The following is a 55,656-nucleotide window of genomic DNA, read 5'->3' on the forward strand; positions in this document are numbered from 1 at the left end:
TTTCGCGGCGCACCTGTCCCTCCACCGCACCCCGCGCGTTTAATACCGCGCAGATCTTGAAGCGATTGAGAGGATAGATAACCGGGTCAATATCACTGAGCACTACGGCCTTCTCCTTGCCGCGCTGCAAGGTCCAAGGCACGAGATTGCAGCACCCAGACCATTGCCACTGCCCACACCGCGATGAAGATCACCAAGGCCCACATGTGCTCACGCAGCATGTTGGTGATAAAGATCGGGATAAGTATTACTGCCATCCCCGCGTAGTATTTCTTATCGGCCTTGGGCTGTGAATGTGGGTCCTGGCGATAGCTGGTCCGCACCTTGCTCTGATGATGAAGCAGCGCCCACACGATGAGGCCTATAAGGACAAAGTAGAAAATGAGAAACGCGACGGGGTGTATTATCTCCGCGAATACTGTTATTCCCACATAGAACACAGCGAATGCGATCACTAGGAGGATATTTTGCATAAGCCGCTTTCGCTCAGCGCCTTGATCCTGCAGGCTGTCATTAAACTCGAGCGACTTCTTTAGCTCATCTTCCATTTTCTACCACCATCCCCAAAATCCAGATTCCATACTTTCCGTTATGGCAATTCTTTCACTTTCCATGATGGAAAGCAAGGGTGAAAAGAAAATCCCCACCGCATTAACTGCGGCGGGGTTCCACTTACGCGGTAGCGAGTAACAGGCTAAGCGATGGGGTTTACGGCTGCGCCAAAGAACCACACGGCAACCAAGATGGCGATACCGACCACCACAAAGACCCACGACGTACCCAGCGGGCGCCGCGCCCAAGAGCGACCAAAGTCCAAGGAAATGAAACCAGGACCGGTAAATTGCAGGCCAATCGCGATAACGAAAAGGACCAGCGATAGCCATACCGAGTCCGGCCAGTCAAAGACCTGCAGACCAGCGCCCGATTCCGCCAGTTCGTGCAAGGCGGTGAAACCGGTAACGACCAAACCGAGCATGGCCGCAAGAGGGCTAATCAGGCCCAAAAGGAGGAATGCTCCGGCGATCAGCTGCACGGTTGGTACCGCCAAGGCAAAGGAATTAGCCCAAGCGTACTGCGAGTAATCGCTTTCCAGTCCGGAGACTCCGGCGCCATCGCCCAGCGAGAAGAACGTGGACACGCCAGCGATGATGAGGTAGGCGCTCATAGCCAAGCGGACAAAGAAGAGGCCAAAGTCAATGGTGCCGCGGCGCCCATAACGCTTGTAGCCTTCCTTATCCTCCTGTTCCTGCTGAAGCTTGCGCTCTTGTTCCGCCAGCTCTTCTGGACTCAAGCCGGCATCGTCTGCCGCAAAACCTTCGGCCTGCGACGCCGCTGCGGGATCCAATACCGCGGTATCCTCACCTGCGGATTGCTGGTTTCCCTGCTGCGTGGCCCCATTAGCGGCATTGGGCAAAACCTCCGTCTCCGCCGCCTCTTGCTTCTGCGGCCGAATTTCTTGCGGTTCGGCGCGCCCTGCGCGGGCAAAGACATCGGGGTTATCCTGCCGCATGGAATCATAGGCTGGAACGTTAAGATCCTCGTCTAAGGGATTGGCTTTATCCGGTTGCTGCTTATCGCTCATATGACCAACTTAAGACAGTTGCCTGCAGTTTTGCGGTACCGTTATCGGCGCGCCGCAATTGTCCCCGCACTCCTCTTCCCCCAGCCCCCATCTTGTTGTAATATCAACAATGTCACATAGTTGACATATAAACATTAATTACCGGCGGGGACACTTTCCCCGCCTTATGAATCCACCAGAATTGGGAACGAATCGATGACTTCACACGACTCCGACTGGGCCGGAGATGCCCGCAATGCTTCACCAGATGGCGAGTTTATTCGCGATACCACCTATATCGAAGACCGCATTTCACCAAAGGTATCCGAGATAACCGCGCAGGATGATGGCACCTTTTACTGGCCCATGGAGGCTGGCCGTTACCGCCTGGTGGCGGCCCGTGCCTGCCCGTGGGCGCACCGCGCGGTCATCGCTCGCCGCCTGTTGGGCTTAGAGGACTCCATTTCCTTGGCCCTCGCCGGGCCCGTACACGATGCGCGGTCCTGGACATTCGACCTCGACGAGGGCGAAGTAGACCCGGTTTTGGGCTACAAGCGCCTGCAGGAAGCCTACTTCGAGCGCTTTCCAGATTACCCCCGCGGAATTACTGTGCCAGCCTTGGTAGAAGAATCCACCGGCCGGGTAGTCACCAATGATTACCCCTCGATGGTGCGCGATTTTATTGAAAAGTGGACGGACTTCCAGGCAGAAGGCGCTCCCGATCTCTTCCCTGAACAGCACCGCGAGGAGATGAACGAGCTCAACGAGTACATCTTCCACGGCATCAATAATGGCGTGTACCGCTGCGGTTTTGCCGGCTCGCAAGAAGCCTACGAAGAGGCTTATGACCAACTGTGGGAGGCGCTCGATTGGGCCGAGGAGCGCCTGGGCACCCAGCGCTATATGGTTGGCGATCACATTACCGAAACCGATATCCGCCTATTTGCCACCCTCGTGCGCTTCGATCCCGTGTATTACTCGCACTTCAAGTGCTCGCGCCACAAGATCCAGGAACTGCCCAACCTGCGCGGCTACCTGCAAGAACTATTCCAGCTACCGGGCTTTGGTGATACCACCGATTTCACCGAGATCAAACAGCACTACTTTGCCACGCACACCGAAATCAACCCCACCCGCATCGTTCCGGTGGGACCGGATATGTCCTGGCTAGCAGAGCCGCACGACCGCGATCGCTTTGGCGGGCAGCCCTTTGCCCCTGGCGTGCGACTCCCGGGCCCCATTCCCTCCGGCGAGGAAGTAAAGAATCCGGAAGACTTTCAGCTTAAGCTCTTCCCAGCCCCGCAGCCGCGTTAATCACAGACCGCGTCAGATCGCTTAAGACCTCGGATTCTAGGCGCCAACGCTGCCAGTAGAGGTCGATGTCGAGCTGGTGGTCATCGAGAAGCAGCAGCTCTTTCGATTCCACCAGCGGCTGGGCCTGGACCTGCGGCAAAAGCCCCCACCCCAGGCCCACGCGCACGGCCTCCAGGTAGCCTTCCGAAGAGGGAATTTGCGAGACCCGTGCGCGCACGACGTGGGAGTCAATAAAGCGCTCGCGCATGGCATCATCGAGCACTTGGTCATTGGGGCCATAGCCCACCAGCGGCATCGTCTCCCAGGTAAACCGCCCTGAATGAAAGCCTTCCGCGATATGCGGGGCGGCAACGGCGAAATAGCGCATGGTCCCCAAAAACGTGGAATCGCACCCGGATACCGGCGAATGCTCCCTCGTTACCGCACCCAAAACATCGCCGCGCCGCAGCATCGCGAGCGTGCGGGCCTCATCCTCAATGCGTATGCGCAGGGCAACGTCTCCCTGCTGCGCGGTATCGCTTAATACCTGCGTAAACCAGGTGGCGAGCGAGTCGGAGTTGATGGCCACCGACAGGGGCACGCGCGCTAGGCGCTGGCCCAACCGGGCATCGGTTTCCGCCTGCACCAACGCCATGCGCCGGGCCGCCTGTACGAGGACTTCGCCGGCTTCCGTCGCCCCCACCGGATTCGCCCGCCGCACCAGCACACGGCCGGTGCTCGCCTCCAACGCCTTAATGCGCTGGCTTACCGCAGATGGGGAAATCCCCAGGACCGAGGCGGCGACCTCAAAGCTTCCTTCCTCCACGATGGCCAGCAAGGTTTCCAAATGTACCGGGTTCATGAAGCTATTCTAAACCATATGAAGATAGATTAACTGGACTTATTTACCGCTTGGATCCACACTAGGGGCATGTCCATCGTGCTTGCTGGTTTTGTGCTTGGTTTATCCCTCATCGTGGCCGTCGGCCCCCAAAATGCGATGCTGTTGAAATACGGCATCCGCCGCGATCACATCGGGCTCATCATCGTGGTGTGCGCGCTTTCCGATGTCATCCTCATTACCTCCGGCACCGCCGGTGTCGGCTACCTGGTTGAGCGCTTTCCCAATGCGCTTGAGGCGCTCAAGTACATCGGCGCGGCATACCTCGCCTTTTTCACCTTCACCTGCTTCCGCGATGCCTTCAAAACCAAGGGCGAGGCCATCGACGTGGAATCCACTTCCCCTAATTCCACCGAGGAAGTCGCGACCTTCGACGGCGACACCACGGGTGGGGCCGGCACCGGGCACGGTTCTGTCGCCACAGCTACCGCCACCCAGCGCCAGGAAATTAAGCGCTCTCCCTCCTGGGTTAAGCCACTACTTACCGCGCTGGCGCTAACCTGGCTCAATCCAGGCGCCTATGTTGATGTGCTGGTCATGCTCGGCGGCATCGCCAACCAGTATGGCGACCCCGGCCGGTGGCTTTTCGCCGGCGGTGCCATTGCCGCCAGCTTTACGTGGTTTCCCGTCATTGGCTTTGGCGCTGCCCGCTTCTCCCACGTCCTCTCCCGCCCCGAGGTATGGCGCTGGATCAACGTTGGCATCGGCGTCATCATGGTTGGCCTGACCCTCAAGCTCCTCCTGCTGTAATCCCTTGGCCAGCTCCAGCCCTAAGCGTTAAAAGGGGCATCGGCAAGCACAAGGCATAGAAAATCCCTCCCCGGGAAATCCTGGGGAGGGAAATTTATTGCTCTAAGGCGAGATTACTTCTGGGAGCTTTCCGCTTCGGAAGACTCATCGTCTTCCTCTGGGTCACCGATAGCACCGGTTTCTTCGATCCACTTTTCAATCTCTTCCGGCGAGCGGTCGTGCTCTACGCCCTCGCGCTCGATGTAGTAGGTGTGATCGTCCTGGTTTTGCTTCTCAAATTCTTCCTTATCAAAGTCCACATCGTCATCACCGTCAAGCTTTTCCGTCACCTCGGTCACGAGCTCTTCATAGAGGGATTCGCTATCCATATTGGAATCCTCGAGGTGCTGGCCAATCTCGTCGTCGTAGCGATCTGCGTCGTATTCCTTGTTCGGGTTCAGCTTCAGGTGCATCAGCGAACGCACGCGCTCGCGGCGCAGCGCCTCGTCCTGAATCTTGGACTGGCTGCGGAACCATGCGAAGACCAAGACGGCCACCATCGCGATGCCCATGTAGCCGATGACCGGGTAGACGTACTGCATCAAGGTCTTGAAGCCGAAGAAGGAGACGCCGAAACCTGCGAAACAGCCGGCGATGAAGATAACGCGGAACTTTGCCTCATTGCCCGCGGAAAGGCGCTTACCCAATGCGTAGAACATACCAATGGCGGTATTGAAAATCATCAGGTAAATAATGATGGCCATGATTGCGCCCAAGACTGGGTTGACGCTATCGACCAAGGACAGCATCGGGATATCGGAGCCCTCAATCTCCTCGGCGTTCATCAGCAGGGAGAAGCCTGCCAGGCCCATCATGACGGAGTAGACGATGCCGCCTACGATGCCGCCCCAACCGGCCTCACGGGGGCTAATGTTATCGCCGCCGATAACCAGCGACATCGAAACCGCCAGCATCAAAGCTAGGCCGTTGTAGTTCAGCGCGGAGACCAACCAGTTGCCGATCGGGGTATCGATTTGGCTGGAGGCTTCCATTGCCGCACCGATATCGTCCGGCATATTGAACATGGTGTAGATGGCCACACCAATGACGGCAATAATGATGGACGGCGTGAGCATACCGATGACCTTGGACACCTTATCGACGTCCATCATACCGACGGCAATCACGAGCCCCAACATCAGCGTCGAGCCGATCCAAGCCTGCCAGCCAAATTGCTGCTCCATATTGGAACCGGCACCGGCCAGCATCACGAAGCCGATGGCGAAGAGCGTGATGATAACGGCGACGTCCAATAGCTTAGACACGATAGGGTGGGTGACCTTGCGGAATACCGTGTTGTGCTCAGTGGCGTGGAAATAGCTGCCCAATTGCAAGAACACGGTGCCCGCCAGCGTCATAATGGCCGCTGCGACCACAATGCCGGCAATACCCCAGGTGCCGAAGGCGGTGAAATATTGCACGACCTCTTGGCCCGTAGCAAAGCCCGCGCCTACCAGCAGGCCCACGAAGGACATAGCCATGGCGAGAATATTTTTATAAGACACAGTTGCCTAACTTTTGTAGCGGATAATTTTCACACACCAGTGCGCGCGTCCTAGGCCCCCTCCTTATCCCCCGACGCGTGCGGGGAGGCGCGGCGCAGGAGTGTGCTCCTGTGCACATGGTACGTAACCCAATAACGAAATCCTACTTGCACGTGCGTGAAATACAATACATCATCTTTTGTCGATGAAGTAGCTTACATACTTAATCCGCGAAAGTTTCCGTATCGATGACAAAACGGAACTTCACATCACCGGCAACAACCCGCTCATAGGCTGCGTCAACGTCATCAACGCCCACCTTTTCGATGACCGCGCCGATGCCGTGTTCTGCACAAAAGTCCAGCATCTCTTGGGTTTCGGCAATGCCGCCAATATTGTTTCCGGTCAATACTTTACCGCCACCAACGAGGTTGCCCATCGTGATTCCCAGTTCCTCCGGCGGCAGGCCGACCACAGACATGATCCCCCGCGGCTTCAACAGCTGCAGGTAGTCATTGAGGGAATAGGAGGCGGAAATAGTAGACAAAATCAGGTCAAACTCGCCCTTGTGGTTGGCAAAGAAGTCGGGGGCCTCACCCGTTGCCAACACCCGCTGCGCGCCGAGCTTGTAGGCTTCTTGTTCCTTGCGCAAGGAGCGGGAAATGACGGTGACCTCAGCGCCCTTGGCGGCGGCGATCTGCACGCCCATGTGGCCCAGACCGCCAAGGCCAACGACGGCTACCTTATCGCCTTCCTTGACCTGCCACCGGGCCAAGGGCGAGTAGGTGGTAATTCCGGCGCACAAGAGCGGGGCGGCAACATCAAAGTCGAGGCCTTCCGGAATCGTCAACACAAAATTCTCATTGACCACGACCTTTTGCGCATAGCCGCCCTGGGTAATGGTCCCATCGACGTCTTCAGAGTTATAGGTTCCCACCGAGCCGTTCAGGCAGCTTTGCTCCTGCCCATTGCGGCACTGCTCGCACACCCCGCAAGAGTTGACCAAGCAGCCCACACCCACGCGGTCGCCTACCTTAAACTTGGTGACCTTGTCCCCTACCGCTTCGACCACGCCAGCGATCTCGTGGCCCACCGTCAGCGGGAAGTGGGCCTCGCCCCACTCATTGCGAATGGTGTGAATATCCGAGTGGCAAATGCCTGCCGCCTTGATATCGATGACGACGTCATCTTCGCGCGGATCGCGCCGTTCGATTTCTACGGTGCGAAAAGGTGCATCTGGGCTCGTTTTTTGCAGAACTTTAGATTTAATTGGCATGTCACATAGTCTACGCTTTGCCGTCCTGACCTGCCCAAATGAAAACTATGGTCAATTTAAAAACCACGAAAGCCAGCCTCCGCCCCTTGTGGAAGCAGGGACGAAGACTGGCTAGATTAGTGGCGTATTAGCTCAGCTTTTCCGCGATCAGCTTATTAACCTGACCCGGATCCGCCTTGCCTTGCGTCGCCTTCATCACGGCACCGACGATCGCGCCGGTGACCTTCTTATTGCCGGCGCGGTACTTCTCCACGATGTCCGGGTTTGCGGCCAAGGCATCATCCACGGCCTTTTCGATGGCCCCATCATCGCGCACGACCTCGAGACCGCGCTTGGCGACGACCTCATCAACATCGCCCTCGCCCGCCAGTACGCCATCGACGGCTTGGCGCGCCAGCTTGGTGGTCAGCTTGCCTTCCTTGACCAAGGCGATGACGCGGGCGATGTGGGCCGGGGTGATATCCAGCTCAGCCAGGGTCTTGTCCTGCTCATTGGCCTTACCTGCAAGATAAGACACCCACCAGGAACGAGCCTCGTCCGGCTTCGCGCCGACTTCGACCGTCTCCACGATGAGATCCAGCGCGCCCGCGTTGACTAGGTCGCGCATCTCCTCGTCCTTAATGCCCCACTCCTTTTGGATGCGGGCGCGGCGGACCCACGGCAGCTCCGGAAGGGTTGCGCGCAGCTCTTCTACCCACTCGCGCGGGGCGATGACCGGCGGCAAATCCGGGTCATTGAAGTAGCGGTAATCTTCCGCGGTCTCCTTCGGGCGGCCCTTAGAGGTAGAGCCATCGGTTTCTTGGTAGTGGCGGGTCTCCTGCTCGATGCTGCCGCCATCTTCTAATACCTGTGCCTGGCGCTGCATCTCAAAGCGTACGGCCTGTTCGACCGAGCGCATGGAGTTGATGTTCTTCGTCTCGGTACGGGTACCGAATTCTTCTTGGCCGATAGGGCGCAAGGAAAGGTTGGAGTCTACGCGCATGGAGCCTTGATCCATGCGGGCATCGGACACGCCCAACGCAGCGACGAGCTCGCGCAGCGCCGAGACATAGGCCTTTGCCACCTCGGGGGCGCGCTCGCCGGCGCCGATGATGGGCTTGGTGACGATCTCAATGAGCGGAATGCCCGCGCGGTTGCAGTCCACCAGGGATGCGGTAGCGCCGTGGATGCGGCCATCGGCGCCGCCCAGGTGGGTCAGCTTACCGGTGTCTTCTTCCATGTGGGCGCGCTCGATTTCCACGCGCCATTCCGTGCCGCCTTCCAGTACGACGTCGAGGTAGCCGTCATAGGCAATCGGCTCATCGTACTGGGAAATCTGGTAGTTCTTTGGCTGGTCCGGGTAGAAATAATTCTTGCGGGCAAAGCGCGAGGACTCCGCGATGGAGCAATTAAGCGCCAGGCCAATCTTGATTGCACCCTCCACGCCCTTGGAGTTAACCACGGGAAGAGCCCCGGGAAGGCCCAGCGATACCGGATCGGTATTGGAGTTAGGGGCTGCGCTGAAGTTCGTGGCGGATGTGGAAAACATCTTGGTTTCCGTATCCAGCTCCACGTGGACTTCCATGCCCATTACCGGTTCATACTTGTCGAGGACCTCGTCGAAGTCCATCAGGTCATACATCGCAGCAGTCATGCGTGCCATCTTAATACGTCCGTGCACTCTCGCGCGCTAGCCCCTAGGGTGACTGTCATGACGACTCCACATACAGTAGACACTTCGCTTGTCGATGCCCCACTCATCAACATCGCGGTCTTTTCCACCGCCCCTACTACCGATGAGATCAAAGACGCCGTCAGCGGCATCTTTTCTGCGCGCGTCGGCGAAATCACTCCCGGCAAGAACCCAGGCAGCCTTGTAGTTCCTATCGATGGCGCGTTTCTCTTGCATTACCAGACCATTGATTCTGCACCCACCCCAGATAGTTACGGCCTCCACCCCATTTTGAGCGCCGATGCCTGCGACCTCAACACTGCGGGATCCCAGGTGCTCGTCTCGGTCCTTCCTGATAACAAGGAACACGACCTTTCCCATCAATTTCGCGAGCCGCGCCGCGAGCACCTCGATCTGCTGTCCCAGGCGACGTCCGCCGTAGCCCAGCACCCCAATTGCCTCATCATCCACAACCCGCGCGGGAACGTCTCCATCTCCCCGGCGATGTTTAATGACGCCGTGCGCAATAACCTCGCACCCATGCACATTGCACCGGTGTGGATTACCCAATCGGGCGGCGAGCTCCGCGGCTACTCCATGGGCCTAGTCCAAGCGGGTCACCCGGAAATCCAGGCACGCACCAGCTCGATGGATCCCACGGACCTCTATTACAAGCTGGCAAATATCGCCGACCACATCCTGCAAGGCGCCACCGTCAAAGGCGGCGATACCTTAGCCTTCGAGGAAGGCCAACCCCCGCTCACCATTACGGAAGAGCCCTGGTTCGTAGACCAGGACTTCCCCGCTGTCACCATTAATTTTTAGCTGACTGCACCCTTGCGGGCATCGCTAAAGCGGCACAGCGCTGCCAAAATCGCGCCGGACAGGTTGTGCCACACGGAAAAGACGGCGCCGGGCAAGGCGGCCAGTGGGCTCATGTAGGAAGAGGCAAGGCTGGTAGCTAGCCCGGAATTTTGCATTCCCACCTCCACGGCCATGGTGCGGCGCACCGGAACCGGCTGGCGGGTAAAAAGGCCCGCGAGATAGCCCAGCCCATAGCCGCACGCATTGTGAATAACCACGGCGGCAAAGACCAGCGCACCGGCGGTGGCTATATTGTCCTGCGCGCCGCCGACCACGATGCACACGATCAAGGCAATCGCGGTAACGGAAATCCACGGCAAAGCCGCCTGAATCTTTGCCACGAGCCGGGGAAGCAGCATGCCGATGACGATGCCCGCGATGACCGGAACGAGGACCACCTTCACGATGGACCACGCCATCGATGCCGCGGAGACCGGCATGTATTCGCCCGCCAACCACAAGGTCAATAGCGGGGTGAGGATGGGCGCCAAAAGCGTAGAGATAGAGGTCATGGTCACTGAAAGCGCGACATCGCCGCGCGCTAAGTAGGACACCACGTTAGAGCTCGTGCCGCCCGGGGCGCAGCCGACCAAAATCACGCCAGCCGCAACCGCCTCTGGCAGATCCATTACTGCCACCACGGCGAGCGCGATAAGCGGCATAATGACGAACTGCGCCACCACGCCGAGCACCACCGGGAGCGGCCGGCGCGCCACGAGTGCAAAATCTACGGGCTTGAGGGTAAGCCCCATGCCGAACATGACGATGCCCAGCAACGGCGTTACCTGTGGGGCAAAGGATGCCGCGGTGCCAGGGGCGATATAGCCAATAATGCCGCCGATGATTACGAGTATGGGAAAACCCAGCGCCGCGATGAGCGCTTGCCGTTCTTCCTGTTTTTCTGTAGCGCTATCGGTACTCATATACAAAAGAGTACCCTCCCACCATGTGAGAGGACGATCTTAATATTCGAGACGACGGGGAGCTAAAAAGGCTTTAGCCGAAGAGCGCTTGCGCATTGCGGTAGCGGGCATCGGGCACCGTCTTCAGTGTGCCCACGGCCTCTTCTAGTCGCACGAGGTCGATGTCTTCGCCGTGCAGGGCAACACACATTCCCGAATCCCCGTTGTGCGCCGCGCGGGCGGCGTGCACACCGTAGCGGGTTGCTAGGACGCGGTCATACGCAGTGGGCGTGCCGCCGCGCTGGATGTGCCCCAAGACGGTAGTGCGCACGTCATAGCCGGTGCGCTTATTGATTTCATCCCCAATGACCTGGCCAATCCCGTTGAAGGTTTGGTGGCCAAATTGGTCGACGCCGCCGGGTTCGAACTCCATGGTGCCCTCCTTCGGCAGGGCGCCTTCGGCCACGCAAATGATGCCGTACTTCTCGCCCATCTGGAAGCGGCGTTCCATCGCCTTGGTGATTTCCGCGATATCGAAGGGCTCTTCTGGGATCACCGTGTAGTGTGCGCCGCCGGCCATGCCGGCATGCAGAGCAATCCAGCCTACGTGGCGGCCCATGACCTCCACGATGAGGATGCGGTTGTGCGACTCCGCCGTCGTGTGCAGGCGGTCGATCGCATCAGTTGCCACCGATACCGCAGTATCAAAGCCGAAGGTATAGTCCGTGGCATTGACGTCATTATCAATGGTCTTCGGCACGCCCACGACGGGGATGCCATTATCGTTAAGCCACTTAGCGCCCTTGAGCGTGCCTTCGCCACCGATGGCAACGAGGGCATCGACCTCGGCCTCGCGCATATTCGTCTTGATCTGCTCCAAGCCGGCCTTGAATTTATCGGGGTGCAACCGGCCGGTGCCCAAAATGGTGCCGCCACGCAAGAGAATCCGGTCGATGCTGGCATCGTCGTAGAGATCGCGCCGGCGATCTTCTAAAAGGCCAACCCACCCGTCTTCGTAGCCCACGACGGTATCGCCAAATTCGTTGGATGCGGTTCGCACAACCGCACGGATTACAGCATTCAGGCCGGGGCAATCGCCACCGGAAGTCAGTACAGCTAGACGCATGATCCCCAATTTAGCGCAGGATTTTTATCCATGCAGCGTGTCCACGTAGCGCAGTGAGGAGATAAGTCCCACCACCAGCGCGATAACAATCACGAGAATCGAATTGATGATCGCCGTAGTCGGATTACCCGTTTGCATTACGGCGGAGACTAGAGCCACGCCTACCACGGATCCCACCTGGCGGGAGGTGTTATACGCCCCCGACGCCGCGCCCATGTGGTGAGGTGAAATATCGCGCAGCGTCGTTGCCGCGTTGGAGCCCCAGATAAAGGACTGGCCGATTCCTAGAACGGCGATGGGCAGGGACAACCACCACGGGTTGGCGTCGGCATGCATGACCCACCAGGCCAAACACAGCGAGGCGATCATAAGGCTAAATCCCACCAGCCCCATCAGGCGCGGATTCACCACGTCCGTGAGGATGCCGGCGATGGGTGACATCAGCATGGAGACCAGCGCCATGGGAGCCACGATGATGCCGGCCTCACCGGCGGATAGCCCCTTGACCGATTGCAGCCACAACATCACCGGCAGCATGACCGAAGCCGCCATAAAGCCCATGGTTAATATGCCCACGTCGCCGGCCGCATAGTTGCGGTTGTGGAAGAGCTCCACCGGAAAGAGAGGCGTGGAACCGCGGTCCTGCGCGCTAACCTGCAAGCGCACGAACGCGATGCTTGCGACTATGCCGATGGCAAGCACCACCAGCACCCGCCAGTCCCAATCCAGCTCTGGGCCTTGTTGAATGCCAAAGACGATGGACCCTAGCGCAATGAGCGAGACTATGGCCGAGGGCTTATCGATGTCCTGGGCCGTGGTCGGCAGCTTCGGTATCCACAGCAGGGCCAGCACGATGGCGGCGATAACAAATGGAATATGCACCCAGAAGGCCGCCTGCCAGCCAAAAGAAGCCACGAGGAACCCGCCGAGCAGCGGCCCAGCCAAGGATGCCACCGAACCGATAATCCCCCATACCCCCAGCGCGCGCCCACGGCGCTCGCGGGCGAATACCCGGTTAATAACGGACATCGTCTGTGGCATCTCCAGCGATGCTCCGAGACCCTGCACGATGCGCGCGACGATGAGCACTTCTATCGACGGCGCCAGCGCACACGCTACTGCGCCGATCCCAAACAGCGCCACGCCGATGCAAAACAGGGCGCGCTGACCGAGGACATCGCCAAGCCGCCCCGTAAAAAGCAGCGGCACTACGACGGCAAGCAAAAAGGCGGCCGAAACCCACATGATTTCATTGACCGTGGCGCCCAAATCCGCCTGAATCTCCGGCAAGGCGATGGCTACCATCGATTGGTCCAACAGGGATACAAAGAAACCGAGGGATAGGGCAAACATGGCGAGCCATGCTTGGCGCTCCGATGGCAGGTTAGTCTCCGCAATCATGGCAGGAATTCTAGCGGGGCACACAAATCAGGCCTAGACTGGCCACCATGTCCATGATTGATATCAAGAAACCGCAAGACGTATCCACCGCCACCACCGTTACCCTCGGCCTTATCGGTGGTTGGGTCACCGCCCGCGAGACCGGCATTCGCCCGCTCGGCGGCGTCATCCTCGGCGCAGCGGGCCTATGGGCCGGCCGTTCTTGGGCCAAGAAGACCAACCCCGCCACGACCGCAGGCCTGTCCGCCCTGTATGTCGGCGCGTTCGGCGCCTCCCACCCATTGGCAAAGAAGATTGGTTCCTGGCCAGCAGTCCTCGCCGTGACGGCCGCCTCCGCAGGCGCTGCCTACGCGCTTTCCGATGCCAAGTAGTCCACCCCGCCACATACACAACAGCACCATGGTCCCCCGCCAAGGAGGATCATGGTGCTGAATGGTTTTGTGAGTATTTACTCCACAACGTTGAAGACAACGGCGTTGTCCTCAGTGCCCAGTGCGGCCTGGCCGTCAGGCAGAGCATAGAAGGAAGGCTCGGACTCGAGGACGTCACGCAGGGAATCAGAAAGTGCCTGGGTGTGGTCATCACACGCCACCTTGGTGGAGACGAAGTCACCTACGTGAATGGTGCCATCCTTATCCACATCGTAGGAGGTGGTGTAGGTATTGCAGCCATCATCGAGAACCAGGGACTGATCCTTGTCGAACTGCACGGTGAACTGACCGTCTTCCTTAACGGAGTGCAGCTCACCGGTGATGGTCTGGCCCTCGATGTTGGGCACCAGCTTGTCAGCGTCTGCCGGCAGGGATTCCACCAGGTCGCTCTTGGCGGTGGTGTCTGCCACCTCGGTGCCGGGCTCAGCCGGTGCCGGGTTTGCTGCGGGTTCCTCAGCGTTTGCTACGCCCATGGTCATGAGCGCAGCTGCGGAGACGGACATCGTCGCGGTTGCAATCTTTTTCAAAGTCATACCCATTAATCTACCCCTGCCGGATGGGCATCCAACAGGGGTGTAAACGAATCGTTATCTAATCCGCAGCTATTTCACAGTGACAACGATTTTAGATAGCGCGGCTAGCTTTGGCGCTTAGCTTCATAGGCTGCACCCACCTTGTACAGGCGGTCATCCTGGAAAGCCGGTGCCATGATCTGCAAACCGGTAGGCAAGTTGGTATCGGCGGCCAGGCCGGAAGGCACGGACATGCCGCACAGGCCGGCCAGGTTTAGCGGCAAGGTGCACAGGTCGAAGTTGTACATCGCCATGGGGTCTTCGGCCTTCTCCCCCAGCTTGAACGCGGTGGTTGGGGTGGTCGGCGAGACTAGTACGTCAGCCTGCTCAAAGGCGCGGGCAAAGTCCTGGGCCACGAGGGTGCGCACGCGCTGCGCCTGCAGGTAGTAGGCATCGTAGTAGCCCACGGACAGCGCATACGTGCCCAGCATGATGCGGCGCTTGACCTCGGGGCCGAAGCCCTCTGCGCGCGACTGGGACATGACCTGCTCCGCGGAGTGGGATCCGTCATCGCCAGCGCGCAGGCCGTAGCGCATGCCATCGAAGCGGGCCAGGTTGGACGAGACCTCACACGGCATGATCAGGTAGTAGGCAGCCAAGGCCTCGTCGAAGTGCGGGCAGTCCACCTCGACGATTTCCGCGCCCTGCTCGCGCAGCTGTTCCACGGCGGCGTGGTAGTTCTCCATCACGCCGTCCTGCCAGCCATCGCGCTCGAATTGCTTAATGAGGCCTACCTTGACGCCGCTCAGATCACCCTTCGCGCCTTCGCGGGCGGCCTCCACCACGGGGGCAACAGGCCTGTCCACAGACGTGGCGTCGAAGGCATCGTGGCCGGCAATAACCTCGTGCAAGAGCGCGGTATCCAGGACGGTACGGCCACAGGGACCCGCCTGGTCCAGCGAGGACGCGGCTGCAATCAGGCCGTAGCGAGATACCGTGCCGTAGGTGGGCTTTACGCCCACGGTATTGGTCAGCGCCGACGGCTGGCGAATGGATCCGCCGGTATCGGTACCAATACCTAATGGAGCTTGCCCCGAAGCCAGCGCCGCTGCAGTGCCGCCACCGGAACCGCCCGGGGTGCGCTCGGTGTCATACGGGTTGTGAACCGGGCCAAATGCGGAGTTCTCATTGGACGAACCCATCGCAAACTCATCCAGGTTCGTCTTGCCAAGGATCGGGATGCCGGCCTCGCGCAGGCGCTTGGTCACCGTCGCATCATACGGAGACATGTAGCCTTCGAGCATCTTGGATGCGGCGGTAGTGGGGGCATCGGTAGTAACCAGCAGGTCTTTTAGAGCCAGCGGCACACCGGCCAGTGCCGATGCGGGCTTTTCGCCGGCGTCGAGGGCCTTATCCACGACATCGGCAGCCGCCAATGCTTCCTCCTGCCCCACGTGCAGGAAGGAGTTGAGTTCCGGGTTGGTTTCCGCAATGCGATCCAAAAAGGCCTGGGTGACCTCGCGGGAGGTCACCTCGCGCGCGTGAATCTTGTCCGCCAGCTCGGCGGCGGTCAAAGAGGTCAGCCCCTCCGCAGGTACGACAACGTTGGTCATTTACTCTCCTCCCAAAATCTGCGGCACGACGAATCGCTCATCTTCCACGGCCGGCGCTTGGTCCAAGGCCTGCTCGGCGGTAAGGGTGCGCACGATGACGTCTTCGCGCATCGGTGCATCCACGGAGTGCGGGTGGCTCATCGGTTCCACGCCTTCAGTGTCCACGTTCCTTACTGCGGAAACGGAATCAACAATTTCATCAATCTGGCTTGCGAATTGGGCTAGCTCTTCATCGCTTAATGCCAGGCGGGAAAGCTTGGCAAGGTGGGCTACCTCATCACGCGAAATCTCAGACACGCGAACTCCATCCTTTTTCCATAATCGACGCGCAGGTGAAAATTATTTTCCCGCGCGTACTATGTAAATTGCTAAGGCTCCATGATACTGCACCAACCCGCGCGGTTGCCGAGTCACCCCGAATTATTGCCCCTTGAACGTCGCACTGTGACCCAGGTATCGTTATTGGAACTATAAGCTTATAAGCTACTGAAAGCGTGCGACTTAATGTCTTACCTAATCCGTGTCCTGCTTCCCGATACCCCTGGTAGTTTGGGCCAGCTTTCGGAGGCCTTCGGACTGGTTGACGGCAATATCCAATCCGTTGACATCGTAGAATCCTTCCCGGATGGCACCGTCATGGATGACATCGTCATTGAACTTCCCGCAGACGCTATGGCCGATGCCTTAATTACCGCCGCCGCCTCTGTTCATGGCGTGGAAGTAGATTCCATTCGGCCCTTCAGCGGCCGCGTGGACCGGCGCGGGCAGATCGAGTTATTAGCGCGCGTTGCCGCCAATGCCTCCAATGTCACGGCAGCGATGGAGGAAGTCGTCGCGGCTATTCCGAAGGCGGCGACCTCCACGTGGGCCATCGTCATTGACAATAATGAGCCCATTCACCGCGTCGCTTCCTCAAACGCGGCCCCTGCCGATGACGATACGATTCCGGTCGATCTCAACATCGACAGCGCGCGCACCTTGCACCCCGATAAGGACGAATGGGTGCCAGAAAGCTGGGCGCTGCTCGATTCCGCCCTGGCCGCGGCTCCCCTGGGAGATACCGGGATGGTCATCGCCATGGGTCGCACCGGCGGGCCGGAATACCTGGCCTCTGAAGTCGAGCACCTCGGCCACATCGGCACGATTTTGGGCGCCTTCCTCAAATAAGCCCCAGCCCGGCGCGCCTATACCTCCCCGGTGTCCAAGAGCGTGTGGAATTGCTCCTCGTTCAAGATAGGCACGCCAAGGTCGCGAGCCTTATCCTCCTTGGAGCCGGCTTTGGCTCCGGCGACGAGGTAGGAGGTTTTCTTTGATACGGAGCCGGTTGCCTTTCCGCCGCGGCTGATGATGGCTTCCTTGGCGGAATCGCGCGTGAAGTCTTCGAGGCTGCCGGTAACAACGATGGTCAGGCCCTCTAGGGTTTGTTCCTTCCTGTCCTCGGCGGCTACCTCCATGGCTAGACCAGCCTCCGCCCATTTCTCAACGATGGTGCGGTGCCAGTCCACCTCGAACCAGGCGTGGAAGGATTCCGCGATGACCGCGCCTACGCCATCTACCTCTGCAAGATCTTCGGTTTTGGCCGCGCGCAGCTTTTCCATGGAGCCATAACGCGCTGCCAAGGCGCGGGCGGCAATGGGGCCCACGTGGCGAATGGATAGCGAGACTAGCACGCGCCAGAAGTCGCGGTCTTTGACCTCTTCTAAGTTCTGCAGGAGGTTCTTGCCCGCGGTATTGACCTTGGCATTGCCCTCTTTTTTGCTGCGCTTATCCTTCGTATCGCGCTTGGCCGTATAGACATCGGAAGCAAGCAGCTTTTCTTCCGTTAGTTCGAAGAGCTCGGATTCATCGGTGAGGATTCCGTTTTCGATGAGGTCCATAGCTCCCTTCTCCCCCAGTGCCTCAATGTCGAGGCCCTTGCGGGAGGCGAGGTATTCCAGGCGCGCGGAAAGTTGGGCTGGGCAGGATTGGGTATTGGGGCATCGCCAGTCAGCATCGCCATCTTTTTGCGGGGCGAGCGTCGTGCCGCAGGCTGGGCACTGCGTGGGGAAGGACCATTCGTATTCGCTGCCATCGCGCTGTTCGCGCACGGGGCCTAGTACCTCAGGAATGATTTCCCCGGCCTTGCGGATAATAATGGTATCCCCGATAAGCACGCCCTTGCGCTTGACCTCAGACTGATTGTGCAGGGTCGCCATGGATACCGTGGAGCCGGAGACAAAGACCGGTTCCATGATGGCAAAGGGGGTAACGCGCCCCGTACGCCCGACACCGACCTCGATGTTTTTTAGCTTCGTCGTGACCTCTTCCGGCGGGTACTTATAGGCAATGGCCCAGCGGGGTGCGCGGGAGGTCGCCCCGAGCTGGCGCTGTGAGCCCAAATCGTCCACCTTGACCACGAGCCCATCCATTTCAAAAATCGCATCGTGGCGGTGTTCGGCCCAGTAAGATACTTCCTCTTGTACTTCTGCGGCGGAGTGGACCTGCTTGGTATAGGGCGAGACGGGCAAGCCCCATGCGGCGATGGCCTTATAGGCGTCGTGCTGGGAGGAGGGGGAAAATCCCTCGCGCGCGCCTAGGCCGTGACACACCATGCGCAGGCGGCGTTTTTTCACCTCGGCGGGATCCTTCATGCGCAGTCCGCCGGCCGCAGCGTTGCGGGGATTGGCAAACCGCGCCTTGCCGTCCGCCGCGCGCTCCTCATTGATCTCTTCGAAATCTTCGGGGCGCATATAGACCTCGCCGCGGATTTCAATAAGTTCCGGGACTGGGTACTCATCAGTGCCCGTAAGTTCGTGCGGGATATCAGAAATAACCCGCGCATTGGCGGTAATCTCCTCGCCCACGGTGCCATCGCCACGGGTAGCGGCCGTGTCCAAACGCCCGTTGCGGTAGACCAAGTCGATGGAGAGGCCATCGATCTTCAGCTCCGTCAGGTAGGTTTTGGCGGGCGTCCTATCCAGCCAGTCCTGCATCTCACCGGCGCTAAAGACGTTATCGAGGCTCATCATGCGCTCGAGGTGCTCAATATCCTCGCCGGCGTTCGGGGTTGCACCTACCTGTTGGGTAGGCGAATCCGGAACCGCCAGCTCCGGGTGCTGCTTTTCTAGGTCCATCAGGCGCTGGAAAAGCGCGTCAAAGTCGGCATCGGGAATTGCCGGTTCACCGTTGTAATACAGGTTGCGGTGGCGGCGCACTTCCTGCGCCAGGTCGTTCCATTCACGTTGCACATCAGCTGGATTAGTCACGGTATCCAAGTCTAGCGATCCCCCATGTCCGGGCTAGCTACTAAGGTATGGACCATGAACTTCGACGCCTCCCGCATGCTCGCCTTCGACCTTGAGACCACCTCCGCCAACCCCAAAGACGCCCGCATCGTTACCTCTGCCCTAGTCCGCATTGACGGCCACGATGTCCAGAAGGTGGAGCACCTTGCGGATCCTGGCATCGAGATCCCCCAAGCCGCCACCGACGTGCATGGGATCACAACGGAAAAGGCCCAGGCAGAAGGCCGCCCGCACGAGGAGGTCCTCAAGGACACGGTTGATGCCATCAAGGCTGCGTGGGACGACGGCCTGACACTCATCGTGTATAACGCGCCTTTTGATCTTACTGTGCTGCGCAGCCTCACTGGCGATTTCACGGTCACCGGCCCTGTCTTCGATCCGTACGTCATTGACCGCGTGAGCGATAAGTGGCGCAAGGGAAAGCGCACCCTCGGAGCGGTGTGCGAGCACTACGGCGTGGAATTGGGCAATGCGCACGAGGCTACTGCCGATGCCCTCGCTGCCGCTCGCGTGGCCTGGAAGCAGGTGCGCCAGCACTACCCCAACCTCGCGCAGATGGACGAAAACGAGCTCATGGAATTCCAAGCAGTCAAGTGGTACGAGGACCGCGTCGCCTTCAAGAAGTACCTAGAAGGCAAGGGCCGCGATGCCTCCGATGTCTCGACGGCGTGGCCGCTCATTTCCTAATCCCCTTGCCATATTTCTAGTGTTTTGGAATTCTAGAAATATGGATTCCTTAGAATCGCGCATTGCCCGTCTCGAGGCTCGCGTCACACAACTCGAAAACCCCGACCCTGACCCCGTCGAATCATCCGCGGGAGAGTCCACCATGTGGCTCGCGGATGCGCTTGAACCTTCTGACCAGCTTCCTGAAGGGTCCGTCATTTTTGGCGGCAACATCACCACCGGCCTAGGTTCCTATGTCTACCAATGGCAGCGCCCAACAAACACGGTGACCGCTGGAGATTGGTCCGACAATCTCGACCGCCTCGCCGCATTGGCGCACCCCGTGCGCGGTGAAATTCTGCGCCGCCTCCTTAGCGCACCAGCCACCGCCACAGAACTGGTGGAAGAGGAAATCGTCACCTCCACCGGCACCGCCTATCACCACCTCAGTGCGCTTACTAACGGTGGCTGGACCACCAAGACACACGGGCAATACTCAATCCGTGCGGCCCGCGTCATCCCCCTGCTCACGATCATTACCGCAAGCGAGGATCACTAATGCGAAAGCGAAAAATGGCGCTAGCCATCACCGTCACCATCATGTCAGCAGCCCTCCTGCTCGTGATTGGGCCGCGGCGGATCGCTGTGGCCACCACGGAAACCGGCAATGCCGAACTTTCCGCCACACTGCGCAAACACACCGAACCGGGTTTCAATAATCTCACCGCCTTCACGCTGCACGAAGGGAAAGCCACCTTCGCAGGGCTCGGCGCGGATGAACACACAGAGGTAGAAATCGGTTCGGTGACCAAGATGTTCACCGGAGAAATAGCTCACCAGCTTGTAGAAGAAGGAAAAATAGGCCTTGATACCACCGTGGGCGATGTCCTAGACGTTGGCCAAGCACCCATTTCCGAGGTCACAGTACAAGAGTTGCTCAACCACACCTCAGGATTACCCCGGCTAGCACAAGGGAATTTTTTCGCTGATGCAATATCGGCCGTTACTGGTGTTAATCCCTACGCAGGTGAGACCACCCAAGATATCCTCGATGCCGCCACCGAAGCGGATCTTAAAGATCGTGGAACGGAGACTTATTCCAATATGGGGTATGGACTGCTTGGCCACCTCCTGGAAACGGCAGCCGATTCAGACTATGAAGACCTGCTCCAGGAGAGAATCTTCCAACCCGCCGGAATGACGGAGTCCTACCTCATGACCCCAGGATCTGTCCCCGATGATGCCCCACGGGGCCTTACTGCCACCGGCCGGGAGGCCGATCCATGGGAGATGGGAGGCGGCAATGCCGCAGCGGGCGCACTACGATCAACCGCACATGACATGGCAGCTTTCGCCGAGTGGATTATGGATAACGGCGATATGGCCTATGGCTGGCAAAAAAGTGAAGACAACCAAAGCTTCTGGCACGACGGCGGAACGGGTGGCTACTCGACGATGCTCATCATAGATCCCGAAAATAAGCGCGCAGCCTTCGCCAATAATGACACCCCGGCGTGGACTAGTGACCTCGCCCAAGCGCTATTCGATGAGATTTAAGGAATTAAAATGATTACCACCCTAATCTTTGCCGCCATCACAGCATCCGAAATCTGGGGAACGTGGAAAGCGCTCAAGAAACCACCTTCCTCGGGGATGCTTATCACGTCGGCGATTGTCAGCATCGCCATGATCGCCTTCGTTGGTAACGCCGCTCCGTGGTACAGCCTAGTCAATTATGGCTGGTGGTATGTCCTCGTAACCGCTTGCTCCCTACACATGGGCGCCGTCGCCTGGTGTATATACACAGACCGCAGTGAAAAGTCTCCGAAGACAGATAGCCTTGGGCGAGCTGCTTAAAGGTCGCCCGCATCGCGGGTGAGGATCGCGGCGGTCTCGGTTACAGAGTGCAATGAGCTTGCCGATGCCCGAGCCGGAAACACATCAAAGTGGTCCACGAGCAGCTCACGCGGCATGCCAATGCGGTCCAGGTGGCGGGCAAGCGAAATCGCCTCGTCCTGCGCGTTGGTGCCGGAAAGTGGAACGCCGACTCGGCGGCCTTCGGACAGGTGCTCGCCCATCCCATCGAAATGCTCCGGGGTAGATAGACGGTCGCGGTAGCGCGCATCAACGAGGAATGTCTTCACGGCCCCAGCCACCGACCACAGCGGCGGAGCATGGAGATAATCCGCCTCAAACCGCAGGAGGGTCTCGAGTGCCGCCTCATCAGGGACGGCGGGGATCGAATCAAAGTCGGTGGTTCCTGGAATGCGGCCGGCGATGACATCGGCAAGCAGCGGCTCATCCAGTTGCACCACGACCTCGCCGTGGAAGCGGCGTGCGACGTCGGCGGCGTGGGTGCGGATGCCGTGCAGCAGGGCATCGGAAAGCTCTGCAAAGGCACCGGGATCGGTGAGGACGCGGTGGCCATCGGCAAGCTCGATGCTGGCCGCCAGCGACCATGGGCCAAGCGCCTGCACCTTGATGCGAGGGACGGTCTCACCCCAGACCTGCTGCACCTCATCGAGGTCGCGCTCGAGGCGATCCCACGCGCGTCGGGTAAGCAGCTGGGGCCGAGCCGTCATGCGCCAGGAACGGGGCCCGCGGTCAATGGTGATGGCCTCGAGCATGCTGGCGGTGCGCCCTACCGAATCGGAGCCCAGCCCGCGTTCCGGCAGCTGCGGGATGGCGGGGAGCTCGGTCTCGCCAATGATGATGTCCGCTGCCTCCGCCATGGACGTGCCGGGCATGGGGCCGAGTGCGAATCCGGTCATTTACACGGTCTCGCAGATGGTGCCAGAACCGATGACGATATCGCCGAGGTCATCGGGGGAAGGCAGGTACAGCACCGCGGCCTGTCCACGGGCAACGCCGGACAGCGGCTCCTCGAGCTCCAGGCGCATCGAATCCGCGGCGCGGTCCACGTGGGCGATGCACGGCACGACAGAACCGTGCGCGCGAACCTGCACCTCGCACTCAAAGTCGCCGTCCATGCCAGGGTGCAGGTACTTCAGGCGATCGGCACGGATGGCGGTGACCGCTAGGTCCTCGCGCGCGCCGACGGTCACCGTGCCCGATGCAGCATCGATATCGGTGACGTAGCGCGGGCGGCCATCAGCAGCTGGAGCTTTAATGTCCAAGCCCTTGCGCTGGCCGATGGTGTAGTTCCACGCGCCATCATGTTCCTTAAGCTCCGTGCCCTCTTGGTCCACGATCATGCCGGGGCGAAGCCCGATGCGCGATCCCAAGAACTGCTGGGTATTGCCGTCTGGAATGAAGCAGATGTCGTAAGAATCCGGCTTCTTCGCCGTGGAGAAACCGTGCGCCGCAGCCTCTTCGCGGATCTGCGGCTTGGGGGTGTCACCGATGGGGAAAAAGCAGTGCTCCAGCTCCTCGGCAGAAATGACGCCGAGCACATAAGACTGGTCCTTATTCTCATCCTTTGAGCGGCGCATATAACCGTCATCATCAAGCGTGGCGTAGTGTCCGGTCGCAACGGCATCAAAGCCTAGGGCCATGCCCTTTTGCAGCAATGCGCGGAATTTAATCTTCTCATTGCAGCGCAGGCAGGGATTCGGGGTTTCACCGCGAGCATAAGAATCCACGAAGTCCGTGATGACCTCTTCCTTGAATTCCTCCGAAAAGTCCCAGACATAAAACGGAATGCCCAACTTATCGCAAATGCGGCGGGCATCGGCGGAATCCTCCAGCGAGCAGCAGCCGCGGGCCTTTTCACGCGTTTGCTGCGCGTCCTTGTGCAGCGCCAGGTGCACGCCGACGACATCGTGGCCAGCCTCCACCGCGCGGGCGGCGGCGACAGATGAGTCCACGCCGCCAGACATTGCTACCAATACTCGCATTGCATTCCCCTTTTAAATACCTCGACTACAGGCCCGAAAGTGTACTCCCTTGCCCCAACGCAGCTTAAATCGATTCCATTCCCTAAGCTTGAACCCCATGGGTAGAAAGCGAGCCGCGAACAGCTCAAGCATTACCGGCACCTACGAGATCTCCACCGGTACCGCCGAGGTTGTGCCGGATGAATTCCGCGACGGAGCCTATATCCTTAACGTCAATGGCGTTCCTAGCAGCCATATCGTGCTGGGCGAGCCGCAGGAACTCGACTTTGAATACATGCGTTGGATCGCAGCTGCGGTAGAGCAGCTTAATACGGTCTCGCCTAATAAGTTGCGTGTTACCCACCTCGGTGGGGCCGGCTGCTCACTCCCGCGCTACTTCGCCGACCTGTGGCCGGACAGCCGCCATACAGTAGTCGAGCTCGATGCCAAACTGGGCGAATTAGTCCGCGAGCTTTTCGATGTCCCCCGTTCCCCCACCGTCAAAATCCGCCCCGGCGATGCCCGAAAAGAGACCGAAGGTTTTCTGCCCGCTAGCCGCGATATCATTATCCGCGATGTATTCGCTGGGGATAAAACCCCGAAAAGCCTGACTACGGTGGAGTTTTTCCGCGCGGTGAAGTCATCTCTTTCAGCCGGCGGCCTCTACGTGGCCAACTGCGGCGATCACTCGGACCTCCAGCTGGCGAAGCAAGAATTAGCCGGGCTCTCTGAGGTCTTCGACCACCTCGCCGTCATCGCCGACCCACCCATGCTCAAAGGGCGCCGGTATGGAAATATCATCTTGCTGGCCTCAGATACAGAACTGCCAGCTGAGGGCTCGGTCCAAGCCGCTCAGCTGGCAAAGGCACTCTTAGGTGGGGCCGTTCCCGCACACTTTAAGGATGAAAACTGGACCCGTAAATTCTTTGCAGGAGCTACTTCAGCACGCGATTGAGCAAGTCAGCTACTTGATCAGCATCGAAGTCCGGCACATCAGCACCCGCCTTCTTCGCCGCATCCTTAGCTTCTTCGACTTGAGAGCCGGAGACCTCGCCCTTGTCGACGCCATTGACATGGCCAGCGTTTTCTAGCAGCATCGCCAAGTCGCCCACGGTGAAGTCACCAACCGCCATCTTGCCAAGTTGCTTGAGAGGTAGAGCGTCCTCGTCTTCCAAGGTCTTCACAAAATCTGCCAGGCCCTCAGCAGCCTGGGCATCGAGCCCGGCGTCTTTGGCGGCATCGGCAAACTGGGGCATTGCGATGAGACCAGCCGCAAGGGCGAAGATTGCACCAATCAGCGGCGTGCTATCGGAGCTCAGGTCCACACCATCGTCGAGGACGAGGCTATCGAGCGCGCCGCCAATATCGATGTAATTGCCGCCGCTAAAAGACTCTAGCTGCTGCTTCGAGCCATTAAAGAGGTTCATGTCCACGTCGGTAGGAATACCAGCGACCTTGCCCGATCCGGATCGCTGCCAGAAGGACAGGTTCTGCCACCCACCCACTGGATCCGGGGCTTCATCCTGGTATGCCGCCAACCACAGTGGCATATTGGAGAACTTCTGGGAGTTATTCATCTCGCCCATCCAGAAGTACTTGTAGGTATAAATCATTGGGGTGCGGTTGGTCAGGCGTTTGAGCTCGGAGGTAAATTCCTCGATCCAGCTCTCCAGCTGGGAGGCCGACTTGCCTTCGGAGACCTCGATATCAAGCACCGGCGGCAACGTCTGGTTCGGCGCCAACGCAATCTGCGTGGCAAAGTTTGCGGCCTGCGTCTTCGCATCGCCAGCTGGGCGCGCATAGTGGTATGCGCCGGTCTTCAGGCCGTGCACATTGGCGGCTTGAATATCCTTGACGTAGTGCGGGTTAATCCAGTCTCCACCCTCAGTTGCCTTAACAAAGGCGAAGGACTGGCCGTCAGATTTCACCTTATTCCAGTCAATAGGCATGCCACCTGGGTGCTGGTGGGCAGCAATATCGATACCTTTTGGTGCGCTGGTTCCCAATGCTGCCTGTGCGGCAGCGGTCCCGCTTACCGTGACTGCAACTGCAGCGATAACCGCGATGATGCTCTTGCGGAGTGCCCTCATAGTTGTCATGCGCGAGAGTCTAACAATCATTCACACTAACCACATTTGCAACACACGCACCTTGGAGACAAATTTTTCACTCGCGTAGACAATTTCGTTGAAAATGTACCATCTAGAACAGATATTCGCTTTTCGGCTTGCGGGGGTTGAGTGGGTGGCTTATGGTGAAGCTATGGAAATTAGAAACTTAGTGCGAAATTCGGGGGATAATCGCCGTGGAACCCTACTACCTCATCACTGACCCACACGATGACATCGCGGTTAGTGCCACCTGCAATAGAAAGTCCGACTACCGACTCTGGAAGGAAATTAAACCAAGCCTAGAAGACGATTTCGATATCTCGTGCCATATCTTAGCGGGTCGCACCGGCTTAAGCGAGCGGCGCACGAGGGATATCACCATGGCCCTGTACCGCTTAGAAGAGTTGCCGCGCACCCAACTGCTGCAGGAAACCCACTACTTCCTCGACTTCTCTCGGCTTATCACCATCGATGCGGTCTTGAGCAAACTTGGCGAGGTAGACAGCCGCATCCTTCAGCGCATAGACGCAGAATTAGAAAAGTACCTCACTCCCACAAAGCCGGGCCAAAGTTTTCCATCGAACGCTGCCCTGCGTCGAAAGCTCAATGGGCTCATCACGATGGAATCCCCGGACTCTACGGGAGACAAGGAGCCCGAGGAAGAGGACGCGCGAAATGAATCCTATTTCATCTACCCCACCGCGGGCGGACGAGCAGGGTTAAACGTAGAGTTCGACGAAGACGCGCTCATCCTCATTGACGAGGTTGTTCAGCGCACGGCGGAAGAACACGGAATCAGCAAGGCCGATGCCCTAGCCCAGCTGATCCTCGGAACCGTCGAAGATAAATCTCAGGTGCATCTATATATGTACCGCGCCAGCGATATAAAAGCGGCTCCCGGTTTTATCCAGTGCTATGGATGGGTACACCCTGATACCGCAGACCGGCTAACCCCGACTACGACACGGGATATGGACCAGGCGGAAACAAGGGTAAGCCCGGCCTACTCCACGCCGCCGCTCATCGGTGCCTATGTGGAAGGTCGCGATGGTGTGTGCCGCTGGCCTGGATGCAACCGCCCGGCCTACAGGTGCCAGAAGGACCACCGGATCGATTTCTCAGAGGGAGGAAAAACAACGGCGGGAAATTTGGCCTCGTTGTGCCAGCACCATCACAATGTAAAAACGGATAAAAGCGCCTTTTACATCATGGATCCGCACAGCGGAGACATTATCTGGCTCTTCCAAGACGGGCGGTGGGAATACGACGAACCGCAGGGGCCGCTAGCGGCGAAGAATAAGAACTGGGCGCTCACCGTTGCCCAGGCAATCGCCGCGCGGCGCAATGCTGCCAAAGAAAGGGCTGATACCTAAACCGTGCGGGCCCGAGCAACAACATCTGGCAAGTGCGCGAGCATGTAATCCACATCGTCTTCGGAGGTAAGGCGCCCCAAGGTAAACCGGAGGGATCCAATTCCTTCATCCTCGCTGACACCCATTGCAGAAAGCACGTGGGACATGCGGTTGACGCCTGCGCTGCAGGCACTGCCAGTCGATGCCTCAATCTGCAGCGAATCCAGCAGCATGATGAGGCTGTCGCCATCAGTGCCGGGGAAAGAAACGTGTAGGTGCGACGGCAAGCATGGCTCGGTGGAATTCACCACGACGTTGTCAATGGAAGAAAGGATCCGATCCCGCAGCTTGTTCCGGAGTCCAGCGATGCGCTCGCCCTCGGCAGCGCTTTCGGCAATCGACTCTTCCAAGGCAGCGGCGAGCGCCGAGGCGCTGGCGACGTCCACGGTGCCTGGGCGTAGTCCACGCTCTTGGCCGCCGCCATAGGAAATCGGCTGCGGCGCTGGGGTGCGCTTGGCTAATAGCACGCCGATGCCGCGCGGGCCGCCAAACTTGTGGGCGCTGGCGGCGAGCGTTGTGATGCCCAACTCCGCGAAATTGATGGGCAGCTTGCCCGCTACCTGCACAGCATCCACGTGCATGGGAATACCGGATTGTTGCGCGAGGGAGGCAAGCTCCTCGATTGGCTGAATCGCCCCGGTTTCGTTATTGGCCCACATGCAGGTGGCAAGATCGGCAGGCTCCGCGAAGGCGCCCCCATCGCTAATATGCCCGCTGCGGTCCACGGGGAGTAGGTCCACGGTGGCGCCGGCTTGGGCAAGCTTGCCAACGGTATCGCGCACGGCTGGGTGCTCAATATCCGTCGAGATGATGCGGTTGGTGTTTCCCGCCGCATAAAGGCCCTGGATAGCGATGTTATCCGCCTCGGTGCCAGAGGAGGTAAAGACGACCTCGATGGGTTCGCACCCAAGGAGGGAGGCGACTTTCTCGCGGGCATCGTCAAGCACGGAGCGTGCCCTGCGGCCAGAGGCGTACTGGGCGCTGGAGTTAAGCGAGCCGGAGGCGGCAACCCATGCGTCGATGGCGGATTGGCGCATCGGCTGGGTTGCTGCGTAGTCGAAATAGTGCGGCATTACTGGCGTGCCTTCAATTCCTCGGTCAGGGCTGGGGCAATTTCGTGCAGGTCGCCGACAACGCCGAGATCTGCGATCTGGAAGAACGGCTCATCCTGGTCCTGGTTGACCACCACGATGGTGCCGGAGGTCTGCATGCCCGAGGTGTGCTGAATGGCACCGGAAATGCCCAGGCCAATGTAGAGATCTGGCGACACGGTCACGCCAGTCTGGCCCACCTGGTGGGTGGCATCGTAGAAGCCTTCATCGACGGCGTCGCGGGTGGCACCGACGGCGCCACCGAGGGCATCGGCAAGCGGCTCGACGATCTCGGCGAAGTTATCGCCCACGCCGCGGCCGCCGGAGACCACGACCTTGGCTGCGGTGAGCTCGGGACGAGCGGACTTCTCAGCGGGAGTAAAGGAATTAACCTTGACATCCTTCTCGGTTGTCGCAGGCAGCGGCATGGAGGCTGGCTGGGCTTCCACCTGCTGAGGATCCGCCGCAACCGAGCCAGGCTGCAGGGTATAGATCGGGCAGCTGCCGGAAGCCTGCGAGGTGGTCTCGTAGGTGCCACCGAAAATGGTCATGGTTGCAGAGCCATCCGCCTTGATGGAATCCACATTCGCGAGCGCGCCGGAAGCCAGGCGAGCGGACAGGCGGCCCGCAATCTCGTTATTCGTCGGGCTGGCGGCCAGGACGATTGGCGCCGGATTGGCTGCGCCCAGGGCGTGCAAGGCATCTACCTCAGGGGTCACCAGGCGCTGGTCATAATCCTCCGCCGTTGCCTGCACCACCTGGGCGGCGCCGAGGGCGGCTAGCTCGGCATCGAAGGCATCTGCCTGCTTGCCGACGACCACCGCAGACACCGTCCCCAATTCGCGTGCGGCGGTAATGAGCTCACCGGTAACGGGGAGAATGCTGTCTGCATCGTGTTCAACAAGTACGTAAACGTGAGACATTTCTACTCCTAAATCAAGTTCTTTGCGGCTAGGAAGTCAGCAATCTTCTTCGCAGCACCCTGCGGCTGCGGCTCAGAGATAACCTCGCCGGCCGTTCGCGGCGGGCGCTTGGAGGATTCGGTAACGGTCGTGGTGGGCGCAATGGCATCAATGCCCAGGTCCGCCACGCTCAGAGTGGTGATCTCCGCCTTCTTTGCAGCCATGAGCCCCTTGAAGTTGGGGAAGCGCGGCTTATCCGCCTTATCGGTGACGGAAATAATCGCAGGAAGGGCGGCCTCGAGCACCCAGGTTCCGCGGGCGTCCTCGCGGCTACCTTTTACCGCGCCGCCCGAAAGTTCCACCTGTTGCAGCTCGGTCAAGGCGGGCAGCTGGCGGTATTCAGCGAGCAGTCCCGCGAGCGTTCCGGTCGAGGCATCGGAAGCCTCATTGCCCAAGGTGATCAATTGGACATCCTCTAGCGTGTTAATCGCTGCGTTCAGGGTCCACGCGGTAGACAGTGCATCGGCGCCGGCTAGGGCGTCATCGGAAACGAGGACCGCGTCATCTGCACCCATCGCAAGCGCCTTGCGGAGGGCCTCATCTGCTTGTGCGGGGCCCATCGTTAAAGCCACAACACGGTAGTTTTCATCCGGATTTTCATCGCGCAGGCGCAACGCCTGTTCCACGGAGTATTCATTAATCTCATCAATGATGTTGTCCACGGAGGTGCGATCCAGGGTATGGTCATCCTCCAAAGATTTGGTGGACCACGTATCCGGTACATGCTTGACCAGAGCCACAATCGTTGGCATTGGGGGCACTCACCTTTCCGATAGATTTATATTGCGTAATTATCTTCGGACGATAATACTCGGGGTTGGCAAAGCAACGCGATACCCTGTGAGCCAATTCGCGTAATGATGACCGCGAAAGACCGCGATCCTTTCAGCTTCATCTGTTTCCTTAGCTGGTCAGGGTCAACATCGACGCCGCGCACAAGGATTTCTAGGATTCCTGCATCATAGGCCTTTAGTACAGATTTTAGGCGCTTTAGGGGGACCTTTTCTATGAATGGAAATCCCGACGTCCCCTGCGGAATGCGCTCGCCCGTCAGGTACGCAATTCGCGGATCGATCTGCCACAACCCCTCGCGCGCCGCATAGTGCTGCACGAGTCCAGCACGCACCACTGCCCCATCTGGATCAATGAGGTAGGTGCCGATTGCGCCAGCGTCTGGCAGGTTCTGCTCTTCATCCGTGAGGACGTCAACTGACTCCCCCTGAATCATCACTGCCTGCTTGCCCGTTCCGAGGCCTGGTGTGTAGAGGCACGCTTCCTTAACTGCCCCATTGACGCTGCTGACGGTGACCAATCCGTCCCAGTCACTAAAATCAAGGCCGGGTGCGCACTTAATGGCCACGTGTGCGTCCCTGTGCGCGGCGATCAGGTCCGGTAGCGGTGGCAGCAAATCCTCCGGGCGAGAAATCCGCCGCCCCGCCTTCCTACGGGCGGGATCGGCGATAATGACGTCCGCGGTAGAGGTGGTGGTGAGTGCATCTGCTTGAAAGAACGCGTTAGAAGCCAAATTATGCCGGGCCATGGCAAGGCGGGAGGCATCGATATCGGAACCGAAGTAGTCAAGGCTCGATCCATAGCCTTCGGTACCGATGGAACACGTGACATCGTGGACGGTGCGCATTCCCTGGTGCTGCAGGAATTCTGAGCGATAGCGCGCAACCGACAGCGGGGTGGCTTGCTGCGCGGAATCGGCATCCATAAGCCAGGTCTCGGGCAGCTTTCCGCCCCGCCGGGCTGTGAGTAGCTCCATGGCGCAGCGCGCATAATCGCCGTAGGCTGCTTTCAGCTTTTCTAGATCCTTCAGCTGCGAAGCCTTGCTCAGATCCAAGTCCAAGCTAGCCAGTTCGGCGTTGTGCTCGCTTAAGAAACGGACTTCATCGAGGTTAAAACTCATATGCGCTCTGTAGGGGTGGTGGCGAAATATTCCGCATACTGCGGGTCATCGCGGGGATCGCCGATGACGGGGCGAAGGTCGGACGAGGAGGCATCATCAAGCACCTCTTGGACGGTGGAGTACTTGCATAACCGTTGCATTTGCGCCCATGTAGGAACTACGAGGCGGACGAGTCCGGCCCGCCAGCCCTCTAGGATGAGCTGCGGCGAAAACCATCCGGCATCATCTGCTTCGTGAGTGTCCCCGTCCGGCTCCTGCCCGCTCGGAAGCAGGCCAACGAAGAAAAATGTATCGAACCAATGGTTTTTGCTTTGCCCTACCCACCGGGCCCATGGGAGGAGCATATCGGCATCGACGCGCATCCCGTTATTACTAAGGAACTCGGTAAAGGAGATGGTGTGGCTTTCTAGGAGCCTGCGCTCGCGGTGATACCGGCGCGCATTAGAAATCGTGCCGTCATCCCGGATCGCAAACAAGGTACCGGATTCCTCGAAGAGCTCGCGGGCCGCGGCGAAGACGAGGGCGTGGGCTTTGTACTTGGTCACGCCCATCCGCCGAGCCATAGCCACAACGGACTTTCCAGCCCACAAATCACCGGAATCCCACGAACGCGGTGGGAAATCGCGCGGGTCTACCCCACCGCCAGGGAATACGGCATGGCCCGGGTAGTTACGCATGGTGCTCACGCGTTCTTGGACCCAGACCTCGAGCCCGTCGTGGCCATCGCGAAGCAAGAGCACGGTCGCCGCCATGCGCCCACCGTTAAACCCGGTGGTATCGCTGGCGTCGATCGCATCGAGCCGGTCATGAATCTGGTTGTTCATTAAGATATCCGGCGGGCAAAGTATCGCTGCCCAATACGATCTACCTGAATGGGTTGGTGGAAGGCCTGGGATAGGTTCTCCGAGGTCAGCACGGAGTTAATGAGACCTTTTGCTACCACTTTTCCTTCATCCAGAAGCATCGCGTGGGTAAAGCCGTACGGGATTTCTTCCACGTGGTGGGTAATCATGACGATGGCCGGGGCATCCGGATCCATCGCGAGATCGCCCAAGTATCCCACGAGATCTTCGCGCCCGCCAAGGTCCATGCCAGCAGAAGGCTCATCCAAGATGAGCAGCTCCGGGTTGGACATCAAGGCGCGGGCGAGGATGACGCGCTTCTTCTCACCTTCCGAAAGCGTCGTCCACGTACGGTCCTTTAAGTGGCTAGCGCCAACCTGGGCCAAGATGTCATCGGCGCGGGAAAAGTCCATGTCTTGGTATTCTTCGCGCCACCGGCCCAAGACCGCGTAACCGGCAGAAATGACGAGGTCATAGACCCGCTCATCCGCGGGAATGCGCGATTGCACGGCGGCGGAGGACAGACCAATCAGCGCGCGCAGGTCACGCATATCGGTCTTGCCAATTTGCTCGCCCATCAAAAAGGCCGTGCCCTTGGAGGGAAATTCCTCCGCGGCCGCCATGCGCACCAAGGAGGTCTTTCCGGCGCCATTCGGCCCGATGATGACCCAGCGTTCATCGAGCTCGACCTGCCAGTCCACGGGCCCTACCAAGTGCTTGCCACCGCGGCGAAGCTCCACGCCACGGAAGTCGATGAGCCAGTCTTGATCAGTTGGGGTTACGTCGTTCACGCCTTCCATTGTGACTGATCTATTCACCACCCGCAGTAATTGACACAGCTCCGCCGACTTTAATACAGCGCGCTTGCCAGCTTCGTGCGCGCTTCAAGAACGCGCGGGTCATTACCTGCAAAAAGGCCAAAGAGCTCAAGTAAGCGTTCCCTGAGCTGGGCCTTCTCATCGCCGGCGGTAACCTTCATGGCCTCGATGAGGCGGTCGAAGGCCTTTTCTGGGGCACCTGCGACGACTTCGGCATCGGCGGCACGCATCTGCTTGTCGATGTCCCCCTTATCCCCATCCGCAGCAGCAATCGGGTCCTCGGTTTGGTTTGCCGGATCCAACCGCTTGAGAAGCTTCGTTGTGTCCCGCGCCTGCTTAATCTGCGTATTATCCGGTTCCGCTTCCAAGATGGATTCGTAGACCTTAATCGCGCCGTCGAAATCGCCGGAGTTCAGGAAGGATTCTGCCTCTTGCAGGCGAGGGTCGTCCTCTTCTTCCTCCTCCGCTGCGGCCGGTGCGGGCTCAAGCCCCTTAAGCTGCGGTCCGACGTTTTCTACCAAGCTATCCAGCCACTGCTTAAGGGCCTCCTTCGGTTGGGCTCCCTCGAAATTGGTCAGCGGTTGGCCTGCGCCAATGGCTACCACGGTAGGCAGGTTCTTCACGCCGAAGGCCTGCGCGACCTGTGGAGTGGCGTCCGCATCCACGTAGCCTACGAGGAAGCTAAGGTTTCCCGCCGCGGCTAATTCCTGCAGGTCCTGCTTCAGCTGGTCGGACTGGGTAGAGCGCGAGGTGCCAATGAGGACAACTACTGGAACCTCGGTGGAGCGGCGCACCACCTCGGTCTCGAAATTCGCCTCGGTGACGGTAAAAAATGGCTGGACTCCGTTAGACTGTGGCTGCTCTTGCGCCTGCTGGCGGGCTTCCGCACGCGCCTTGACCTGGCTGAGATCGAGGGCACCGCCTACATAAGCATTATTCGCAGAAGTCATTAATCCTCCTTAGCTAAACGACGATTCACGGCGTCTACTTTATCTGTCAATTGATTCGTCACGCCTTCGCGGATATCGGCCTTAATAACCAATGAGGTGCGCGGTGATACCGCACGCACGGCTTCGGTGGCTTTCTTAATAGTGCCGAAAACCTCGTCCCACTCGCCTTCTACAAGGGTAAACATGGCGTTGGTTTCATTGGGCAGGCCGGATTCCCGCACCACGCGGACCGCCTCCGCCACGGCATCAGCCATCTCGCCGGAGTCATTATCCACCACTGCGGGTGCTACTGAAAATGCAACAATCATGCCCGCAAGTCTACCTTCGCTCCCAGCAATGCCGGTGCCAATGGCGGCGGTCATCGCCCTGCCTGCCGGTATCGCGCGGCCAGGCGACGATGTGGGCAACCCCAGGCGGAATATTTTGGTTACACCCCGGGCAAAGATAGAACTTCTGCGCCCGCGCGGACCCGATGTGCCGCATGATATACGGCTCCCCGTGCGTCCAGCTGGGGCCCTCGACCGTCTGCGAGCCAAAGAAGGTGGAGCCGTCCTTGGGCAGTGGCCGGAATTCCTGTGGTTTTCGCCTATTTCGCCGTGGCATTAAAACAACCGCAATTCTTTCGACTCGAGTCCGCGCAGCTCCTGGTAATCCAAAACCACGCAGCGGATGCCGCGGTCTTCGGCAAGCGTTCGGGCCTGTGGTTTGATCTCTTGCGCCGCAAAGATGCCGGATACAGGCGCGATTAATTCATCGCGGTTCAATAGCTCAAGGTAGCGGGTTAATTGTTCTACTCCGTCGATGCCACCGCGGCGCTTGACCTCCACGGCAACGTTCCGGTTATCGGCATCTTTAGCCATAATGTCTACTGGGCCAATAGCCGTGGGATACTCGCGGCGCACGAGGGTGAAATTGGAGCCCAGGGTGTCGATCTTTTCGGCCAAAAGCTCCTGTAGGTGCGCCTCCACGCCGTCCTTGACCAGGCCTGGGTCTTCGCCCATCTCGTAGGAGATATCCTCGTGGATTTCCGCAATTGTAATGCGCAATTGCTCGCCCTTCGGATTTTCAACTAGCCACAACACCTCGCCGGTGTCATTGCCATCCACGTCCTCGATGACGGATTCACTCACCGTACACGGCGGCGTCATCCAATTGAGGGGCTTATACGCGCGGTCATCGGCATGCACCGATACCGAGCCATCTGCTTTGACGATGAGCAGGCGGTCCGCCAAGGGCAGGTGGGCGTCGAGCCGTCCCACGTAATCAACTGAACAACGGGCGATTACTAAGCGCATGGGTACTACCCTAGCCTGTTGCTATTGGCGCTTGGACTGCCGGGTGGCGCGTTCCCGCAACTGCTTGTAATCAAAGCGCTGTTGCCGCTTAGACGGCGCCGCCTCTACCCAGGCCTCGAAGGCCATGATTCCGCGGGCATCGGAAGCCAGCTCATATTCCGCGTCCCCGGTGCTAAAGTGCACCACCTCGGTGGCATCAGACATAAAAGAAGCCTCGTCATCATCCAAAGAACGAGAGTTCAAAATGGTGATGTCGAGGCGGTTAAACCACAGGTTATAGCGCGGGAATACGGAGCGCAGTTTGAAGTATTCAACAACTTCTCCGGTATAGCGCAGCACGCCATGGCGCCAAGAAAAGCTATCCTTTGCCGGCATTGAGCGCAACAACACCGCGGTTCCGCGCGAGCGCAGAGTAAAAAATCGCAGGGCTGCCAGCAAGACCACCAGCAGTACCACCAACGCTAAGGCCCACAGGACCACCGAGATAACCGTTGAATTCATGGGCTCCACACGCCATCCTTGGTTAGTGAAAGAACAATTATTTGGATTGTAGCGCCTGATTCCGCCTCCGCGCCAATAAGAAAAGGCAAAGAAAACGTGAAAAAGCGCACCGGATAAATTCCAGTGCGCTTTTCTGAGAGCAGGAAGGGCGGCTATTGCTGCCCTCTCCTACCAATCCAAGGTTTATTCAGCCTTTGCTGCGCGGCGAAGTGCACGCAATGCAGCCTCACCGCGGGACTTGGTGAGCTCATGAGCCGAAGAGGAATCCTCTTCCGCCTGGGCCTCATCCACCTCATCGGACCAGATGGCCCAATCAGCGAGGACGGTAATCTTGTCCTGGGTAACGGAGAGGAAGCCACCCTGGACGGCGGCAACGCGCCGCGCGCCATCAACTGGGTGGATGGTCACTACGCCATTGTCGATCAACTGACCGATCACAGGCTCGTGACCGGGAAGCACGCCGATCTCACCCTCGGTGGTCTCAGCCGTCACTATGGAGGCCTGACCAGACCACAATGAGCGCTCGACGGAAACCAATTCGGCGGTGATGTCAGCCATGTGCCTCTCCCTACTTCTCGTTCAACTTCTTGTATGCAGCTTCGACGTCGTCCAAGCCACCCAAGCCGTTGAAGGCCTGCTCTGGGTAGTGGTCAAACTCACCGTTGCAGATGCGCTCGAAGGCATCGATGGTATCCTGCAGCGGCACGTAGGAACCCTCCAGGCCGGTGAACTTCTGCGCGACGAAGAAGTTCTGGCCCAAGAAGCGCTCGATGCGGCGGGCACGCTGCACGGTCACCTTGTCTTCTTCAGACAGCTCGTCCATACCAAGGATGGCGATGATGTCCTGCAGTTCCTTGTTCTTCTGCAGAATACCGATGACGCGCTGTGCTACCTCGTAGTGCTTCTCGCCCACAATGCCTGGCTCGAGGATACGAGAGGTAGAGGTCAGCGGGTTCACTGCTGGGTAAATACCCTTGGAAGCAATGGCACGGTCCAGCTCGGTCGTCGCATCCAAGTGGGCGAAGGTCGTGGCTGGGGCCGGGTCAGTGTAGTCATCGGCAGGCACGTAAACGGCCTGCAGAGAGGTAATGGAACGACCCTTGGTGGAGGTAATGCGCTCCTGCAACACACCCATCTCATCAGCCAAGGTTGGCTGGTAACCCACGGCGGAAGGCATACGCCCCAGCAGGGTGGATACCTCGGAGCCGGCCTGGGTGAAACGGAAGATGTTGTCAATGAACAGCAGCACGTCCTGGTTTTGCACATCGCGGAAGTACTCCGCCATGGTCAGGCCGGACAGGGCCACGCGCATACGAACTCCTGGTGGCTCGTCCATCTGGCCGAAGACAAGTGCGGTATCTTGCAGAACGCCCATCTCTTCCATTTCCAGGAAGAGGTCGGTGCCCTCACGGGTGCGCTCGCCGACGCCGGCGAAGACCGACGTACCGGAGAACTCGCGGGCAATACGGGTAATCATTTCCTGAATCAGGACGGTCTTACCCACACCTGCACCACCGAAGAGGCCAATCTTGCCGCCCTTAACGTAAGGGGTCAGCAGGTCGATGACCTTAATGCCGGTCTCGAGGATCTCGGTCTTGCCCTCGAGCTGGTCGAACGCTGGTGGCTCGCGGTGGATGCCCCACTGCTCGCCATCGCGGCCGAGGCCCGGCTCGTCGAGGCAGTCACCGAGGGCGTTAAAGACGTGGCCCTTGACGACGTCGCCGACGGGAACGGAGATAGGCTCTCCGGAGTCGACTACCTCGGCGCCACGGACAAGGCCATCGGTAGGTGCCATGGACACGGTACGAACGAGGTTGTCACCGAGGTGCTGCGCGACCTCGAGGGTGACGGTCTTTGCCACAGCTTCGAGCTTAATCTCGACGTGGAGTGCGTTGTACAGGGCCGGAAGTGCCTCGCGTGGGAATTCCACGTCCACCACCGGACCGATGACGCGCACGACACGACCGGCGACTGCCGAAGACTGTGCATTCTGCTCTTGCAGAGCTGTAGTCATAATCTAGTCACTTTCTGCGCTGTCAGATAGCGCGCCAGCGCCACCGACGATCTCTGAAATTTCCTGGGTAATCTGCGCCTGACGGGCCTGGTTGGCCACGCGAGACAGGTCATTGACCATCTCGGTTGCATTGTCAGTAGCAGATTTCATAGCTGTACGGCGTGCAGCGGACTCGGAAGCCGAAGCCTCCAAGAACATAGCAAACAGGATACGCGAGACGTACTGCGGAAGCAGCGCTTCCATCAGGGTATCCGCGTCCGGTTCGAACTCGAAGTCCGCGGAAATGTTTTCCGTCGGCTCCGGATCCTCCAGTGCGGAGTCACCCATCTCGTACTCCTCGCCCTGCACTACCGGCTCAACAGGCAAAAGCTGCTGCGCACGCGCGGTTTGAGTCAACATGGACTCAAACTCGGTGTAGACCACGTGCACCTGGTCGAAGCCGGTAACACCTGCGCCTTCACCTTCCGCGTGCAAGCCCTCGCGGCCCTTGGTAGTGCCCTTCGAACCAGCAACGAAGCCATCGATCATGTGGCGACGCACATCGTGGGTGCCCTCCCAGGTTGGATCCTGAGAGAAACCATCCCAGCTGCCCGCTACCTCTTCCTCGCGGAAGTTGTAGTGGCTGATGCCCTTGCTGCCGGTGACGTAGCGAACTACCTCGTAGCCTTTGCTTTCGAGGAGGGCCTTGAGCTGGGCTGCCTTCTTGAAGACGTTGTTGTTGTAGCCACCGCACATGCCTCGATCAGAGGTGATTACGAGAATCGCGGCGACGTTGCCGTCTTCACGCTCGCGCAGCATAGGGTGCTCTAACGTCGACGCTGCAGCCAACCTGTTCATAACATTGGTCAGCTCAGTCGCGTACGGCTGAGAGGCTTCCACCCGAGCCTGCGCTTTGGTAATGCGCGAGGTAGCAATGAGCTCCTGGGCTTTAGTGATCTTCTTAGTCGAGTTCACGGACCGGATGCGGTCGCGCAATTCGCGAAGATTAGCCATCGTTTCTCCTCCCTTCTTTCATATAGACGGTTAATTGCGAGAGCTGAACTCTACTTAGCCGTCTTCCGGGAGACGTTGAGCTCGGTGCTTTTCACGTCATTTTCGTCCAAAGGATCTACAGGCTCTTCGGTGCCCAAGTTGTGGCCCTCGGAGGTGCGGAACGTAGGAGCGAACTCCTTGGCTGCAGCCTCGAGTGCTTCCTTGGACTCATCGCTCAGCGCCTTGCCGCCGGCGATCTGCTCAAAGACCTCTGGAGTATTGGCGTTGAGGTACTCGTGCACCTCGGCCTCGAAGCGGCGAACGTCTTCGACGGGAACGACGTCGAAGATGCCTGCCTCGGCGAGGTAGATGGATACCATCTGGTATTCCACCGGCTGCGGCGAGGACTCGGACTGCTTCAGCAGCTCGACCAAGCGGGAGCCGCGCTCCAGCTGTGCCTTGGAGGCAGCGTCCAGGTCGGATGCGAAGGCAGCGAATGCCTGCAGGTCGCGGTATGCAGCAAGGTCAAGACGGAGGTTACCGGCAACCTTCTTCATACCCTTGGTCTGTGCCGCACCACCAACACGGGAGACGGACACACCGACGTTAATAGCCGGGCGCACACCCTGGTTGAACAGGTCGGACTCCAAGAAGACCTGACCGTCAGTAATGGAAATGACGTTGGTCGGAATGAAGGCACTGACGTCGTTCGCCTTCGTTTCGATGATGGGCAGTGCGGTCATAGAGCCGGCACCCATGTCATCGGAAAGCTTGGCAGCGCGCTCCAGCAAACGGGAGTGCAGGTAGAAGACGTCACCTGGGTAGGCCTCACGTCCCGGCGGGCGGCGCAGCAACAGCGAAATTGCGCGATAAGCCTCAGCCTGCTTGGTCAAGTCATCGTAGATGACCAGGACGTGGTTGCCCTGGTACATCCACTGCTGACCCAATGCAGCGCCGGAGAATGGTGCCAGCCACTTGTAGCCGGCGGAATCAGAAGCCGGGGCCGCCACGATGGTGGTGTAATCCAGCGCGCCATGCTCCTCAAGAGTGCGGCGCACGCTGGCGATGGTCGAGCCCTTCTGGCCGATGGCGACGTAAATACAACGGACCTGCTTGTCCTTGTCGCCGGACTCCCAGTTGGCCTTCTGGTTCAAAATGGTATCGATGGTAACCGCAGTCTTACCGGTCTTACGGTCACCAATGATCAGCTGACGCTGACCACGGCCGATCGGGGTCATCGCATCGATAGCCTTGATGCCGGTCTGCATTGGCTCTTCAACCGGCTGGCGCTGCAGCACCGAAGGTGCCTGCAACTCGAGGACGCGCTCCTCTTCGCTTTCGATTGGGCCCAAGCCGTCAATGGGCTGGCCCAGTGGGTTAATAACGCGGCCGAGGAAGTCCTCGCCCACGGGGATGGAAAGGACCTCTCCGGTCCTCTTAACCTCGTCGCCCTCCTTGAGGGACTCGTAGTTACCCAGGACCACGACACCGATGGAGTTGGTGTCAAGGTTCTGTGCGACGCCAATTACGCCGCCGGGGAACTCGAGCAGCTCATTCGCCATAACGGATGGCAGGCCAGAAACCTGCGCAATACCGTCAGCTGCCGAAATGACCACGCCGACCTCCTCACGGGAGGCCTCCGCGGAGTAGCTCGAGGTGTAGTTCGCAATCGCACTACGGATCTCGTCGGAGGAGATCGTCAGCTCCGCCATGTTCTTCCTGCTCTCGGTAGTATCTTCCAGCACTTACTTAAATCGTTTCTGTCGTTTCGGCTACACCATCTGGGCACGGAAGCGGGCAATCTTGCCTGCCGTCGAGCCGTCAATGATTTCATCGCCGACGCGGATGCGCATGCCACCGAGGAGGCTGGTGTCAACCTCAGAGTGAATGGACATCGCACGACCATAAATTTTGCCCAGCTTCTCAGCGAGTACTGCCTGCTGGCCTTCATTCAATTCACCCGCAGCGACAACGCGCGCGATGGTGCGATCCTGCAGGGCTGCTGCAGTATCGGCCAATCCGGCTACGTCATCAATCGGGTTCTGCTCTGGGCGGCTGATGGCCTGCAGCGCGAGCGCCTCAGTAAACATCGTCACCTTGCCGTAGAGCACGTTTGCCAGCAATCCGCGCTTGCGTGCGGATTCAGCAGTTCGATCGGAAAGCAGCTGGGTAAGCTCGCCCTCGCGGTCCAGAATCTGGGCCAAGCGGAAAAGCTCGTCTTCGACCTGGCCCAATTGGCCCTGCGCCTCGGCTGCGCGCAGCAATGCGCGGCGGCCCAAGGATACAAGCCCGTTGACGAAGTCCTTCGGCGAAGACCATTGGTTCGCCGCAGCTTCCTGCAGGATGCTCAGTGCACCGGCAGAAATCTTGGAGCCAAAGAGATTCTCGGCCAAGGACTTGCGTGCTTCAGCCGGGGCTGCAACGTCGATGAAGGACACGCGCAATTCGCGGTCCCCATCCAAAACGTCGGCGACCTCAAAGATATCCAGGCCCGCTTGGACTGCACTAGCGACGTTCTTATCGCCAGCGAGGATTTCATCCACACGGGATTGTGAGTTCGCGAGTGCTTCGCGGCTAGCTGCCTTCATAGTTGCCTACTTTCCGGCCGGTGCCACAGAGTCGAGCTCGGACAAAAAGCCATCGATGGTAGAGGACTTCTTGGAGGCGTCAGAAAGCTCGCCGCCCAGAATCTTTTCTGCCAAGTTGATGGAGTTCTGTCCCATTTCGGAACGCAGCTCAGTAACAACCTGCGCACGAGAAGCTTCCAACTGCTTTTCGCCATTGGCGACGATGCGGCGGGATTCCTCTTCCGCTTGGCTCTTCGCGTCAGCCTCGATCTGCTTGCCGCGCTCGCGCGCCTGCTCGCGGATCTCGGCTGCCTCTGCGCGGGCATCAGCCAGCTGAGCATTGTACTTTTCTAGAGCAGCCTTGGCCTCGGCCTGCTGGGCCTCAGCGCGCTTCATGCCGCCCTCAATCCGGTCTTCACGCTCTTCGAGCAACTTGGTGTAACGAGGAAGCACGAACTTCCAGAACAACCAGAGAATTACGATGAAGCACAGCAAAGACCAGAAAATGTCATAGTTCTTGGGCAGAAGAACGGAGAAGCTACCCGAACCTGGGTTCTCCTCGCCCTCTGCTGCAAGCATATAAACGACGTTATTCATAGGTCTCCCGTCTTAAAAGTTTCGGTTTGGAAAACTCGTACTTTTAGAACAGGAAGCCGGCAACCAGGCCGATAAGGGCCAGGGCCTCGGTGAAGGCGATACCCAGGAACATGGTGGTACGCAGCTGGCCGGCCATCTCCGGCTGGCGAGCCATAGCCTCAACGGTCTTGCCGGCAACGATGCCGATACCGATACCTGGGCCGATAGCAGCCAGGCCGTAGCCGATGGTGCCGAAGCCTTCGAACGTCGTAGCAGCATCCTGTGCCAGAATGATTTCGTTCATGGTGAAAGTCGTTCCCTTTCGTAAAAATCTTCAGTCCGAACCGGACCGAATGTCAGTGTTGTGTAATTAGGTGGATTACTCGGTCGCGCTCGTCGACCTCGTCCTTAGTGCGAATCAGCGTGCAAGGACAACTCGATGTACACCGCCGTCAACAAAGCGAAGATGTACGCCTGCAAGAAGATAACCAGAATCTCGAACAGGCTCATAGCCAAGCCCAAGACCACGGTTAGCCCAGACAGGACGGTCCAACCATTTAGCTGCCAGAAGAAGAAGTTCGTAGCAGAGAAGAGAAGAACCAGGATGATGTGTCCAGCAAGGAAGTTCGCCATGAGACGAATTGCAAGGGTAACCGGTCGCAGAATGAACGTAGAGAAGAACTCAATCGGTACCACCAAGAGGTGCAATGCCGGTGGCAAGTTCGGAATCACTACGGAGGAGCGAATGAACTTACCAAAGCCGTAACGCTTGGCGCCGGCGTAAATCATGACGATGTACGAAACGGCTGCCAACACAATTGGCATACCAATACGACCGTTGGGCGAGACGTTAAGTCCCGGAATAACGGTCGCGACGTTCATAAACAGAACCGCGAAGAAGATGCTAGCGATAATTGGCAGGAATCGCTTTCCCTCCTTCTTACCCAAAATGTCCTCGGCGATGTGGACGCGGACGAAGTCGACCGCGTTCTCGCCCACATTCTGAATGCCAGAAGGAACCAACTTAGGGTTCTTAAAGGCAGCCCAGAAAAGGATCACCACAATTAGCGTCATCAAAATGCGAATCAGCATCAGGCGATCAAGCGCGAACCATCCGTCGGCGAAGTCACCGAAAAACAGATGGTCGGCATCAATTTGCCCCGGGAAGAATTCTTCACCTAGATCGGGCGTATGGAAGTGCCCTTTCATAGCCAATGTTGTAACGCTCAGCGTTCTCTCCCGTGTTCGGGCCACACAGCCAATAGCTGGCTTCTGTGGTGCGATGGACGTCTCAAACTCTCTGCCTTGAACACGGACTCCGTCGCACATCAGCGTGAACAAGACAGGGATTTACCGTGCAGGATAAAAGCGCAACACTTAACCCCGCGGTAACCCGAAGCAAATCGTATCAGCTGGATCGACAGTTTTCGCACGTGGGGGCCCCATAAGCCACACCCGATACCGCCATATCCGTCTTTTGGCAGACAAAACCGCGCTATTCCTGCCTAATTCACAAACGTGCATTTGATCACACCCCCAAGCCAACACACCTCCTCGGGGGTGGCGGCCTGCCATTAATGCCAGCATGCAGGCATAAAAAGGCCGCCGCGCACCACCCCAGTGCGCGACGGCTAAGCCCTAATGTGGGCGCGGGTTAGGACACGTAGGTGACCCGAGAGGTAACCACGGCCCAGACTTCGGAGCCTAAGGTAACGATGAGTGCGACGACGACAGTAAGAAAAAGCGCCCAGGTGTCATAGAAATCCATGTCCCGGATAATGGCCAGCACGCCGATAAGCACGATCAGCTTGATAAGCCAGCCGCCCAATACCACCGCGATGGTGGTTGAGGGCGTCGAGTTCGCGGTAAAAAGGACCGATAAAGCGGTAAACAAGACAAAGCCGCCGCCGAGGGCAGCGCCGACGATAACGCCCCAGAGCCCGGCGACACCTTGTGCCCCGCCCCAGACGGCGAGGGAAATGATGGTAAAGATGCCGAGGGCGGTAGCCCCCTTCTTTACGGCGCGCTGCAGCGGCACGCGCGGGTCATCGAAATTAACATTTTCCGTTGTGTCACTCACGGACATTCACCCTACATCACGCGCTCGGAGAGTCATGCAATACGCAATCATCCGATGACCGGAGGCCAATCTTGCCCTGCCGCAGTGGGATCAAGGTCGCACCAAAGGCAACCAATAATGCCGTGATGGACAGGCCGATCGCTACTGGAGCCGGCACGATGGAAAAAGACACCGCACCGAAGGCCACCGCGGATACCCAGAGGTACAACACGAGCACAGTGCGCCGGTGCGTATGCCCCAACGACAACAAGCGATGGTGGATATGCGCCTTATCCGCAGAAAATGGCGAACGGCCCTGAGACAGGCGACGAATAACCGCCCAGACAAGGTCTAGGACTGGAATAAACACCGCTGCGATCACCACGAGGATGGGTGACATAAGCGCCACCATGTCCACGGTGCCGTAGAGCGACATATTGATCTTGCCCGAGGCCGAAGTAGAAGCCGCGGCGAGCAAGAGCCCGATGAGCATGGAGCCGGAATCGCCCATAAAGATTCGCGAGGGTTCAAAGTTATGGGGCAAAAAGCCCGCACACATCCCCACCAACGCAGCGCTGATGATAGCGGGTGGATACGCCGATACCGCCCCGCCCTGGTCATGCAGAACGGTGAGCGAAAAGACCAAGATGGCGCCACCGGCGATAAGCCCAAGTCCTGCTGCGAGGCCATCGAGGCCGTCGACGAAGTTGATGGCATTGATAAGGAGCACGGTGAAAAACGCGGTAAGCAGGGTGCTTTGAATCTGGTCGAGCACTACCGTGGTCCCGCCACCGAAGGGGATGAAAAGCAACGTCCACGTCAGGCCCAGGCCACTCATGAGCGCGGCGGCAAAGAGCTGCCCAAAAAGCTTGATGAGGGCGCCGAGCTCTAGGTAGTCATCGGCAACGCCAACAAGCACGATGGCCAGCGCCGCCCACATCACCGCGCTCATTTCCGGGGTGACGGGCATGAACCCGCGAGTCAAGGCTGGAAGCTGGGCTGCGAGGAATATCGCCGCGCCGAAGCCGGTAAACATGGCGAGCCCGCCCATGCGGGGCGTGGGCTGAGAGTGGGAATCGCGCAGGCGAATTTCTGCCACCCGGCCTGTGCGGACCAAAAAGGATCGCACCACGCCGGTGGTCAGGTAGGTAAATGTCGCTGCAACGAGGATGACCAAGGCCAACTCGCGCAGCGGTACGCCAGTGCCGCTCACGCGAAATGCTCCTTCTATCCTTGGGGCCGGGTGCGCAACGAGTCAGCCGAGACGCCGAGGACCTCACCGATCTCCTCTGCGGATAATGCACCCTCCCGCAGCAGGTATGGATGGTCACCGGCGAGGTCAATGATGGTCGAGGGCTTGCCGATGTCCGTTTCTCCCCCGTCCAAATACACGGTGACGGCCTTGCCCAGTTGAGCCTTGGCCATTTGCGCGGTCGTCGGCGGTTGGTGTCCAGAAATATTGGCAGAAGAGACCGCCATCGGCCCCACCTCGCGCAAAAGCTCGATGGCAATCGGGTGAAGGGGCATCCGCAGCATGACGGTACCGCGGGTATCACCTAAGTTCCACGGCAGGGACGGGGCCTGCGGCACGACGATGGATAGTCCGCCTGGCCAAAAGGCTTCAACGAGGTCACGGGTGGAATCGGGATACGAGGCGACGAGGCCGCGAACGGTGTTCCAGGAGCCGACGAGCACGGGAACCGGCATATCCGGCCCACGCTGCTTAGTGGCAAGTAGATTGGCTACCGCGTCATTATCGAAGGCATCGCAGCCCAAACCGTACAGCGTATCGGTGGGCATGACCACGAGCCGCCCAGACTTGGCGGCCTTGGTGGCGATGCTCACGCCTTCCTCACGCTCGGTGTCATCGGCGCAATTATAAATTTTTCCTTGCATCAATTATCCCCTTCTTGCCCGACGGTGATGCCTTAGTCTACCGCGCGCTGTGCGGTAATAAAGCGCGGCGTGCCTGTTAAGTCCTTAAGCGGAGCGATATGGGAAAAGCCGCCGTGGTCACCCACCGCATCGCGCACGGCATCGCCAGTCGTATCGTCGTGTTCAATCGCCATGACCCCACCGGGCCGCAATAGCCTGGCGATGGTGGGAATCAACCCGCGGATTACTCCCATGCCGTCATCGCCGCCGAAGACGGCCACGTGCGGATCGTGATATACCTCCGGTTGCAGGTTCGGATCTTCCGGAACGTATGGCGGGTTGCTCACCACGAGATCGACCGTGCCATCCCAGTCCGCCAGAGTCTGGCTGTCGGTCGCGTCCGCCTGCACCACCTCTATCCCGGTGCCGAGAGTATTGGCGCGGGTGAACTCGAGGGCGGCATCGGAAAGCTCTACTGCCTTAACCTCCGCCTGTGGTACGTAATGCTGCAGGTAGAGCGCCAGCGCGCCCGAGCCCGAGCACAAATCCACCATGCGCGGGCCGGGGGCGTGGTGGACCGCCCAGTCCGCCATCACCTCCGTTTCCGGGCGCGGGATGAATACGCCTGGGCCCACCTTCAATTCCAAGGGCCCAAACCACGCCGTACCCAGCACGTATTGCAGCGGCTCGCGCTGTTCCCGCCTGCGCAATAGCGCCTGGAAGGCTATGTCAAAGCCGGGCATGGGCGGCTCATGCAGCGGAATATCCAAATGCCCACAGTGAATGAGGTGGGAGATGAGGATCCGCGTATCCCACTCGGGGCTTCCTACTCCAGCAACGCGAAGGCGCTGCACCCCATGGCGCAGCGCCTCACCGTACGATTTCATCGACCGCGATTACCCCTCGGCCTCAAGGCGCTCGGCGCGCTCTTGGTCCTGCAGGGCCTTGATGAGATCCTGCATATCGCCGTTCAACACGGAATCCAGGTTATTGGCCTTGTAGCCAATGCGGTGATCCGTGATGCGGTTTTCGGGCCAGTTGTAGGTGCGCACGCGCTCGGAGCGGTCCATGGTGCGCACCTGGGAGGCGCGCTGCTCGCCAGCCTCGGCCTCGCGGGCCTCGCGTTCCATCTGGTCCAGGCGGGCCTGCAGCACCTGCAGGGCGCGGGCCTTGTTCTGGATCTGCGAACGTTCCTTCTGGCAGGTAACGATGAGCCCCGTGGGCAGGTGGGTAATGCGCACCGCGGAGTCGGTGGTGTTCACACCCTGACCACCCTTACCGGAGGAGCGGTACACATCGACGCGGATATCCTTGTCATCGATATTGACCGATTCCACCTCTTCCGGCTCTGGGTACACCAGCACGCCAGCGGCAGAAGTCTGAATGCGGCCCTGCGATTCCGTGACCGGCACGCGCTGCACGCGGTGCACGCCGCCTTCAAACTTGAAGACGGACCACGCGCCATCGCGCGTCGGAGACTTAGCGCGGAAGGAAATGGTCATGTCCTTCACGCCGCCCAAATCGGACTCGTTAAGGCCCAAGACCTCCCACTTAAAGTCGATCTTATCGGCAAAACGCTCATACATGCGGGCCAAGTCGCCGGCAAAGAGCGCGGCCTCTTCACCGCCGGCGCCGGCCTTGATCTCCATGATGATGTCTTCCGAGTCCTGCTCATCGCGCGGGGCGAGCAGGTCTGCCAGCTTTTCTTCCAGCTCTTCCACGGACGCTGCTAGGCGGTCCGCTTCTTCCTGGAAGTCGTGGTCTTCATAAGCCATCTCCTTGGCGTCCGCGAGATCCTCGCGCGCCTGGGTCAGCTCCTCGTTGACCTTGATGATGGGGCGCAGCTCCGCGTACCGCTTGGATAGCTTGCGAAAAGCCTGCTGATCGCCGGCGATTTCTGGGTCACCCATCTGCATTTCAATACCCTGGTATTCCGACACAATGTCATCAACCATGGAAACTTGATTAGACATAGTCTTCCTCGTCCTTATCCGCAGCCATTGGTGCAGAAGAAGCCACCTGCATGAGGAACTCGCCATTCGAGCGGGTCTTCTTAAGCTGCTTGATCAACAGGTCAATTGCCTGGTGGGAATCCAGGGCCGACAGGATGCGGCGCAGTTTGGTCATAATGCGCGCCTCCTCAGGCACCAGCAGGAGCTCGTCCTTGCGGGTACCAGAGGGGTTGACATCCACCGCCGGGAATACGCGGCGTTCCGAGATCCCGCGGTCCAGCTTCAGCTCTGCGTTGCCCGTACCCTTGAATTCCTCGAAGATGACGGTATCGCCAGTAGAACCGGTCTCCACCATCGCGGTGGCGATGATGGTCAGCGAACCGCCCTCTTCGATATTGCGGGCAGCGCCCAAGAAGCGCTTTGGCGGGTAGAGCGCATTGGAGTCCACACCACCGGACAGGATGCGGCCCGATGCCGGGGAGGAGTTGTTGTAGGCGCGGCCCAGGCGAGTAATGGAATCCAGCAGCACCACGACGTCCTTGCCCTGCTCCACCAAGCGCTTGGCGCGCTCGATGGCCAGCTCGGAGACGGAGGTGTGCTCTGAGGGCGGGCGGTCAAAGGTGGAAGAAATGACCTCGCCCTTCACCGAGCGCTGCATATCCGTGACCTCTTCGGGGCGCTCATCCACCAGCACGACCATGAGGTAGCACTCGGGGTTATTGGTGGCAATCGCATTCGCGATATTTTGCAAAATCGTGGTCTTACCGGCCTTCGGCGGCGAGACGATGAGCGCGCGCTGGCCCTTACCAATCGGCATGATCAGGTCGATGACGCGGGTGGTCAGGATCTTCGGATCCGTTTCCAAGCGCAGTCGCTGGTTGGGATACAGCGGTGTCAGCTTATTAAAGTGCGGGCGCTGCTTAGCCTCTTCAGGATCGATCCCATTGACGGTATCGACCTGCACCAACTGGTTGTACTTGCGGCGGTTGCGGCCATTGCCGTGGGTGTGGGTAGGCCCAGCCACCTTGACCTGACCGGTAATAGCATCACCAGAGCGCAAGCCCAGCCGGCGCACGATGTTTTTATTAACAAAGACATCCGCGTCGCCCGCGCGGTACCCAGTGGTGCGCAGGAAGGCGACGTTATTGTCTACGACATCCAAGATGCCGCCGACTGCCTGTAGCTCATCGCCCTCGCGCACCTGCAGGTCATTGCCGCCGCCGTGGTTATCATTATTGCCCCGGCCACCCCGGCGGTTCCGGCGGTTGCGGCGGCCACGGCGGTTGCCGCGGTCAAAATTATTATCGTCATTGCGATTATTACGGTGATTATTATCGCCGTTCTTCTCGCCCTGCTTGTCTCTCTGGTTATCGGAGCCATCCTGGGAGTCATCGCGGCGATCCTGGTGACGATTCTGGTTCTGTCCCTCGCCCCGGTTGTTGTCACTCCGGTTATTCTCGCCGCGGTTATTATCGTCCTGCTCTTGACGCTCCTGGCGGCGGGCGCGGTTGCGGCGGGCACGACGGGCCTGCGACCGCGATTCATAGCGTTGGTCGTCGCCGTTGTCCTTGCGGTCTTTGTCGCGATTGTCCTGCTGGTCGCTGGACTTGCCGTTATCGCTCTCGCCGCGATCGTCTTTCTTAGACGGCTTATCTTTCTGCTTGGCAGGCGCCGCATCCTTAGCGGGTTTCTCGGCCTTCTCGGCCTTTTCTGCCTGCTCTATTTTTGCCTTCGCCTTTGGGGGAACCTGACCGGTCTTAATAGCGGTGATGAGATCCCCTTTGCGCAGGGCAGAGACGCCGCGAAGGCCGCGCTCAGCGGCCATTTTGCGCAATTCCGGCAGCTTCAGGGATGCGAGATCCTGTGCCGCGGTGTTGTCCGTATCGCTCACGGATATCCTTTCGTTGCTTGACCAGGTCCATAGTTGGGATCCGCCCTCCCCCATTTCGGGGAAGCTTGGGCGGGTGCACTGGAAGCCGATGTGTATTTTTCTTATCTTCTCGCCCTCGTGCCAAGGTGCGAGCGCACCCTGCCGGGCAATAAGCATGAGGCCTCTTCCGGTTACCGTATGGGAATTCCCCCTTGTAGCTCGTACGCGGGGGCGGAAGAATTCAAGAAACGACTGTGGGCAATGTTTAACAATGGGACCTGTCACTGGGCCCGATTGCATAGGACTGGGAAGATTTTCCCGCTTTCCTATCAGTCGAAAGCAAGTATAGCGCATTAGCTACACCGTGAGTACTTGGACACCGCTACAGTGGAAGCATGCTTTCCACGATGATGGATATTCCCCTGTCTCTAACCCGTATTTTGGAATACGGCGCGTCAGTGCACGGCAATACCACTGTTACCACCTGGCACGGCGAGGGCACCGGATCCGAGTTTGGCCCCGCAGAAAAGGTCACCTTCCGCGATATCGCCGCCCGCGCGGCCGCCTTTGCCCATGTTTTGCACGATGACCTCGGTATTACCGGCGATCAGCGGGTGGGCAGCTTTATGTGGAATTGCGCCGAACACCTCGAGGTCATGTTTGGTTCCGCCTGCAAGGGTGCGGTTTTCACCCCACTGAATAAGCAGCTGATGAATGACCAGATCCGGCACATCATTAGCCACGCTGAGGTCTCCGTCATCGTGTGCGATCCCCGGCTCGCCCCGCAGTTGGGCACGGTTTTAAACGGCGCGCCTTCCGTGCATTCGGTTATTTTTACCGGCTCCCAATCGCCGCAGCGCTTTGCCCATCATTTCCCGCGCGGCATCGAGTTTTATTCCTACGAGGCGCTGCTGGATGGCCGCTCCACCATCTACGATTGGCCCGAGCTCGATGAACGCACCGCCGCCGCACTGTGCTATTCCACCGGCACCACCGGCGCGCCGAAGGGCGTTTTATACGCCCACCGCTCGCTCTACCTCGAGGCCATGCAGCTGCGTTCCTCGGATTCGCTGTGCATTACCCACGGTGAGACCTTCCTGTGCTGCATTCCCATCTATCACGTGCTGAGCTGGGGCGTTCCCTTTACCTGTTTCATGACGGGTACCCCGCTCGTGCTTCCCGATGCCGATGTCTCCGCCCCCACCCTTGCCAAGGTCATCGCGGCCACGTCGCCCCGCGTGGCCCACGGCGTGCCCACCATCTGGATCCAGCTCTTCGTGCACTACATGCACAATCCGCCTGAGCGCATGACGCTGACGGAAATTTACGCCGGCGGCTCACCTGTGCCGCCGCAGCTTATCAAGATGTGGGAGGAGCATTACGGTGTCGACGTCGTCCACGTCTGGGGCATGGTCGAAACCTCGACGGTCGGCAGCGTCGCCCGCCCGCCGCAGGGTGCCTCCGGCGATACCCGCTGGGCATATCGCATCTCCCAGGGCAAGATTGCCGCATCGCTGCAGTACCGCGTGGTCAATGATGGCCAAGTGGTATCCAAGACCGACCGAAATGCCGGTGAGCTCCAGGTGCGCGGCAACCTCGTGACCGGTTCTTATTATCATTCTCCCACCGCCGAGCCGGGCGAGGTGGCTTCCGAGTTTCGCGGCAAGCCGGTCGAGGCCGCGGAATCCAAGTTCACCGCGGATGGCTGGTTGCGCACCGGCGATGTCGGTTCCGTGACGAAGGACGGCTTCCTCACCGTTGAGGACCGCGCCCGCGATGTCATCCGCTCCGGCGGCGAGTGGATCTACTCGGTGCAGCTGGAAAACCTCATCATGGCCAATTCCGATGTGGTGGAGGCCGCGGTGATCGGCTACCCCGATAAGCAATGGGTGGAACGCCCCCTTGCCGTCACCGTCTTGGGCGAGCAGGCCTCGCCCACCATCGAGACCGCCGAAAAGTTGCGCCAGAGCCTGCGCAAGGAATTGCCCAGCTGGATGCTGCCGGAGTACTGGACCTTCGTAAAATCCATCGATAAGACGTCAGTGGGCAAGTTCGATAAGAAGGATTTGCGCGCCCACTTGGCCGAAGGCGATTACAACATCATCCGCCTCAAGGGCCCGGGTGAAGCCCAGCGCCTTGACGATATCGACGAAAGCGATTTTAACCGGGAAAACGAGGAATAATCCCCGGCCAGGTGGCGTTGTAGCTTGGTGTACCTTGTTCCCCACTCTTAAACTGGCAGCAATGACTTCACCAACGCCTTCTTCTTCAGCGGTCTCCCTGCCCCTGCCCACCGTGGGCCGGTCGCAGCCGCCGGAGGACTTACCTGCCGCCGCAAGCGACGGCACCCGCGCCTTGGTTGATCGCTACGGCCGCAGGGCCCGCGACCTGCGCGTGTCGCTTACGGATCGCTGCAACCTGCGCTGCACGTACTGCATGCCGGCCGAAGGCTTAGAGTGGATGCCCACGCAGCAAACGCTGTCCGATGATGAAATCATCCGGCTTATCCGCCTCGGCGTGGAAAAGCTCGGCATCCGCCAGGTGCGCTTTACCGGCGGCGAACCGCTGCTGCGCAAATCCTTGGCGGATATCATCGCCGCCACCAAGGAACTCACAACGGATGAAGGCATCGCACCGTCCACGGCACTGACCACCAATGGGTTGGGCTTGGAAAAGCGCGCTGCAAAGCTCGCTGACGCTGGGCTCGACCGCATCAATATCTCGCTGGATACCATCGATCCTCAGCGCTATGCCGCACTCACCCGCCGAGACCGCCTATCCCACGTGCTCGAGGCCATCGCCGCCGCAGCGGATGCCGGATTAAATCCCGTCAAGATCAATGCCGTGGTCATGCCCGGCGTCAATGAGGAAGATATCGTCCCGCTGGCGGACTATGCCCTGCACCAGGGTGCCCAGCTGCGCTTTATCGAGCAGATGCCACTCGGCCCGCGCGAAAAATGGCGCCGCGAAGACATGGTCACCGCCGATGATATTTTGCTCAGGCTCCAAGACCACTTTTCCATGCGCCCTGCGCGTGAGCCGCGCGGATCGGCCCCGGCCGCGTTATGGGATACTATCGCCCCCGATGGCACCGTCGGCAAGCTGGGCATTATCGCCTCCGTGACCCATCCCTTCTGTGGCGACTGCGACCGCACCCGGCTTACCACCGATGGCGCCGTGCGCAACTGCCTCTTTGGCAATTCCGAAACCCAATTGCGGGATCTCATGCGCTCCGGCGCCAGCGATGAGGAGTTGATGGAGGCATGGGCCGGGGAAATGTGGACGAAGAAACCGGGCCACGGCATTGATGATGAAGGCTTTTTGCAGCCGGATCGTCCCATGTCTGCCATTGGCGGCTAATCTAATAATTTATGTCCGCATCGCGTTCCATTTCTGAGCACCTTTCCGCGGTTCTGGCGCTGGCGCCGGCCCCGCGCGCAGAGTCCGTTCCCGTGGGCCCAGCGCTGCGCGGCCGGGTATTGGCGGAGGATGCCACCGCGCGTTTTCCCGTCCCGCCGTTTGCCAATTCCGCGATGGATGGCTTCCTCGTCCGCGCCACTGATATTTCGGGCACGGGCCCAGGCCCGTGGACGCTGCCGGTAGCAGGCGATGTCCCCGCTGGGGCTACCGCCCAAGAAGTTCCCGCCGGCCAGGCCGTTCGCATCATGACCGGCGCGCCGGTGGGTGATGCCACTGGCTTAATCGTCGTCCCAGTAGAAGACACCACCGTCCCGCCTGGGCCCACACAGTTGCCGAGCGAGGTCACCATCACCGCCGCGCCCACAAAATCGCATATCCGCACCGCAGGCGAAGATATACAGCCAGGCATCATCGTTGCTACGGCTGGGATCACCGCGAATGCCGCCGTGATCGCAGCGCTTATTTCCACCGGAATCTATTCCGTGGAGGCTTACCGGCGCCCGCGCATCGCGGTGATTTCTTCCGGCAATGAGCTATCCCCGTATCCGGACGAGCTTTCCCCAGGGCGCCTGCCGGATTCCAATGGACCGATGCTCGCCTCCCTTGCCTACACGGAGTCCTACTCCCACGTCGGCGACGACCCCGCGGAGTTATCCCGGCTGCTTGATGAGCTCACCGAATCCCACGATCTCATCATTACCTCCGGCGGGGTATCGACCGGCGCCTTTGACGTGGTGCACGGGGTGCTGGGCACGGGCGATGATTCGTGGTTCGGGCACGTTCATCAGCGGCCGGGCGCGCCGCAGGGCATCGGCACGTGGCGGGGCGTTCCGGTGCTCTCGCTGCCGGGCAATCCGGTGGCGGCGTTCGTCGGTTTCCAGCTCTATGCCCGCCCGCTTATCGCCGCCTTATCGGGCCAGCCGCACCCGCGGGAGGCCGTCCAACTGCGCGCGGAGGTCGCGGTACCGCTGCCACCTGCACACACGCGCCCCTGTATCGTTCCGGTCACCGTCAGCTTTGCGGGAAAACCCAGGATTACTGGCGCGTTAAGCCGCGGCAGCCACCGGGTGGTCTCGCTGGCAGGTACGAATGGGTATTGCATCATCGATGGACCTGCCCCCGCCGCGGGCGAAGAGACCACCGTCTATCTGTATTAAAGAGGAGAATTTTCTATGGAGTTTACCCACCTCAATTCCGCCGGCACCGCCTACATGGTCGATGTGACCGAGAAGCAGCCAACCGTGCGCACCGCCACCGCCGAGGGCGAGGTCGCCTGTTCCCCGGAGGTCATGACCGCGCTGCGCGAGGGCACCGTACCCAAGGGCGACGTGCTGGCGGTCGCGCGCATCGCCGGCATTTCCGCGGCAAAGAAGGTTCCAGAACTCCTGCCACTCGCCCACACCATTGGCGTGCACGGCTGCGCGGTAGATCTTGAGCTTGCCGATACCCACGTGAAGATCACCGCCACCGTGCGCACCGCCGACCGCACCGGCGTGGAAATGGAGGCGCTGACCGCGGTCAACGTTGCCGCCTTAGCGCTCATTGACATGGTCAAGGGCGTTGATCGCTCCGCCTTTATCCGCCGGTGCGGCATCGTGGCGAAATCGGGCGGCCGCTCCGGCGATTGGTCTAGGACCCTCCCGGAGGCTTAATGGACGGCGCGATCATTCTGGCCGGCGGGCAATCGCGCCGCATGGGCGGGGCCGATAAGGCACAGGTGCGCGCCTTTGGCCTGCGCCTGGTGGATCGCCTGCGGCACCAGCTTCCCTATGGCATGCCGTCTATTGTTATCTCCCCGTATTACCTCGGCCTGCCGCAGGTGTGCGAGTCCCCACTTTTCGGCGGCCCCGTCGCCGGCATCGAGACCGGGGCGCGCGCACTCTCCCAGTGCGACCGCCTGGCGCTCTTCGCGGTGGATGCGCCCGATTCCCCACAGCTGCTGCCATGCCTTGATAACGCCTTAAACGCCGCGCCCACCGCCGGTGCCGCGATTACCCGCGCCGCGGATGGGTACTTACAACCGCTGTGTTCGTTGTGGCATACCGCTGCGCTCTTTGAGCGCTTGGGCGCGCTGGAGTCGACCCGCAATGTCTCCGTGCGCAGGCTTATCCGCGGCGCCGATTTCGTCGAGGTGGCCGGCACCGGCGCCGAGCGCGATTACGATACCCCTGCCGAATTGCAGGCCATTCCGCCACACCCCGCCCTTCGCGCTCACCGGCGCGGCTAATCTAGCCACACTCCACCCACCCCGTGAGCGCGAAGGGCGGGTTACGGGGAGGGGTGAGAGAGATTATTCGCCGCGGGAGCGGAAGACATCGGCAAGCAGCGGCGCAATAACCCCAAGGGCATCTGCGACGGCGCCGGTGGATGAGGCGCAATTGATGATGAGGCTGCCGCCGCCGTGGTCGGTCATGCCAATGATCCCGCGGGAGAGGCCCGCCTTGGGCGAGGACCCGAGCCCGCGCAGGAGCACCTGGGTCTCCAGGCCGTAGAGGCGGGCCTTGATATAGCGCTCGGTGACCTCTGGGGTCAGGTTCGTCGCCCCGATGCCAGTGCCGCCGATGACCACGACGATATCGGTGCCGGTATCCACGGCGGTGCGCAGCGCGTCGTCGACTGGCGTATAGCCCTCCGGCACGATGCTCGGTGGCGCGACATCGATGTCGTGGGTGCGCAGGATTTCTGCCGCTTTCTCCCCGGCGCGGTTCGGTTTTTCCCCGGACAAAATGCGGTCCGAGCTGACGATTATCTGTGCCTTCCTTTGGGGCATAAGTCTCATTCCTTTCCCATTGTGGAGTGTGGTTAATATCACATTATTCAGTTTTCGATACCAACACACTTGGGACATGGGGCTAACCTGCGATATC

At 59.5% G+C, this 55,656-nt stretch carries 59 protein-coding genes (1 of these 59 cut by a window edge); 16 read left to right on the forward strand and 43 right to left on the reverse strand.

Annotation, left to right across the window (positions count from 1 at the left end; translation table 11 throughout):
• The 3 genes from MHX65_RS00260 to MHX65_RS00270 all read right to left on the reverse strand — a co-directional run.
• A protein-coding gene (locus MHX65_RS00260) for a transcriptional regulator (protein ID WP_239267690.1) crosses the window boundary here: on the reverse strand, positions 1–103 show its beginning. It extends 215 nt beyond the left edge of the window; only the first 103 of its 318 coding nucleotides appear in the window; its start codon is at positions 101–103; the stop codon falls past the left edge of the window.
• Positions 93–548: a cb-type cytochrome C oxidase subunit IV gene (locus MHX65_RS00265; RefSeq protein WP_239267692.1), complete on the reverse strand. Its 456-nt coding sequence runs from the start codon at positions 546–548 to the stop codon at positions 93–95. The genes MHX65_RS00260 and MHX65_RS00265 overlap by 11 nt, the downstream gene beginning before the upstream one ends.
• Before the next feature lie 146 nt (positions 549–694).
• The gene (locus MHX65_RS00270; RefSeq protein WP_239267694.1) at positions 695–1,582 is read right to left on the reverse strand and encodes a DoxX family protein; all 888 of its coding nucleotides are present in this window, start codon (positions 1,580–1,582) and stop codon (positions 695–697) included.
• Positions 1,583–1,777: 195 nt separating this feature from the next.
• On the opposite strand from MHX65_RS00270, the gene MHX65_RS00275 reads away from it, so the two are divergent.
• Positions 1,778–2,875 (forward strand): glutathione S-transferase family protein, encoded by a 1,098-nt coding sequence (locus tag MHX65_RS00275; RefSeq protein WP_239267695.1) that lies wholly within the window; start codon positions 1,778–1,780, stop codon positions 2,873–2,875.
• Here MHX65_RS00275 and MHX65_RS00280 read toward each other — a convergent pair.
• Complete coding sequence (locus MHX65_RS00280) at positions 2,844–3,716, reverse strand: ArgP/LysG family DNA-binding transcriptional regulator (protein ID WP_239267697.1); 873 nt, start codon at positions 3,714–3,716, stop codon at positions 2,844–2,846. The genes MHX65_RS00275 and MHX65_RS00280 overlap by 32 nt on opposite strands.
• A 69-nt stretch (positions 3,717–3,785) precedes the next feature.
• Between MHX65_RS00280 and MHX65_RS00285 the strand changes: the two genes are divergently transcribed.
• Positions 3,786–4,505 carry a LysE/ArgO family amino acid transporter gene (locus MHX65_RS00285; RefSeq protein WP_239267699.1) on the forward strand — a complete coding sequence of 240 codons (720 nt, stop codon included), beginning with the start codon at positions 3,786–3,788 and terminating at the stop codon, positions 4,503–4,505.
• Positions 4,506–4,618: 113 nt separating this feature from the next.
• Here the strand turns inward: MHX65_RS00285 and MHX65_RS00290 are convergent, their stop codons facing one another.
• The 3 genes from MHX65_RS00290 to gatB form a co-directional block, all read right to left on the reverse strand.
• Complete coding sequence (locus MHX65_RS00290) at positions 4,619–6,049, reverse strand: YkvI family membrane protein (RefSeq protein ID WP_239267701.1); 1,431 nt, start codon at positions 6,047–6,049, stop codon at positions 4,619–4,621.
• 202 nt (positions 6,050–6,251) lie between these two features.
• On the reverse strand, positions 6,252–7,304 hold the full coding sequence (locus tag MHX65_RS00295) for an NAD(P)-dependent alcohol dehydrogenase (RefSeq protein WP_239267703.1): 1,053 nt from the start codon (positions 7,302–7,304) through the stop codon (positions 6,252–6,254).
• Positions 7,305–7,431: 127 nt separating this feature from the next.
• Positions 7,432–8,937 (reverse strand): Asp-tRNA(Asn)/Glu-tRNA(Gln) amidotransferase subunit GatB, encoded by a 1,506-nt coding sequence (gatB, locus tag MHX65_RS00300; RefSeq protein ID WP_239267705.1) that lies wholly within the window; start codon positions 8,935–8,937, stop codon positions 7,432–7,434.
• Positions 8,938–8,994: 57 nt separating this feature from the next.
• Between gatB and MHX65_RS00305 the strand changes: the two genes are divergently transcribed.
• Entirely contained in the window at positions 8,995–9,780 is a 786-nt protein-coding gene (locus MHX65_RS00305) for a DUF4261 domain-containing protein (RefSeq protein WP_239267707.1), read from the forward strand.
• Here the strand turns inward: MHX65_RS00305 and MHX65_RS00310 are convergent.
• From MHX65_RS00310 to MHX65_RS00320, 3 genes are all read right to left on the reverse strand, one after another.
• On the reverse strand, positions 9,777–10,742 hold the full coding sequence (locus MHX65_RS00310; protein ID WP_239267709.1) for a bile acid:sodium symporter family protein: 966 nt from the start codon (positions 10,740–10,742) through the stop codon (positions 9,777–9,779). The genes MHX65_RS00305 and MHX65_RS00310 overlap by 4 nt on opposite strands.
• 73 nt (positions 10,743–10,815) lie before the next feature.
• Entirely contained in the window at positions 10,816–11,847 is a 1,032-nt protein-coding gene (locus MHX65_RS00315) for an ATP-dependent 6-phosphofructokinase (protein WP_239267711.1), read from the reverse strand.
• Between the two features lie 24 nt (positions 11,848–11,871).
• Complete coding sequence (locus MHX65_RS00320; protein WP_239267713.1) at positions 11,872–13,248, reverse strand: DHA2 family efflux MFS transporter permease subunit; 1,377 nt, start codon at positions 13,246–13,248, stop codon at positions 11,872–11,874.
• A gap of 47 nt (positions 13,249–13,295) precedes the next feature.
• Between MHX65_RS00320 and MHX65_RS00325 the strand changes: the two genes are divergently transcribed.
• Positions 13,296–13,619, forward strand: a complete 324-nt coding sequence (locus tag MHX65_RS00325) for a membrane protein (protein WP_005282483.1) — start codon at positions 13,296–13,298, stop codon at positions 13,617–13,619.
• Positions 13,620–13,696: 77 nt separating this feature from the next.
• Here the strand turns inward: MHX65_RS00325 and MHX65_RS00330 are convergent, their stop codons facing one another.
• The 3 genes from MHX65_RS00330 to gatC form a co-directional block, all read right to left on the reverse strand.
• On the reverse strand, positions 13,697–14,212 hold the full coding sequence (locus MHX65_RS00330; protein WP_239267715.1) for an META domain-containing protein: 516 nt from the start codon (positions 14,210–14,212) through the stop codon (positions 13,697–13,699).
• Positions 14,213–14,316: 104 nt separating this feature from the next.
• A complete protein-coding gene (gatA, locus tag MHX65_RS00335) occupies positions 14,317–15,804 on the reverse strand; it encodes an Asp-tRNA(Asn)/Glu-tRNA(Gln) amidotransferase subunit GatA (protein WP_239267716.1) in 1,488 nt (495 codons plus the stop codon).
• Complete coding sequence (gene gatC / locus MHX65_RS00340) at positions 15,805–16,101, reverse strand: Asp-tRNA(Asn)/Glu-tRNA(Gln) amidotransferase subunit GatC (RefSeq protein ID WP_005280231.1); 297 nt, start codon at positions 16,099–16,101, stop codon at positions 15,805–15,807.
• Positions 16,102–16,308: 207 nt separating this feature from the next.
• Between gatC and MHX65_RS00345 the strand changes: the two genes are divergently transcribed.
• Complete coding sequence (locus MHX65_RS00345) at positions 16,309–16,971, forward strand: amino acid-binding ACT (protein WP_005280230.1); 663 nt, start codon at positions 16,309–16,311, stop codon at positions 16,969–16,971.
• Positions 16,972–16,988: 17 nt separating this feature from the next.
• Here the strand turns inward: MHX65_RS00345 and ligA are convergent, their stop codons facing one another.
• Entirely contained in the window at positions 16,989–19,058 is a 2,070-nt protein-coding gene (gene ligA, locus MHX65_RS00350; RefSeq protein ID WP_255716799.1) for an NAD-dependent DNA ligase LigA, read from the reverse strand.
• A gap of 45 nt (positions 19,059–19,103) precedes the next feature.
• Between ligA and MHX65_RS00355 the strand changes: the two genes are divergently transcribed.
• The 4 genes from MHX65_RS00355 to MHX65_RS00370 are packed head-to-tail and all read left to right on the forward strand — an operon-like array spanning position 19,104 to position 21,611.
• Positions 19,104–19,775: a 3'-5' exonuclease gene (locus MHX65_RS00355; protein ID WP_239267720.1), complete on the forward strand. Its 672-nt coding sequence runs from the start codon at positions 19,104–19,106 to the stop codon at positions 19,773–19,775.
• Between the two features lie 40 nt (positions 19,776–19,815).
• Positions 19,816–20,313, forward strand: a complete 498-nt coding sequence (locus tag MHX65_RS00360; RefSeq protein ID WP_239267722.1) for an ArsR/SmtB family transcription factor — start codon at positions 19,816–19,818, stop codon at positions 20,311–20,313.
• Complete coding sequence (locus tag MHX65_RS00365) at positions 20,313–21,311, forward strand: serine hydrolase domain-containing protein (protein ID WP_239267724.1); 999 nt, start codon at positions 20,313–20,315, stop codon at positions 21,309–21,311. The genes MHX65_RS00360 and MHX65_RS00365 overlap by 1 nt, the downstream gene beginning before the upstream one ends.
• Before the next feature lie 9 nt (positions 21,312–21,320).
• Entirely contained in the window at positions 21,321–21,611 is a 291-nt protein-coding gene (locus MHX65_RS00370; RefSeq protein ID WP_239267725.1) for a hypothetical protein, read from the forward strand.
• Here MHX65_RS00370 and MHX65_RS00375 read toward each other — a convergent pair.
• Together MHX65_RS00375 and mnmA are read right to left on the reverse strand one after the other, a co-directional pair.
• Entirely contained in the window at positions 21,608–22,525 is a 918-nt protein-coding gene (locus MHX65_RS00375; protein WP_239267727.1) for a methionine synthase, read from the reverse strand. The genes MHX65_RS00370 and MHX65_RS00375 overlap by 4 nt on opposite strands.
• Complete coding sequence (gene mnmA / locus MHX65_RS00380) at positions 22,526–23,611, reverse strand: tRNA 2-thiouridine(34) synthase MnmA (protein WP_239267729.1); 1,086 nt, start codon at positions 23,609–23,611, stop codon at positions 22,526–22,528. It abuts the gene before it with no gap.
• Positions 23,612–23,708: 97 nt separating this feature from the next.
• Between mnmA and MHX65_RS00385 the strand changes: the two genes are divergently transcribed.
• Positions 23,709–24,545 carry a spermidine synthase gene (locus MHX65_RS00385; protein WP_239267731.1) on the forward strand — a complete coding sequence of 279 codons (837 nt, stop codon included), beginning with the start codon at positions 23,709–23,711 and terminating at the stop codon, positions 24,543–24,545.
• On the opposite strand, the gene MHX65_RS00390 is transcribed toward MHX65_RS00385, so the two are convergent.
• On the reverse strand, positions 24,526–25,689 hold the full coding sequence (locus tag MHX65_RS00390; RefSeq protein ID WP_239267733.1) for a glycoside hydrolase family 25 protein: 1,164 nt from the start codon (positions 25,687–25,689) through the stop codon (positions 24,526–24,528). The genes MHX65_RS00385 and MHX65_RS00390 overlap by 20 nt on opposite strands.
• A gap of 206 nt (positions 25,690–25,895) precedes the next feature.
• Between MHX65_RS00390 and MHX65_RS11580 the strand changes: the two genes are divergently transcribed.
• Positions 25,896–27,074: an HNH endonuclease signature motif containing protein gene (locus MHX65_RS11580; protein ID WP_239267735.1), complete on the forward strand. Its 1,179-nt coding sequence runs from the start codon at positions 25,896–25,898 to the stop codon at positions 27,072–27,074.
• Here the strand turns inward: MHX65_RS11580 and MHX65_RS00400 are convergent.
• The 25 genes from MHX65_RS00400 to rho all read right to left on the reverse strand — a co-directional run bounded on the left by MHX65_RS00400 (position 27,071) and on the right by rho (position 49,390).
• A complete protein-coding gene (locus MHX65_RS00400) occupies positions 27,071–28,186 on the reverse strand; it encodes a cysteine desulfurase family protein (protein ID WP_239267737.1) in 1,116 nt (371 codons plus the stop codon). The genes MHX65_RS11580 and MHX65_RS00400 overlap by 4 nt on opposite strands.
• Entirely contained in the window at positions 28,186–29,127 is a 942-nt protein-coding gene (locus MHX65_RS00405; protein ID WP_239267739.1) for an electron transfer flavoprotein subunit alpha/FixB family protein, read from the reverse strand. The genes MHX65_RS00400 and MHX65_RS00405 overlap by 1 nt, the downstream gene beginning before the upstream one ends.
• An 8-nt stretch (positions 29,128–29,135) precedes the next feature.
• Positions 29,136–29,918: an electron transfer flavoprotein subunit beta/FixA family protein gene (locus MHX65_RS00410; protein ID WP_239267741.1), complete on the reverse strand. Its 783-nt coding sequence runs from the start codon at positions 29,916–29,918 to the stop codon at positions 29,136–29,138.
• A gap of 26 nt (positions 29,919–29,944) precedes the next feature.
• Positions 29,945–31,078, reverse strand: a complete 1,134-nt coding sequence (locus MHX65_RS00415) for a class I SAM-dependent methyltransferase (protein ID WP_239267742.1) — start codon at positions 31,076–31,078, stop codon at positions 29,945–29,947.
• A complete protein-coding gene (locus MHX65_RS00420; protein WP_239267744.1) occupies positions 31,075–31,902 on the reverse strand; it encodes an NUDIX hydrolase in 828 nt (275 codons plus the stop codon). Before MHX65_RS00420 ends, MHX65_RS00415 begins: the two co-directional genes overlap by 4 nt.
• Positions 31,902–32,720 carry an ABC transporter ATP-binding protein gene (locus tag MHX65_RS00425; RefSeq protein ID WP_239267745.1) on the reverse strand — a complete coding sequence of 273 codons (819 nt, stop codon included), beginning with the start codon at positions 32,718–32,720 and terminating at the stop codon, positions 31,902–31,904. Before MHX65_RS00425 ends, MHX65_RS00420 begins: the two co-directional genes overlap by 1 nt.
• A 50-nt stretch (positions 32,721–32,770) precedes the next feature.
• On the reverse strand, positions 32,771–33,688 hold the full coding sequence (locus MHX65_RS00430) for a tetratricopeptide repeat protein (RefSeq protein WP_239267747.1): 918 nt from the start codon (positions 33,686–33,688) through the stop codon (positions 32,771–32,773).
• Entirely contained in the window at positions 33,688–33,996 is a 309-nt protein-coding gene (locus MHX65_RS00435) for a thiamine-binding protein (RefSeq protein ID WP_034653892.1), read from the reverse strand. Before MHX65_RS00435 ends, MHX65_RS00430 begins: the two co-directional genes overlap by 1 nt.
• Before the next feature lie 10 nt (positions 33,997–34,006).
• Positions 34,007–34,291: a hypothetical protein gene (locus tag MHX65_RS00440; protein ID WP_239267748.1), complete on the reverse strand. Its 285-nt coding sequence runs from the start codon at positions 34,289–34,291 to the stop codon at positions 34,007–34,009.
• Positions 34,291–34,983, reverse strand: a complete 693-nt coding sequence (nucS, locus tag MHX65_RS00445; protein WP_005280206.1) for an endonuclease NucS — start codon at positions 34,981–34,983, stop codon at positions 34,291–34,293. Before nucS ends, MHX65_RS00440 begins: the two co-directional genes overlap by 1 nt.
• Positions 34,984–35,004: 21 nt before the next feature.
• Complete coding sequence (locus MHX65_RS00450; RefSeq protein ID WP_005280203.1) at positions 35,005–35,484, reverse strand: DUF2550 domain-containing protein; 480 nt, start codon at positions 35,482–35,484, stop codon at positions 35,005–35,007.
• A 183-nt stretch (positions 35,485–35,667) separates the two neighbouring features.
• Positions 35,668–36,042, reverse strand: coding sequence for a F0F1 ATP synthase subunit epsilon (locus MHX65_RS00455; protein ID WP_005280202.1), 375 nt, complete (start codon positions 36,040–36,042; stop codon positions 35,668–35,670).
• A 10-nt stretch (positions 36,043–36,052) separates the two neighbouring features.
• Complete coding sequence (gene atpD / locus MHX65_RS00460; RefSeq protein ID WP_005280201.1) at positions 36,053–37,498, reverse strand: F0F1 ATP synthase subunit beta; 1,446 nt, start codon at positions 37,496–37,498, stop codon at positions 36,053–36,055.
• 3 nt (positions 37,499–37,501) lie between these two features.
• Positions 37,502–38,491, reverse strand: a complete 990-nt coding sequence (locus tag MHX65_RS00465) for a F0F1 ATP synthase subunit gamma (RefSeq protein WP_239267750.1) — start codon at positions 38,489–38,491, stop codon at positions 37,502–37,504.
• Positions 38,492–38,541: 50 nt separating this feature from the next.
• On the reverse strand, positions 38,542–40,182 hold the full coding sequence (gene atpA / locus MHX65_RS00470; protein ID WP_023017789.1) for a F0F1 ATP synthase subunit alpha: 1,641 nt from the start codon (positions 40,180–40,182) through the stop codon (positions 38,542–38,544).
• Between the two features lie 60 nt (positions 40,183–40,242).
• Entirely contained in the window at positions 40,243–41,058 is an 816-nt protein-coding gene (locus tag MHX65_RS00475) for a F0F1 ATP synthase subunit delta (protein ID WP_239267752.1), read from the reverse strand.
• Positions 41,059–41,064: 6 nt separating this feature from the next.
• Positions 41,065–41,634 carry a F0F1 ATP synthase subunit B gene (locus MHX65_RS00480; protein ID WP_005280197.1) on the reverse strand — a complete coding sequence of 190 codons (570 nt, stop codon included), beginning with the start codon at positions 41,632–41,634 and terminating at the stop codon, positions 41,065–41,067.
• Between the two features lie 43 nt (positions 41,635–41,677).
• Entirely contained in the window at positions 41,678–41,917 is a 240-nt protein-coding gene (locus tag MHX65_RS00485) for an ATP synthase F0 subunit C (protein ID WP_005280196.1), read from the reverse strand.
• 104 nt (positions 41,918–42,021) lie between these two features.
• Complete coding sequence (gene atpB / locus MHX65_RS00490; RefSeq protein ID WP_005280195.1) at positions 42,022–42,822, reverse strand: F0F1 ATP synthase subunit A; 801 nt, start codon at positions 42,820–42,822, stop codon at positions 42,022–42,024.
• 445 nt (positions 42,823–43,267) lie between these two features.
• Positions 43,268–43,699 (reverse strand): hypothetical protein, encoded by a 432-nt coding sequence (locus MHX65_RS00495; protein ID WP_239267753.1) that lies wholly within the window; start codon positions 43,697–43,699, stop codon positions 43,268–43,270.
• 10 nt (positions 43,700–43,709) lie between these two features.
• Positions 43,710–44,885, reverse strand: coding sequence for an MraY family glycosyltransferase (locus MHX65_RS00500; RefSeq protein WP_239267754.1), 1,176 nt, complete (start codon positions 44,883–44,885; stop codon positions 43,710–43,712).
• 14 nt (positions 44,886–44,899) lie between these two features.
• Positions 44,900–45,568, reverse strand: a complete 669-nt coding sequence (locus tag MHX65_RS00505) for an L-threonylcarbamoyladenylate synthase (protein ID WP_239267756.1) — start codon at positions 45,566–45,568, stop codon at positions 44,900–44,902.
• Between the two features lie 32 nt (positions 45,569–45,600).
• The gene (gene prmC, locus MHX65_RS00510) at positions 45,601–46,434 is read right to left on the reverse strand and encodes a peptide chain release factor N(5)-glutamine methyltransferase (RefSeq protein ID WP_239267758.1); all 834 of its coding nucleotides are present in this window, start codon (positions 46,432–46,434) and stop codon (positions 45,601–45,603) included.
• A gap of 9 nt (positions 46,435–46,443) precedes the next feature.
• On the reverse strand, positions 46,444–47,520 hold the full coding sequence (gene prfA / locus MHX65_RS00515; protein ID WP_005282411.1) for a peptide chain release factor 1: 1,077 nt from the start codon (positions 47,518–47,520) through the stop codon (positions 46,444–46,446).
• On the reverse strand, positions 47,513–49,390 hold the full coding sequence (rho, locus tag MHX65_RS00520; protein WP_239267760.1) for a transcription termination factor Rho: 1,878 nt from the start codon (positions 49,388–49,390) through the stop codon (positions 47,513–47,515). The genes prfA and rho overlap by 8 nt, the downstream gene beginning before the upstream one ends.
• 374 nt (positions 49,391–49,764) lie before the next feature.
• Here rho and MHX65_RS00525 point away from each other — a divergent pair, with 374 nt between their 5' ends.
• The 5 genes from MHX65_RS00525 to mobA all read left to right on the forward strand — a co-directional run bounded on the left by MHX65_RS00525 (position 49,765) and on the right by mobA (position 55,016).
• A complete protein-coding gene (locus MHX65_RS00525) occupies positions 49,765–51,552 on the forward strand; it encodes a long-chain fatty-acid--CoA ligase (protein WP_239267762.1) in 1,788 nt (595 codons plus the stop codon).
• Positions 51,553–51,613: 61 nt separating this feature from the next.
• Positions 51,614–52,729, forward strand: a complete 1,116-nt coding sequence (moaA, locus tag MHX65_RS00530; RefSeq protein WP_239267764.1) for a GTP 3',8-cyclase MoaA — start codon at positions 51,614–51,616, stop codon at positions 52,727–52,729.
• 11 nt (positions 52,730–52,740) lie between these two features.
• On the forward strand, positions 52,741–53,946 hold the full coding sequence (locus MHX65_RS00535) for a molybdopterin molybdotransferase MoeA (protein ID WP_239267766.1): 1,206 nt from the start codon (positions 52,741–52,743) through the stop codon (positions 53,944–53,946).
• 15 nt (positions 53,947–53,961) lie between these two features.
• Complete coding sequence (moaC, locus tag MHX65_RS00540) at positions 53,962–54,441, forward strand: cyclic pyranopterin monophosphate synthase MoaC (RefSeq protein WP_239267767.1); 480 nt, start codon at positions 53,962–53,964, stop codon at positions 54,439–54,441.
• Positions 54,441–55,016, forward strand: coding sequence for a molybdenum cofactor guanylyltransferase (mobA, locus tag MHX65_RS00545; RefSeq protein WP_239267769.1), 576 nt, complete (start codon positions 54,441–54,443; stop codon positions 55,014–55,016). Before moaC ends, mobA begins: the two co-directional genes overlap by 1 nt.
• A 63-nt stretch (positions 55,017–55,079) precedes the next feature.
• Here mobA and MHX65_RS00550 read toward each other — a convergent pair whose 3' ends face one another.
• The gene (locus MHX65_RS00550; RefSeq protein WP_239267771.1) at positions 55,080–55,559 is read right to left on the reverse strand and encodes a molybdopterin-binding protein; all 480 of its coding nucleotides are present in this window, start codon (positions 55,557–55,559) and stop codon (positions 55,080–55,082) included.
• Between the last annotated feature and the right edge of the window lie 97 nt (positions 55,560–55,656).

It is taken from the genome of Corynebacterium sp. ACRPS (assembly GCF_022346005.1).
GTDB lineage: Bacteria > Actinomycetota > Actinomycetes > Mycobacteriales > Mycobacteriaceae > Corynebacterium.

Excerpts from the sequence above, each read along its gene's own strand:
- MHX65_RS00265 (WP_239267692.1), bottom strand. The coding sequence starts at position 548 with ATGGAAGATGAGCTAAAGAAGTCGCTCGAGTTTAATGACAGCCTGCAG.
- MHX65_RS00270 (WP_239267694.1), bottom strand. The coding sequence starts at position 1,582 with ATGAGCGATAAGCAGCAACCGGATAAAGCCAATCCCTTAGACGAGGAT.
- MHX65_RS00275 (WP_239267695.1), top strand. The coding sequence starts at position 1,778 with ATGACTTCACACGACTCCGACTGGGCCGGAGATGCCCGCAATGCTTCA.
- MHX65_RS00280 (WP_239267697.1), bottom strand. The coding sequence starts at position 3,716 with ATGAACCCGGTACATTTGGAAACCTTGCTGGCCATCGTGGAGGAAGGA.
- MHX65_RS00285 (WP_239267699.1), top strand. The coding sequence starts at position 3,786 with ATGTCCATCGTGCTTGCTGGTTTTGTGCTTGGTTTATCCCTCATCGTG.
- MHX65_RS00295 (WP_239267703.1), bottom strand. The coding sequence starts at position 7,304 with ATGCCAATTAAATCTAAAGTTCTGCAAAAAACGAGCCCAGATGCACCT.
- gatB (WP_239267705.1), bottom strand. The coding sequence starts at position 8,937 with ATGACTGCTGCGATGTATGACCTGATGGACTTCGACGAGGTCCTCGAC.
- MHX65_RS00305 (WP_239267707.1), top strand. The coding sequence starts at position 8,995 with ATGACGACTCCACATACAGTAGACACTTCGCTTGTCGATGCCCCACTC.
- MHX65_RS00310 (WP_239267709.1), bottom strand. The coding sequence starts at position 10,742 with ATGAGTACCGATAGCGCTACAGAAAAACAGGAAGAACGGCAAGCGCTC.
- MHX65_RS00315 (WP_239267711.1), bottom strand. The coding sequence starts at position 11,847 with ATGCGTCTAGCTGTACTGACTTCCGGTGGCGATTGCCCCGGCCTGAAT.
- MHX65_RS00320 (WP_239267713.1), bottom strand. The coding sequence starts at position 13,248 with ATGATTGCGGAGACTAACCTGCCATCGGAGCGCCAAGCATGGCTCGCC.
- MHX65_RS00325 (WP_005282483.1), top strand. The coding sequence starts at position 13,296 with ATGTCCATGATTGATATCAAGAAACCGCAAGACGTATCCACCGCCACC.
- MHX65_RS00330 (WP_239267715.1), bottom strand. The coding sequence starts at position 14,212 with ATGACTTTGAAAAAGATTGCAACCGCGACGATGTCCGTCTCCGCAGCT.
- gatA (WP_239267716.1), bottom strand. The coding sequence starts at position 15,804 with ATGACCAACGTTGTCGTACCTGCGGAGGGGCTGACCTCTTTGACCGCC.
- MHX65_RS00345 (WP_005280230.1), top strand. The coding sequence starts at position 16,309 with ATGTCTTACCTAATCCGTGTCCTGCTTCCCGATACCCCTGGTAGTTTG.
- MHX65_RS00355 (WP_239267720.1), top strand. The coding sequence starts at position 19,104 with ATGAACTTCGACGCCTCCCGCATGCTCGCCTTCGACCTTGAGACCACC.
- MHX65_RS00360 (WP_239267722.1), top strand. The coding sequence starts at position 19,816 with ATGGATTCCTTAGAATCGCGCATTGCCCGTCTCGAGGCTCGCGTCACA.
- MHX65_RS00365 (WP_239267724.1), top strand. The coding sequence starts at position 20,313 with ATGCGAAAGCGAAAAATGGCGCTAGCCATCACCGTCACCATCATGTCA.
- MHX65_RS00370 (WP_239267725.1), top strand. The coding sequence starts at position 21,321 with ATGATTACCACCCTAATCTTTGCCGCCATCACAGCATCCGAAATCTGG.
- MHX65_RS00375 (WP_239267727.1), bottom strand. The coding sequence starts at position 22,525 with ATGACCGGATTCGCACTCGGCCCCATGCCCGGCACGTCCATGGCGGAG.
- mnmA (WP_239267729.1), bottom strand. The coding sequence starts at position 23,611 with ATGCGAGTATTGGTAGCAATGTCTGGCGGCGTGGACTCATCTGTCGCC.
- MHX65_RS00385 (WP_239267731.1), top strand. The coding sequence starts at position 23,709 with ATGGGTAGAAAGCGAGCCGCGAACAGCTCAAGCATTACCGGCACCTAC.
- MHX65_RS00390 (WP_239267733.1), bottom strand. The coding sequence starts at position 25,689 with ATGACAACTATGAGGGCACTCCGCAAGAGCATCATCGCGGTTATCGCT.
- MHX65_RS00400 (WP_239267737.1), bottom strand. The coding sequence starts at position 28,186 with ATGCCGCACTATTTCGACTACGCAGCAACCCAGCCGATGCGCCAATCC.
- MHX65_RS00405 (WP_239267739.1), bottom strand. The coding sequence starts at position 29,127 with ATGTCTCACGTTTACGTACTTGTTGAACACGATGCAGACAGCATTCTC.
- MHX65_RS00410 (WP_239267741.1), bottom strand. The coding sequence starts at position 29,918 with ATGCCAACGATTGTGGCTCTGGTCAAGCATGTACCGGATACGTGGTCC.
- MHX65_RS00415 (WP_239267742.1), bottom strand. The coding sequence starts at position 31,078 with ATGAGTTTTAACCTCGATGAAGTCCGTTTCTTAAGCGAGCACAACGCC.
- MHX65_RS00420 (WP_239267744.1), bottom strand. The coding sequence starts at position 31,902 with ATGAACAACCAGATTCATGACCGGCTCGATGCGATCGACGCCAGCGAT.
- MHX65_RS00425 (WP_239267745.1), bottom strand. The coding sequence starts at position 32,720 with ATGGAAGGCGTGAACGACGTAACCCCAACTGATCAAGACTGGCTCATC.
- MHX65_RS00430 (WP_239267747.1), bottom strand. The coding sequence starts at position 33,688 with ATGACTTCTGCGAATAATGCTTATGTAGGCGGTGCCCTCGATCTCAGC.
- MHX65_RS00435 (WP_034653892.1), bottom strand. The coding sequence starts at position 33,996 with ATGATTGTTGCATTTTCAGTAGCACCCGCAGTGGTGGATAATGACTCC.
- MHX65_RS00440 (WP_239267748.1), bottom strand. The coding sequence starts at position 34,291 with ATGCCACGGCGAAATAGGCGAAAACCACAGGAATTCCGGCCACTGCCC.
- nucS (WP_005280206.1), bottom strand. The coding sequence starts at position 34,983 with ATGCGCTTAGTAATCGCCCGTTGTTCAGTTGATTACGTGGGACGGCTC.
- MHX65_RS00450 (WP_005280203.1), bottom strand. The coding sequence starts at position 35,484 with ATGAATTCAACGGTTATCTCGGTGGTCCTGTGGGCCTTAGCGTTGGTG.
- MHX65_RS00455 (WP_005280202.1), bottom strand. The coding sequence starts at position 36,042 with ATGGCTGACATCACCGCCGAATTGGTTTCCGTCGAGCGCTCATTGTGG.
- atpD (WP_005280201.1), bottom strand. The coding sequence starts at position 37,498 with ATGACTACAGCTCTGCAAGAGCAGAATGCACAGTCTTCGGCAGTCGCC.
- MHX65_RS00465 (WP_239267750.1), bottom strand. The coding sequence starts at position 38,491 with ATGGCTAATCTTCGCGAATTGCGCGACCGCATCCGGTCCGTGAACTCG.
- atpA (WP_023017789.1), bottom strand. The coding sequence starts at position 40,182 with ATGGCGGAGCTGACGATCTCCTCCGACGAGATCCGTAGTGCGATTGCG.
- MHX65_RS00475 (WP_239267752.1), bottom strand. The coding sequence starts at position 41,058 with ATGAAGGCAGCTAGCCGCGAAGCACTCGCGAACTCACAATCCCGTGTG.
- MHX65_RS00480 (WP_005280197.1), bottom strand. The coding sequence starts at position 41,634 with ATGAATAACGTCGTTTATATGCTTGCAGCAGAGGGCGAGGAGAACCCA.
- MHX65_RS00485 (WP_005280196.1), bottom strand. The coding sequence starts at position 41,917 with ATGAACGAAATCATTCTGGCACAGGATGCTGCTACGACGTTCGAAGGC.
- atpB (WP_005280195.1), bottom strand. The coding sequence starts at position 42,822 with ATGAAAGGGCACTTCCATACGCCCGATCTAGGTGAAGAATTCTTCCCG.
- MHX65_RS00495 (WP_239267753.1), bottom strand. The coding sequence starts at position 43,699 with ATGTCCGTGAGTGACACAACGGAAAATGTTAATTTCGATGACCCGCGC.
- MHX65_RS00505 (WP_239267756.1), bottom strand. The coding sequence starts at position 45,568 with ATGCAAGGAAAAATTTATAATTGCGCCGATGACACCGAGCGTGAGGAA.
- prmC (WP_239267758.1), bottom strand. The coding sequence starts at position 46,434 with ATGAAATCGTACGGTGAGGCGCTGCGCCATGGGGTGCAGCGCCTTCGC.
- prfA (WP_005282411.1), bottom strand. The coding sequence starts at position 47,520 with ATGTCTAATCAAGTTTCCATGGTTGATGACATTGTGTCGGAATACCAG.
- MHX65_RS00525 (WP_239267762.1), top strand. The coding sequence starts at position 49,765 with ATGCTTTCCACGATGATGGATATTCCCCTGTCTCTAACCCGTATTTTG.
- moaA (WP_239267764.1), top strand. The coding sequence starts at position 51,614 with ATGACTTCACCAACGCCTTCTTCTTCAGCGGTCTCCCTGCCCCTGCCC.
- MHX65_RS00535 (WP_239267766.1), top strand. The coding sequence starts at position 52,741 with ATGTCCGCATCGCGTTCCATTTCTGAGCACCTTTCCGCGGTTCTGGCG.
- moaC (WP_239267767.1), top strand. The coding sequence starts at position 53,962 with ATGGAGTTTACCCACCTCAATTCCGCCGGCACCGCCTACATGGTCGAT.
- mobA (WP_239267769.1), top strand. The coding sequence starts at position 54,441 with ATGGACGGCGCGATCATTCTGGCCGGCGGGCAATCGCGCCGCATGGGC.
- MHX65_RS00550 (WP_239267771.1), bottom strand. The coding sequence starts at position 55,559 with ATGCCCCAAAGGAAGGCACAGATAATCGTCAGCTCGGACCGCATTTTG.